The organism is Vagococcus sp., assembly GCF_036639995.1.
Classification (GTDB): domain Bacteria; phylum Bacillota; class Bacilli; order Lactobacillales; family Vagococcaceae; genus Vagococcus.
In genome coordinates this window covers 1-57671 of the sequence record NZ_JAVWHO010000003.1, presented here as the reverse complement: position 1 = coordinate 57671, position 57671 = coordinate 1, and the positions used below count along the sequence as shown (strand labels likewise).

The following is a 57671-nucleotide window of genomic DNA, read 5'->3' as shown; positions in this document are numbered from 1 at the left end:
TTAAGAAAAAAAATGTTCCATCAATTGTAAAAGATAATTGCCAAATTATTCAAGTTAACGGTAGAGTTATTATTGGTATTTTTGAAAATTTGACGGATGAACTTTATGAGTCTATCTTAGAAAAAGACCCGGTTTTATTTGAAGAAGTCCCTTTAACTTTGGAAGATTTATTCTCTTCGCAATTCACATCAGAATCTGACTATCAATTATTTAACTAATGAAAGGAGATTGTTATGGATCGCTCATTAAACAAATTACTCGTTCACCATTATAAAAAAATCATGATTGCATTAGCTCTTATTATTTCTGGTATTTATCTTGTCCAAACCGTTTCAGATATTACTTCTTGGAAAAGTAATTACAATTATTTTACAAGTGAGAAATCAAAAGAACATTTTGAAAAACAGATTAAAGAATCTTACTCATTTGATGATCAAGAACAGGGAAAGGTATTCTTGTACTTTGATCTAAATAAGGAAGAAACAGTCTATACTGATAGTTTTGAAGAATATAAAAACTACAACTTAACTGTCTTCAATCCAAATGAAGATGCTAATCAACTAGCTTTTAATTCATACCCATTCTATAATGAACATTTTTTACAATTTTTAATTATATTTGTGCTAAGTGGTATTCTACTATTCTTACTTGACTTGAAGTCAAATTTCAATGCTCTCCTATTTACTAGTAAATATAAACGCTCTACCATTTACTGGAATAAGTATTACTTGATTGGTGGAACTTTATCCCTATCTTTATTTATTTCAAAAATTATTTCACTTTTAGCTTATCGTTTCTTTATACCAAACACTTTTTTAAATATTAGTTTAAAGCAACACATCATCTCTTCTTTTTCAGGATGGTTTACATTGGTATCTCTTTTTATTTTATGTAGTTTTCTTGGTTTAATAATAGGTAATTGGCTATTCGGGCTTGCTGCTACTCTAACAATTTTATTTACTTTTCAATCATTTCTTTCAAATATTGACTATATTGTTCAAACTTTCTTTTTAAATGAAAAAGATTTGGCGTCGAAAGTCAGTACAAATATGCTTTCTACAGTTTTACCGTTAAGGCAAGTAACCACTCAACCCTTCAATGCATTACCTTTACTTGTCCTTATTTTTTTATCTGCAATCGTTCTCTTTTTAGGACAATTTATTTTTGAATCTATTACACTTGAAAATAGCGGAAATTTTATTATTATTCCAAAATTAAAACGAATCATTCAGATTGTCATTATAATTTACGGAACCATAACATTCGCATCTGGAACGTTCCTTTTAACTTTCTTTCCAAATGAAAAAATTGAATATACTGGAATGGTTATTAATAGTTTTAAAATTGGCTTAATATTGCTCGCTCTTTATTTGCTCACTGATTTTATTCTTTTTAATAAAAAACCTAAAATTATAGAAAAAATATTATTTTAACAGGGATATCATTTGCTTGTGATTATCTAAAAAGGTACAATAAATATAGTAACGAAGGTAACTGATGCTTGTCTCTTTATTTTAGAAAAACTACTAAGGGATGCTTCGTCATTGGCTAGGAATTTATTTAAGATATAAAAGAGCAACCATCAGAATGGTTGGAATAATTAAAATAATTATTCCAACTTTTTTTATTAGTAACAAATTGTAACTTTATAAAAAAAACGTTGATTTTTTTTACAAAAAATATGTTATAATTGGTTATCGAACTAGATCTATTGAGAGATTCCCCATCCCTTATTCTCTTTTTAATCCCAACTAGTTCGTATTTTCATGATTTCAAACAGCGTATCCTTTGAATTATTCGCTTCATTGCGGTTATAATGAAGATGTCTCTAATCGAAAGGGGTTTTTAGATGACAAACAAAAAAAATATTGTATTAACAATTGTCATAGGTTTACTGTGTTTAACGAGTATATTTGCTATTGGAAAATTAAAAAGTACTAACGATGAACTCAAACGATCTGATGAATTAAATGTTAAATTGAATGAGCAAAACAAAAAATTAATAGAGGCTAATAATAAAGCTGATAAAAAAATTGATGAGCTTTCAAAAAAATACGATACTATCAATAGTGAATTAAAAAAGATTAAAGAAGATAACAATCAAGTTAACTAAGACTGAAATTATTCAGTCTTTTTTATTTTTTTCTAATTTTTTTATTTGATTTTTTCAATAAAAACATATATTATTAATTGACGAGTTGTTTTCAAGAAATTTTCATGATATCAATCATTTTTATTGATTAGATATTCTTTCTTGATTTATTCCTAACAAATGGAACACAACAAGCTATATCAATTAGAAGTATGGGGGAAAAAGTTTATGAAAACAATGGAATTAAATTCTGTTAACACGCTTAACGTGTCAAACACTAAAAAAAATATCGTATCTAAAGTGATTTCATTTCTATCTTTAGATTATGGATTACATTTCATTATTGGAGATACTACAAAATTATCATAGTATTATTTTAGTCAAAAACCGTCCAAACAATGATCCACGAGTTGTTGTTTGAACGGTTTTTTTATTTTACTTTCAGATAAATTTTTATGTTTAAATTATATATATCAAAGACAAAAAAACTACAAACACTAATTTAACAATGTTTGTAGTTTCTTTAATTTTTTTATAAATGGAGACGGCGGGAGTCGAACCCGCGTCCAAACATATTGCCACTCAAACTTCTACACTCATAGTTATACCATTTAAGAGTTCGCTTTGTTTCATGCCGTATAACAGGCCCTAAACATTGCTAGTCTGATATGCTCTTTTAACTTTTACAGACGGAAAAAGTTAATGTATCCCACTTCAGTTAGGACCCTTACTTGAGCACATGGGCGATGCCAAGAGGATCTTTGCTAGCTGTTTTTAGGCAGCTAAAGCAAAATTATTGTTTTCGTTTTTAGCAGTTATATTTAACTGTAACGTTTTTACGTAGACGTAACCTACGAAGTGCAATTCAAGCTCAACTATGCCTGTCGAATCCGTAACGTCCCCTTAATTTCACAAATAGTAGTATATCATAACTATTAGAAATAATCTATAAAAGAAAACAATTGAGTTTCTCAAATTCTTCAATAAGAGAAACCCAATTATTTTTTTCTAACTACTTAAACTCTTTTTCTTCTTTTAAAGATCATAGTTCCAAGAACGATAAGAACAATAGTAATTCCTACCAGAAGGTACATTGTATTTTGACCTTCTCCTGTTTGAGGTAGAATCTTTTTGTTAGTTGTATTCGTATTTGGATTAGGTTTAACAGCCTGCTCACCCACTTTTACAATGGCTGTTACACTTTGATCTTCATAGGTGTATTTAATTTTGTACTCACCAGCTTTATTTGTATCAACAAACTCTTCAGCTTTAAGTTTGCCATCTTCAGTTGTTACACTCATATTATCTTTTACTTCATTCCATGATAGCTTAATACCATTTGTTAACATCACATAATTAAAGTTTTGGGAAGCATCCCATTTAGCACCAATTGCAAGAGTAATATTTTTAACAGATAACTCTTGTACTTTAATAACTTCCATTTCTTTTACTGTTACGTTTGCTTCTTTTTTAACTCCTTGATAGTCGTATGTCACTTTGTAGACACCTGGCTTTTCAACATCTACATTGCCAGTTACTTTAATATCTTTTGCCACTTCATTCCATGTTAATTTAATACCATTGGTTAGCATCACATAATTAAAGTTTTGAGAAGCATCCCATTTGATTCCAAGTTGGTGATTTGTATCTTTTACAGATAGTTCTTGTACCTTAATAACTTCCATTTCTTTCACTGTAACGTTTGCTTCTTTTTTAACTCCCTGATAATCATAAATTACTTTATAAACACCAGGTTTTTCAATGTCTACATTACCACTTACCTTAATATCTTTTGCTACTTCATTCCAACTTAGTTTAACGCCATTTGATAGCATTACATAATTAAAGTTTTGGGAAGCATCCCATTTATTTCCAAGTTGATGATCTGTATTTTTTATAGATAATTCTTGTACTTTAATAACTTCCATTTCTTTTACTGTCACATTTGCCGTTGCCTGTTGTCCTGCATAGGTATAGGTGATTTTATAAATACCAGGAATTGCAGTGTCCACATTTCCATTCACGTTTACCTCATTTGCCACAGCGTTCCATTCAAGTTTTTTGCCATCAGACAATTCTACATAATTAAAAGAACTACTAGGTTGCCATTTTTCTCCAACTGGTATATTAGTGTCTTTAACTGATATTGATTTAACACTCACTGTTGGAGAAGTATCTTCTTGACGTTGATCTGTGTTTACTTCACCAGGGTCACTCGTTGCAAAAGAGGAAACTGGAAGTAAAAACGCTAATAACACCACTGCTGCTAAAATATTTTTTGTTCGTTTCATTTTACTCACCCTTTCATGTTTTTGTTAAATAACTGTATTTCTTTTGCTAAACCTATTATACAATATTTTGTAACATATTTGTAACATAAATGTATTTATTTTAATATTTGTATCAAAAAAAGAAGGTTTTATGTTTGTTAAGATGCATGAATAACTATCATAACATTGATTTTTAGCTGTTTTAGATTTTTTTAAGAATTGTTTAAGAAAAAAAGAGCCAGACAAAATAAATGTCTGAACTCTTTGAAAAATTATTTTTCTTTAATCCAATCTAACACAGCAGATAATGCGTCTTCCATGCCTTCTGGTTTTTTACCACCAGCTTGAGCCATATTCGGACGACCACCACCGCCACCACCTACAAGAGGAGCAATTGTTTTAATTAAATCACCCGCTTTAAAACCTTTTTCATTCATCTCTTTTGTCATAGCTGCAAGTAAATTAACTTTATCTCCTTGAGAGGTTCCTAAGACAAGAATATCTGAGTAATTATTTTGTTTCCATTGATCAGCAAGTTGGCGTAATTGATTCATATCTTTTACATTTACTTTCTCAGCAATGACTTTAACTCCAGAAATATCTTGAATATTTTTGAAAATTTGATCCCCTTCTGCATTAGCTAATTTAGAAGACAGGGCCTCGTTCTCTTTTTGTAACTCTCTTAATTGTTCTTGTAAACTAGTCACTTTGGAAACAACTTCTTTTAATTGAGGTGCCTTAACTAAGTGAGCAACTTCTTTTAGTGCCATTTCTTCTTCGTGTAGAACTTCAAAAGCTTCTTTACTAGTTACAGCTTCAATACGACGAACACCTGCTCCAATGCCTGATTCTGACGTTATTTTGAAAATACCGATATCTGAAGTATTTTTGACATGTACGCCACCACAAAGTTCAATTGAGTAACCGCCAATATTAACAACACGGACTTCTTTTCCATATTTTTCGCCAAAGAGAGCCATCGCGCCCATTTCTTTAGCTGTACTGATATCAGTCTCTACAGTTTCTACTGGTAAACTTGCCCAGATTTTTTCATTTACAATTTGTTCCATCTGGCTTAATTCTTCAGGTGTTACTTGTTCAAAATGAGTAAAGTCAAAGCGTAAATACCCTGGAGAAACAAGCGATCCGGCTTGATTGGCATGTTCACCTAAAACATCTTTTAATGCGCGGTGCAACAAATGTGTCACTGTATGATTTTTAATAATTTTAGCACGCATTTCTTGATCAACAACTAATTGATAACTTTGACCAGTTTTTACTTCTCCTATCAATTCAACAAAGTGAAGGGCTTGTCCATTTGGCGCTTTTTTAACTTCAACAACTTTAGCAACAGTGTTACCTTCTAATGTTTTTATGATACCTTTATCTGCAATCTGACCACCCATTTCAGCGTAGAAAGGTGTTACATCAAAGATTAATTGTGCATCGTCTTTAGCAGCGCTATCTTGTTTTTCATCATGTTGAATAATGATTTCTAAAGTAGCCTCAGCTATTGTTTTGTCATAACCAATAAATTCAGAATTTACTTTGATATCTGTTAAAACAGCTGACTGAACATTCATTGAGTTTTCTGTTGAACGAGCGGCTCTAGCACGATCTCTTTGAGCTGTCATTTCTATTTCAAAACCATCATGATCTACTTTTAACCCTTCTTCTTCAGCCATCTCTTCTGTTAATTCAACAGGGAAGCCATAAGTGTCATATAATTTGAAGATGTCTTTTCCAAGAAGAGTGTCTTTTCCTTCTTCTTTTAACTCTCCAATCAAATCAGTAATAATTTGCAAACCATCATTAATTGTTTCGTGGAATCTTTCTTCTTCTGTTTTAATAATTTTTTGAATAAAGTCTTGTTTTTCTAAAATCTCTGGATAGTAACTTTCCATAATAGTTCCCACAACTGGAACTAACTTGTAAAGAAAAGCTTCATCAATTCCTAATTTTTTACCATGCATCACAGCGCGGCGTAAGAGACGGCGTAAGACATAGCCTCGTCCTTCGTTTGAAGGTAGTGCTCCGTCTCCAATTGCAAATGAAACAGCACGAACATGATCTGCGATTACTTTAAATGATGTTTTAATTGCAGTAGAATCTTCATATTTTTTATCTTTTGACATTTCTTCTGTTGCATGAATAATTGGTAAGAAAAGATCTGTCTCAAAGTTAGTAGGAGCATCTTGGAAAATAGATACCATTCTCTCTAACCCCATACCTGTATCAATATTTTTTTGTGGTAATGGTTCGTATTCATGATTTTCAGTATGATTAAATTCGGAAAATACTAAGTTCCAAATTTCTAAGTAACGTTCGTTTTCCCCACCAGGATAGTTTTCAGGGTCGTCCTCAGCTACATCATTAAATGCTTGACCACGATCATAAAAAATTTCAGAGTCAGGACCACATGGACCGGCACCGATATCCCAGAAGTTATCTTTAATATCAATAATTGATTCGTTTGGTAAACCAATTTCTTCATGCCAAATTCTTCTAGCTTCTGTATCTTCTGGATAGACTGTCACATAAAGTTTTGATTTGTCTAAAGCATACCAATCTTCACTTGTTAACAACTCCCACGCCCAGTGAATAGCTTCTTTTTTAAAGTAATCTCCAATTGAAAAATTACCTAACATTTCAAACATGGTATGATGTCGAGCTGTTTTACCTACATTTTCAATATCATTTGTACGAATACTTTTTTGAGCATTTGTTATTCTCGGGTTTTCAGGCACAACGGTACCATCAAAATATTTTTTTAACGTAGCTACTCCTGAGTTAATCCATAGAAGCGTTGGATCTTCAATTGGTACAAGAGATGCACTTGGTTCAATACTATGACCTTTTGATTTAAAAAAATCTAAAAATAATTGTCTTACTTCAACACTTGATAATTGTTTCATATTCATTCCTCCTAAAAATATAAAAAAGCACCTTGCAGTCAAGGACGATTTTTCGCGGTACCACCTTGATTGCAACGATGCTTTAACATTCATTACCTCTTTAGCACTCTTTAACGCAAAGTGAGACGTGATAATTTCTTATCAGTTTATAAAGGGAGCAACAACATCTACTGTACTCTTTCTTTTCACCAACCAGAAAGCTCTCTAAACTATCAGTAACTTGTATCCTTTACTAGCACTCAAATTATAATGAATTTAAACAGTTCTGTCAACAACTCCACTTTATATTAATTTAGATAATCAGATAAAAAACTCTTTACTAATTTTTTATAACGTTTAGAATCCGTTTTAAAACTGGTTGCGTGATTTGCTCCTTTAAAAATTTCTACCTGTTTAGACCCCTTTGTAGCATCTCTTAAAGTATAGACAAATTCCGTTGGCACAAAATCATCTTGATCACCATGAATCAACAGTAATGGTAACTTATTTTTTTTAAGTTGTTCTACTGTGCTAGCTTCATAGAATGAATAACCTACAAGAACTTTTGTATACAGCGAAGTGAGAGGAATTAAAGGAAATGATGGCAAATTAAACATGTCATTTAACTGATACGATAATTCATCTGCAACTGAGGTATAGCCACAATCTGCGATAATGGCTTTAACTTGGTGTGGTAGAGTTTCTCCACTGGTCATCATTACTGTTGATGCCCCCATACTAACGCCAAACAAAACAATGTCAATGTCCTCACCATTTAGTTGAATCATCTTTTCTATCCACTGCTGGTAATCCATTCGGTCTTGCCAACCAAAGCCTACATACTTTCCTTCACTCTCACCATGTCCACGATTATCAGGAACTAATACGTCATATCCCATTTCATAAAACATATTTGCATAATCTGGCATAGCGTAACCTTCACTCATGTATCCATGAGCAACAATAGCGACTTTTTTGCTTTGTTTTTCTTGGGAAATCAATCTAGCTGATAGGGATAAGTCATCATTTGATTTAATTTTTATTTTTTCTAAGTGATTGTCACTAAATTTCCATTTTTGCTCTAATTTCACTGTATTTTCTTGCTTGATGAACTCTTTTTCACCAGAAACAACAGCAAAGTCAAATAAATAATGAACACCGTAGCCTAAACCTATTAATAAACACACAAATAATACTGAAAATATAATAATTATTCTTTTTTTCATAAAATTCTCCTCAAAATAATGGTATTATATGATTATAACAAGAGATAGGAGGAACAAAAACCATGATTACTGTTATTTTTAATAACAAACAATGGATTAAAGCAGCCTCATATTATTTAAGAACTCTAGTTTTTGTTCAAGAACAAAAAATTTCTCCTAAAGCAGAGTTTGATGCCTATGATTCAGATCAAACGAATTATTTAGTTATTTTTTATAATCAGACACCTATTGCAACCGGCCGTTATCAACAAGATGACCTCACAACTGTTAGGCCTGAGAGAATTTGTGTTAGACGAGAATGGCGAAAAAAAGGACTAGGTAGACGAGTTTTACTAGAGTTAGAGCAACAAGGCAGAAAAAATAAATGTACCCTCTCAAGAATTCATGGTGAAAAACAAGCTATTCCTTTTTATAAAAAAATGGGATACGACGTTGTCTCTGATGAATTTATTGAAGATGGAATTATTTGTGTCAAACTTGAAAAAAAATTATATTAATAAAGAGGAAGTTGACTGACACGGTCCACTTCCTCTTTTAAATTTAATAATCTTGTTTTCTAGATTTTCTTTTGGCTCTATCTGTTTGACGACGTTCTACTTTACGTTCTTTTCTTTCTTTATCGCTAATCGCGCGTTCAATTTTTTTCTTATAGCCAGGTTTTACATTTTTTTTCTTCTTCTTAACTAAACCGATCATTTCAGTATCTAATTGTTTTTGAGTTTTATCACGTTTTGTACGTCGATTTCTGTCATAAGAATTAACAATTTCCCCGCCACGAATTGCTTTTGGATGAAACTCGATACCTAATTTTTCAAGCTCAGCCAGTTGTGATTCGTCTTGTGGTTGATACAAAGTAATCGCTGTGCCATCTAGCCCATTTCTACCTGTACGTCCTACACGGTGAATGAAGAATTCTAAATCATTTGGAATTTCCGCATTAATGACATGTGATACACCTTCAATATCAATACCACGAGCTGCTAAGTCTGTTGCAACAACGTATTGATAATCAAGATTTTGAACACCTTTCATAACACGTTTTCTCTCACGTGGTGGAATATCCCCATGAATAGTCGCTACTTTTAGCCCTTTTTCTTTTAAATAGGCTGAAATTTCATTCACACGTTGTTTCGTATTAGCAAACACCATAACTAAATAAGGATGACCAACTGTTAACAACTGATAGATAATCGCATCGACATTCTGACCCTTAGTTGAAATAACCCAGTTATCAATTGTGTCTGAAATAATTGATGTTGGTTTAATATGTTCGACAACAGGATTGTCCATATATTTTTTCAAGAATGGTTTTAATTTCACCGGTATAGTTGCAGAAAATACTAACATTTGAACATTTTTAGGTAATGTTGCAGCAATTTTATCGACTTCTTCTAAAAATCCCATATCTAAAGTCATATCTGCTTCATCGACAACAAAACAATTTGCTGTAAATGTTTTTAACGACTGACTATTAACTAAATCAAGAATTCTGCCTGGTGTACCAATAACAATGTGAGGTTGTGTCGTTGCTAGTTTTTCCATCTGACGTTTTTTGTCTGTCCCACCAACATATTGAGAGACTCTAATTTCATTTGGAGAGTGTTTTGCAAGTTGAATCGCTGCTTGATAAATTTGTTCAGCTAATTCTCTACTTGGTGTTGTAATGATTCCTTGTACTTCATTTTTTTCTGTATCAACAGCATTCATCATTGGTAATAAGAATGTGTGTGTTTTTCCAGAGCCTGTCTGCGATTGTCCTACCACATTTTTCCCTTGTATGACAACAGGTATTAATCTCTCTTGTACTTCTGTGGGCTTAAGAAAATGTTTCTCTTCTAAAGCATCCATGATAAATGGTTGAAAATTAAATTGGTTAAATAAATTCATTCTCTCACCTTCCTTCTCTTTTTTTATCCTTTGGCATTATAGCACACTTTAAAAGAATAGTTTTAAAATCACAATAATAAATATAAAATAACTCAAAATTGAATACGTTAAACTGCTTGTTGCAAATTCCTCATCCGCACCGTATCCTCTAGCTAAAATGGGCATGGCATTTTGAACTGGCATAGCAGATTGTAAGATGAAAACTTTTAACATAAGGGGTGGTACTGGTATTAAAAAGGAAAGTAAATACACGATTAGAGGAGAAATTAAATACCTACCTATCAAAACTCCTGCTACATCTTTATTCATTTTCAAGTTTTTAATACCTGTTTGATAAATGATGATACCAATGACAAATAAAGATAATGCTGTGGTCATTCCCCCAACATACGTTGAAAAATCAAACAACGGCTTTGGTACTGGAACGCCTGTTAATAACCATAATATACCGACTACAAATCCCATCAATGCTGGTGAAAGTAGTTGCTTCATTAATTTTTTAAAACTAAATCTTGCTTGATTCATTTTAATCTCTGGATTGTCACCTGCAATTAATATAATTCCTATTGTAAAGAAAAATGTGGTGTTACACATATAATAAAGCAAGGCGTAAGGAATTGCTTTTTCACCAAATACTGCCATGTTTACTGGTAACCCCATAAAAATAGTGTTTGCCGCAGTAAACATTGTCATAAACGCACCCCGTCTTGTCACCGGAACTTTCGTAACTTTCGTATAAATAAAACTAATTAGAAATGTCACTAAAATTGAAACAAACGGCAATGCAATACCTTTAAACAACTCTAAAAATTCTGCTTTTGTAAATTTTTGCGTCATATTTAGAAACATATTTAAAGGTAGCGTGATATTTAATACCAATTTTGAAAAAACATCGGCAACATGATTATCAAACCATTTTCGCCAAGTTAACAAATAACTTAGAAAAATAATAGCAAAAACTACTAAAATATTTAAATAAGATGCCCACATAACTAATTAGCCACTCCTCTTTTTACTTGTTAACATAATAACGAGGCAATCTTTCCGTTAAACCACATGTTATCTCGTAGTTAATTGTTTGAATATATTCTGCACCTGTTTGAATTGAATTAAATTGCCCTTGACTGTCACCAAAGATAATAACTTTTGTCCCTACAGGTAGTTTACTACTTAATTTAATCATGCACTGATCCATACAAACACGCCCAACAACTGGAACCTTTTGACCTTCTACTAACACTTCAAAACCTTGAAAATCACGTCTAAATCCATCTGCATACCCGATTGGAAGAGTAGCAATCCATTCTTTAGATTTTGTTTCGTAAGTAGCTCCGTAACCTATTTTTTCACCCTTTGCTAATTGTTTAATATGGATGATTTCTGTTTCAAGAGTCAAGGCTTGTTTTAAAGAATAAGGTGTTTTTAATTCTTTTCCTGACGGATTCATTCCATACATTGCATCACCAAATCGAACCAAATTACTTTCCCAAGCGTCATGCCAAAGTGCTGTCGCCGAGTTAGCTGTGTGAATATATTTAACCGTTTCACCAAACACTTTCAGTGCGCTTGAAAATCTTTCTTTTTGTAAATTGAGATAACTATCATCTTGGCTATCCGCTTTTGAAAAATGAGTAAATATTCCTTCAAAATCAATGTACGGATTTGTCTGTAAAATAGTTTTGGCTTCTCGCATTTCCTCTAAATCAATAATGCCTACTCTTCCCATACCAGAATCAATTTTTAAATGGATAGTTATTTTTTTATCTAATCTATCATTCAATTGCTTAATCCATTCTAAACTAGTAGCCGTGAGTGTAATGTTATTAGCAACAGCTACTTCTAAAAATTCTAGTGAGACATAACTTAGGACAAGGATTGGTTGCGTGATACCAGCTTCCCTCAATTCAACGGCTTCATCTAAGTTAGAGACACACAATCCTTTTGCTCCTACTTCAAGAGCTGCCTTAGCGACTTCAAGTGCTCCATGACCATAGCCATCTGCTTTAACAACAGCAAATAAATCTGTCTCTTTTGGTAGTCTCTTTATTTCTTCTTTGACGTTATATCTAATTGCCTCTAAATCAACGACAATTTTACTTGGTCTGTATTTACTTGATTTCATTTTCCCACATCCTATTTAAACTAAATCTTATTCTATCATAAAAATTCTTATTCTTTTAATAACATCATTTGGAAAATAAAAAAAGATCAACTCAATTGAGTCAATCTTTTATTCTTTTGGAGCCACACCAATTGCAACTGATTTTTCTCCTAAATGGGTTCCAATAACTGGGCCAAAGTCACAGATAACCACATCCAGTTCAGGATGTAGTTTTAACAATTCACTTTCAACCTTTTTAGCAACAAGCATGTTATTACAATGTATAACATAGAATGAGCTATCTTCAGGTTTACTTTTAATCTCATTTAAGACAATTTCTTCAACACGGTGAAGTGCCTTTTTCTGAGAACGGATTTTTTCACTTAAGACAATATCTCCTTCTTTAAAACTAAGAATTGGCTTAATTTTTAGAAGTGTTCCTAAAATAGCTGCACCGTTTTTTAAACGACCTCCACGAACCAAGTGATTCAAGTCATCGACAACAATTATTCCTTCGAGTTTTTCTCTCATATCTGTTAATTTATTTAAAATCATCTCAGGTGTTACTTCTGGATTCTCTACCATCTCAAGTGCTACTTCAACTAATTTTCCCATAGGTCCACTTGTTAACAATGAATCAAATGGATAAACGTTGATTGCATCAACCTCTTTTGAGATGCTTGTCAAAGAGCTAATAAATCCTGAAATTCCAGATGACATATGAATACTGATTACGGCATCATAACCGTCATTTGCAATGTTTTCATACAATTCAAATAATTCACCAATAGAAGGTTGTGATGTTTTAGGAAATTGTTTCGCATTTTTCAACAACTCATAAAATCCATCAACATGAATGTCGACTCCCTCATAGTAAATTTTATCATCTATTATAAGCGGGACAGGAACGATGTATAGATCTTCACGATTACGATAGTTGTCTTTTAAAAAAACTGTACTGTCCGTGACGATTGCAATTTTCATTGTAATTCCTCAATTCTTTTCTCTCTCCGGCAAAATAACGCCTATTTTACATTATAGAGTTCTCTTCTATCAAAGTAAAGTAAAACTCTAACCCAGAATTATTTGCTGAAAAAATTTGCCATAGCTTGCGCATTGACTGATTCATCAATCTCTAGGACACTTCCAGCGTGGTCATAATACCCTTCATTCCATGAACCTTCTACTGGAACAGTTAAAATTTCAAGGGGTTTGTGACCACTAAATAAATAACTTGTTCCAACTTTTGGATAGAAGCTAAAAGGAATATCTGTTTGCGTGTAGCCTCTTACAGTTCCAATTGTTTCTGGTAAACGCCAAGCATTTAACGGATTCAAGCTTTGTTTTAATAAAGCTGTCATCACTTGTTGCTGGCGTCTGACACGACCAAAATCACTTTCTTCATCTTTTCTAAAGCGAGCATATTGAAGTGCTTCATTACCACTCATTTTCTGCTCCCCTTTTTTAATGACAGTTCCTTCGACCTCTAAATCTTTTTCAGCATTAATCTTTAAACCACCTGGAGCAAGTGTTTCTACAATTTTGGGAAACGATTCAAAATTAACAATCGCGTAATACTGAATGGGTATACCAAATGTTTCTTTAATCGTTTTTCTAACGAGTTCTGGTCCACCATAAGAATATGCTGCATTAATTTTATTGTATTCAATGCCACCATTGTTAGGAATAGCAACATACGTATCTCTCATAATAGACACGAGTTTTGGTTGTTTATTCTTTTTATCATAGTGAGCAATCATAATTGAGTCTGAACGACCTTGGTCTTCACCTCGAGAGTCACTACCTAAAAGAAGAACATTGGTTGAACCATCAGAACTTTTTTCTCCTAAAAAGTTTCCTACATCTGCTTGCTTATTATTTTTATCTAACTTGGTACTTGCCACACCTTTTAAATAGCCAACTATTGATAACGCAATGATTGCAATTAAGATAACAACAATAATTTTTGATTTTTTTCGTTTCTTTTTGACTTTTTTTGGTTTTTTATCGTCAGGATTTGGCGCTTGATGAGTATTATTTGGTTGTTCTTGTTTCTTCTGTTTTTTATTTTCTTTTTCTAATTCGGCCTGACGATGACGTTCCATCCTTGTCATATTTGCCATATCGACACCTCTTATTAACATTTAATCTCTAATAAGGATAGCCTACTTTGACAGTTTTTTAAACAATCATTTTGAATTCTTATGATTTTTTTACACTAAATAACAAATTTTTAGACAAACTGGGTAACTTCCAAGAAGTTTGACTTCTCCACCAAGTTCAGTAATTTCTTCAACAGCTAAATCTATTAATTTTTGATTATTTACCTCAATATCAATTAAGAAGAAATACTCACCTAACATTGTTTTCATAGGCCTTGATTCGATTTTTAACAAGTTTATGTCACGCCAACTAAAAGCTGATAGTATTTTGTGTAAATTACCAGATTCATTTTTCTTCATTCTGACACCAATTGATTGCTTTTTTGATGTGTATTCAAGCGATAATTTTTTGTTACCTACAATCCAAAAGCGCGTGTGATTAGCTGTGATATCTTGAATATTTTCATAAACAACTTCTAATCCATACATGTTAGCTGCTTCTTTTGATGCAATAGCTAATGTTGGTTTATCAGAATTTTCACTGACCCACTTTGCTGCTTGCGTCGTTGAGTCCATCAATTTTTGTGGGATGTTTTTAAAGTGTTCAGATAAAAACATTTGTGTTTGTGCCAAAGCTTGCGGATGAGACATGACTGTATCTATCTTATTTAGTGCATTCATCCAATTAGAATGGACTAATAAATTTTGCTCAATTGGTAGTACGACTTCACCTTGGATTTGGCAAGTAGAATAATGATACAAAAAATCCAAGGTTTGGTTGACTGTTCCCTCAATTGAATTTTCAATGGGAACAACACCCCAATCAATGGCTCCTGTTTCTACTTCTTTTAACACATTCACAATTGTTGAAAAGGGTAATTTTTCAGCTTGGGTAAACACATTCGAAGCTGCTAGATAAGTAAACGATCCTTTTGGTCCTAAATAGCCGACTTTCATTGAGCTTCCTCCCTTAACCAAATCAAAATCTCTTGTGTGATTTCATCCACTGTTTTTTCATCAATATTAACAATTAAATTGGCTGCTTTTTCATAGTCCTTTTTTCTAGTAGTTAATAAAGACAGTAATTCTGTTTGATTCACAGAATCGGCAAGAGGTCTATTATTTATTTTATCTTGTGTAATTCGTTCATATAGCGTCTCGATTTGACCATTTAAATAAATAACTTGATCACTATTTTGAAGTATCTCTTGGTTTTTTTCATGCACAATTACCCCGCCACCAGTAGCAATAACACCTTCACTACTAATAACTTCTTTCAATAAATGGTGTTCAGCATTTCTAAAAAAATCTTCACCTTTTGTTTCAAATAGCTTTGCAATAGACATTTCTAATCTTTTCTCAATCAGTTGGTCCATTTCTTTTAATTCAAGATTTAATTTATTTGCTAGATTTTTTCCAATTGTTGATTTACCTGACCCCATAAAACCGATTAAAATAACTGGCTTCATTTTTTTTCACCTAATAAGTGATTTAAGTCTTTAAAAAAATCAGGATAAGAAACAGAAATGGCATCACTTTTTTCTAAAATGACTTCGCCTTTTTCTACTAAAAGAGCAGCGACTTGTAGCATCATACCAATTCTATGATCACCGTAACTTGTGACTTTAGCTCCTTTTAGTGGTGTTCCTCCTTGAATAATAAAACCGTCTTTGGTTGGTTTGATATTAGCACCTAACTTATTTAATTCATCAGATACAGCAACTATTCGATCCGTTTCTTTTACTTTTAGTTCCTCAGCATCTTTTATCACAGTTGTTCCTTTTGCTTGAGTAGCAAGAAGAGCAATTACAGGGATTTCATCAATTAATCTGGGAATAATGTCTCCACTAATTTCTGTAGCAACCAATTGGCTTGATTCGACGATAATTGTTCCAGATTCATTCACATCATCAATATCCGTTAACTCAATTTTTCCGCCCATTTGCTTAATCACATCAATAATCCCTGTTCGCGTATGGCTTAAACCAACATTTTTAAGGACGATACGACTATTTGGAACAAGTAATCCTGCTGCCATAAAAAAAGCAGCAGAAGAAATATCTCCTGGCACAAGAACATCTTGAGCTGTAAAGCTTTGATTTCCACTAAGTGTAATTTCTTTTCCATCCACCTCAATTTGTCCTCCAAATTGACGTATCATTGTTTCTGTGTGATTTCTTGTTTTTTCTTTTTCAATAAGCTTTGTTTCTCCTGATGCTTGAAGGGCGGCAAAAATCAGAGCTGATTTAACCTGAGCACTAGCAACGGGCAACTTATACTCAATAGACTTGAGATGAGGCGAGCCAATCACTTTTATTGGTGGAAATTCTGATTCGTCATTCCCTTTTATGTCTGCTCCCATTTGCCTTAACGGAAGCATAACACGATTCATTGGACGTTTTTGAATTGAGGCATCTCCTGTCAGTTTAACTGACAAATTTTGTCCAGAAAGAATTCCCATTAACAAACGAATCGTTGTTCCTGAATTTCCAACGTCCAAGGTCTCTTTTGGTTGTTTTAAACCTGACATACCAACGCCTTCAATTGTTACCGTCACGCCATCATCATAAATTGGAACACCTAATTGTTGAAATATTTTTAATGTATCTAAACAATCATCAGCCCTTAGAAAGTGTTTGATAGTTGTCACACCTTTGGCTAGAGAACCAAACATGATGCTTCGATGTGAAATTGATTTATCACCCGGTACTAAAATGACACCATTTAATGAGGCAGCATTTGTTGTTAATTTCATCCTCTTTCCCCCTAACTAATAAAACTTGTGTATGTTGTTTTTTTATTAAGACAATCCATGGCAATCGTCGCATCTCTTTCATTTTTAAAGGAAATTCGTAGAATCCCAAAAATATCGTCTCTAGTTTCCATAATTTTAATATTTATCAAACTAATTTTTGCCTCTGCTAAAACTGCTGTCACCTCAGCGATAGCTCCTGGATAGTCTGGAACATTAACATAAATATCATGAAAGCCAGGAATGCTACCTTCTTTATGGACTGGAATACTGTCTCGTGCGTCTTTTGCCTCTTTAAAGAAGGCAAAAAGAGCTTGTTCATTTTTATCAATAATTCGCTTCTTTAACTCAGTCAAATTAACTAACCACCGATCAATTTCACTCGCTAAAATATTACTGTTACTGACTGATATGTCTGTCCACATTTTCGGGTTTGAAGAAGCAATTCGTGTAATATCACGAAAACCACCCGCTGCTAATTTTCGTGATTCTGGAAAAAGTATCATTAATTCTTCAGCACGCTCAACTAATTGTGAGGCTAAAAGATGAGGCATATGACTTAAAACTGCAGTCATTTCATCATGTTCCTTAGCGGTTAATTCTATAAACTTTGCATGAGTTCCCTTTAATAAAAATTGAAGAGTCACCACTTCTTTTTGCTGTTTTTGATTTATTGGAACTAAGATGTAATATGCATTTTCAAATAGGTCTTTATCAGCTGCTAAAAAACCTGATTTATGTGAACCTGCCATTGGATGCCCTCCAATAAATACGCGATTGTTCTTTTCAAAAATTTGAGCTTGCTCTAGAATTTCCTGTTTTGTACTTCCAACATCTGTTAAAAGAACATCACTTTTTAAATTAAATGAATTAACTTCCTCCATTAAAGCTAATGTAACTTTAACAGGTGTACAGAAAAAAATAACATCAGCTACTTCGGCACCTTGTTTTAAACATGTCCCTCCGTCATCAATAATCCCTAAATCTTTAGCTCCGACTATTTCTTTTTCATCATGGCTATATCCATTGATAAATATGTCAGGATGAGCCGCTTTTATCGAGCGAGCAAGTGATGCTCCGATTAGACCAACACCAATAATTAAAATATTTTCAATTTTTTTCATCATGAGTCTCCTTTCTTAATTTAACATTAAAAATTAAGCGTGTACTCACGGTATCGTTTTACCTCATTTTTCATTCGGTTAAAAGAATCACTTTCAAATTTATCGACCATTGCTTTCGCTAGTTCAATAATAACCATCGCTTCAGCAACCACACAGGCAGCTGGAACTGCTGAACTATCGGATCTTTCTACACTAGCTTTAAACGGCTCTTTTGTATCAACATCAACCGAATTTAATGGCTTATACAACGTAGGGATTGGTTTCATCACACCTCGAACAACAATTGGCATCCCATTAGTCATGCCACCTTCAAAGCCACCTAGATGATTGCTGTTACGCGTGTAACCTTTCTCCTTACTCCAAACAATTTCATCCATCACTTCACTACCGTAAAGTCTGGCTGCTTCAAAGCCAACACCAAATTCAACACCTTTAAACGCATTGATTGATACAATTGCTTGAGCAATTTTTCCGTCAAGTTTGGCATCCCACTGCGTATAACTTCCTAAGCCAACTGGTACTCCACCTGCTACGACTTCAACTACACCACCAATTGTATTTTTTTCTCTTTTTGTTTCATCTATTTTTTCTTTCATTTTTTCTTCAATGTTAGGATCAACACAACGAACAGATGAGTTTTCTGCCTTTTCACGAATTTCTTGAACTGTCATCTCTTGCGGGATTTCTCCACGCACACCACCGATTTCTAGAACGTGACTTGCAACTTCAATATCTAATTCTTTTAACAATTGTTTACAAATGGCAGCAACTGCTACTCGCATTGTCGTTTCACGTGCTGAAGAGCGTTCAAGAACATTTCTTAAATCATCATGTTCATACTTAATTCCCCCTACTAAATCAGCGTGTCCTGGTCTAGGTTTTGACAAACGACGCATTTTTTTAGCTCGTTCATCGACTGGTTCATGCCCCATCACCGTTTCCCAGTTTTTAAAATCATCATTTTTTACTATTAAGGTAATAGGAGATCCTAATGTTTTTCCATGTCTAATACCTGATGTAATTTCGACGGTATCTTTTTCAATCAACATTCGACCACCTCGACCGTAGCCACCTTGACGTCGTTTCAATTCATGGTTAATTTCGTCTACTGAAATAGGAATGCCTGCTGGTAAACCGTCAATAATCGTTGTTAATTCTGGTCCGTGGGATTCTCCGGCTGTCACAAATCTCATACTCATTTCCCCTATCTATTTTTTTAAATACTGTTTCATATCTTCTATTTGAATGGTTTCAATTTTTGCTTTACCTAGCCCTTCAAGCAAAATAATTCGAATGTTATTTCCTTGTGTTTTCTTATCGTGGATCAATGCTTTATATAGCGATTCTGCTTCCCAATCATCTAAATGTGTTGGTAAATGAAATTTTTGAAGCATGCTGACTAATTGTTGATATATTCCTTTAGGCATTGTTCCAATCTTTTCCGCATTTTTTGTTATTTGGCTCATACCAATTGCTACAGCCTCTCCGTGAGTCACAACACCGTAGCCACAAGTTTGCTCAATTGCGTGACCAATGGTGTGACCATAATTTAAAATTAAGCGGATACCTGTGTCTTTCTCATCTTCTTCAACAACCTGTCCCTTAATTTGACAACAGGCGTAAATGATCTCTTCTGAAAAACTTAAGGCGTCGTCTTCATCTTTTAAGGTATCAAGTAATGCCCAAAGTTCTGTATCCGCAATAGCTGCTGATTTAACTACCTCAGCAAGACCTTCTCTAACACGTCTTTTTTCCAAGGTTAATAATGTATTTGGATCAATCAATACACCATCTGGTTGAGCAAATGTTCCAACCAAATTTTTGGCTACTGATGTATTAACGGCTGTTTTTCCACCTATACTGCTATCCACTTGAGCAAGCAAAGTTGTTGGTATTTGTAAGAAATGGAGCCCTCTCATATATGTTGAAGCCACAAAACCACCTAAATCGCCAACAACACCGCCACCTAAAATAACAATGCCGTCTTTTCGAGTCATTTCTTTTTCAGCTAAATAGCGATATAGCTTTTGAGCTTCTTCTAAATTTTTACTTGTCTCACCTGGTTTAATCGTCACTACGGAAACATTAAAGCCTTCATCTTGAATGGCATTTTTAACTTTTTTCCCGTAAAGGTCATTCACTGTTTCATCAGTGATAATTACAATTTTTTGAGGTTGCCATAATTTTCTGACCCAACTTCCAACATGGTCTAATGCTCCTTTTTCAATCAATAATTCATAAGTTTTAGTTGGTAAATTGACACTTAGCTTCATGACAAACCTCCTTAAATTTTTTCGCGAATTTGTTTAACATCTTTCATCGCTTTTTCCATCACGTGAATTTGCTCCATCATATTTAGGTAGCGTTTTTCATTTAATGATTGCTGACCATCTGACCATGCTTTACTTGGCTCTGGATGAATTTCAACAATCATGCCAGAAGCTCCACTAGCAACACCTGCAACAGCCATTGCTGTCACATAATCCCAAACACCAACGCCATGACTTGGGTCTACGATAATTGGAAAGTGGCTCATTTTTTGAATGACTGGTACTGCACTTAAATCTAGTGTATTTCTTGTCGCTGTTTCATAAGTTCTAATACCTCGCTCCACAAAAATCACTTTTTGATTACCTTCTGCTGCAATATACTCAGCGGCATTTAACCATTCATCAATCGTTCCTGAGATGCCTCGTTTTAAAGCAACAGGTAGTCCTGTTTTTCCAACAGCTTGCAGTAATTTAAAGTTTTGCATGTTTCTTGCGCCAATTTGTAAAATATCAGTGTATTTAGCAACCAATTCTAAATTAGCTTCATCCATCACCTCTGTGATTACTTTAAGATCATATTTATCTGCAGCTTCTCTGATATATTTCAAACCTTCTTCTTCTAATCCTTGAAACGCATAAGGAGAAGTTCTTGGTTTAAACGCTCCACCTCGCAGAACAGTCGCGCCACCTTCTTTGGCAATTCTGGCACATGTCATAATTTGATCTAATCCTTCAATAGAACAAGGACCAGCCATTGTTACGAAAGCTTCGTCTCCCCCAATTTTTAAACCATCAACATCAACTACTGTATCAGTTGGATGAAACTCACGACTTGTTAATTTGTAACTACTTGTAATTTTCACAGTATCTGACACCCCATCAAATCCCCTAAAAGGAACATCTATCATTTTTTCTGTGTTGCCTACTAAACCGATAATAGTTTGATCTTTTCCTTCACTTAAATGTACTTCTAATCCCTCTTCTTTTACTCTTTTAATAACGGCGTTAACCTGTTCTTTCGTAGCTTCTGGTTTCATTATTACAATCATTATTCTCTCTCCTTGTCATTAAGTTCTTCTATAAGTCGTTCCGAAATTATCTTTATTGGCATTTTTTCTTGAGTCATTAATTCGAATGCATACGCTGCTTGATGCACTAACATACCTAAGCCGTTAATTACGACAGCGTCATTTGCCCTAGCTAATTTTAACAAGGGTGTTTCTAGTGGATGATAAATTAAATCCACTACAACGTGTTGCTCTGTTAGTTTTACGTTATCTCCTATTGGCAAATCAAAGTTGTCTCCCATGCCTATTTGAGTGGCATTCACTAGAATATCACTTTTAGAAATGATATCTTCCATCAATTTTTTATCAGCATAATCAAAAACATTAATTACCGTATTGGTTTGTGTAGAAATATCTGCTAATTCTTTTTGTACATGATTAAATGAGTGATTATTTCTCTTAAACACATTGATTTCTTTAATACCATCTAAAGCACATTGACAGATAACTGCTTTTGCAGCACCTCCTGCACCAAGAATAGTTAGTGTTTGGTTATTGATTGAGATTCCTTCATCTATTAAACTTTCAATAAAACCAATACCATCTGTATTATACCCATGAAACTGTCCGTTTCTTTGAACAATGGTATTGACGACTCCGATTAGTTTAGCACTTTCTGATAAGGTGTCACATCTATCATAACCTTTTTGTTTATAGGGCATCGAAAGATTAACCCCTAACATGTCAAATGTTTTGACGGCATCAAGTGCTTGATCAAACTCTGTCTCCTCCACCTCAAAGGCTAAATAAACAGCGTCAATAGTTAACGCGCGATACCCCGTATTATGTATGAGCGGTGACAAGCTGTGTTTAATTGGTTTAGCTATGACACCTGCTAATTTTGTATATCCCGAAATTGATTTTTCCATTGTGACTCCTCCCTAATTACAAAATAAAAGACGATAACTTTGCATAGATTGATTCATCAAATCTACAGTTACCGTCTTTTTTGAATAAAATATTCGATATAAAAAGAAAAGCCGCTATAGATTTTTAATCATCTATGCGGCACTTTAAAGTCAAGTTAAAGTTCTTTAGCCCTCATAGATACAAACTGTAATTGTTTGTATCCATTTGTCATGGTTACAAACACAATCTATAATAGCTAAAGTAAAAGTTATTCAGTTGTGAGGTTTGACGATTAATTGTTTGATTCATGTCGTTCACTCCAACGTGTTTTATTTAATAATTGAACACAGTATACCCATAAAAAAAAAACTTGTCAATTTATTTTTTCTAAAAAGACTTTTTTGTTATAATACTAAACAAAGGACGGTGTAAAAGTTGAAACCTAAATTAATTATTGTATCAATCGATGCGCTTGGAGCGATTGACATTGACTTACATAAAGAAGAACTCCCCACTATTGCGTCATTAATCGAGGGCGGAACCCATGTCAAAAAAATTGATGGCATCTATCCAACCTTAACTTATCCCTCTCACGTCACCTTAATGACAGGGATGTATCCTAAGCACCACGGAATTATTAATAACACAAAAATTCAATCAACCCGTTTATCTCCTGATTGGTATTGGTATGATAATGAAATCAAAGTACCTACCGTTTATGATGTCGCTAAAAAAGCTGGATTAAAAACGGCTGCTTTTCTTTGGCCTGTTACTGCAAGTAGCTCCATTGATTACAATATTGCAGAAATTTTTCCAAATCGTATTTGGACTAATCAAGTCATGATTTCTTTAAAAGCAAGCTCTCCTCTATTTTTAATGGCAATGAATCAAAAATACGGGCATTTGCGAAAAGGGATTATGCAACCTTATTTGGATGATTTTGTGACAGCATGTGCCATTGACACGATAACAAATAAAAAACCAGATCTAACCTTAATTCATTTAGTGGATATGGACAGTATGCGTCATGCTTATGGCGTTCAATCAAAAGAAGCTGTTGATGCTTTAAAAAGACAAGATGCACGGCTAAAAAAAATTATTGATGCTACTAAATCAAATGGAACCTTTGAAAATACCAATTTTGTTGTCCTTGGTGATCACTATCAAATTGATGTTGATAAAATGATCAAACTTAACGCTTTGTTTGTTAAAAAAGGATGGGCTGAAATGAAGCCAAATGGAGCGATTAAAAACAATTGGCAAGTATATGCGAAAAGTTGTGATGGTTCTACATATGTTTACTGCAAACAACACAGTCAAATTAGACCTGAAGAAATTTATCAAGAAATTATGACTGTTGATGGGATTGAACATATATACTCTTCAGAAGAAGCAACCGCTATGGGTGCTGATGAAAGAGCAACTTGGATGGTTGAAGCTAAATCTGGCTTTTATTTTAATGACGAAGCAGATGGAGAGGTTATACATCAAGTCGAAAAGACTGAAATTGGAAAACTTAACCGCTATTTTGGTGTTCACGGCTTTAGTCCTAAAAAACCTAACTATGAAACAACTGTTTGTTTTTATGGACCTAGCATTAAAGAAAACCAAACAATTGAAAAGGCTAGATTAATTGATGAAGCACCTACCTTTGCCAAATTACTTGGTCTAAAAGATTTCCCTAAAAATACAGATGGAACTTGTATTGATTCGGTCTTTAAATAAAAATCAAAGAGGCTCGACTAAAAAGTTGACCTCTTTGCTTTTTTTATTTTGAATAATGACTGATATCACTATAAGTTAGTAACGTCACTTTATCTCCATCAATGGCTATCTTAGTTAAACTGTTTGGTTCTACATCTTCTAGTTTTTGAATGGGCATCTTTAACAAATAAGCCACCATCGTTTTTATAGTGATTCGGTGAGATACAATACCTATCGTTTCACCTTTGCAATCAGAAAGTATCTGTTCTAAAAATTGACTGCTTCTTTTCATTAATTCGTCAAATGTTTCCCCTTCATTTTCTCCATTAAACGCTTCTGGATGGTGCCAAAAGTTGTTCCAGCTCTCAGGATAGTTTTTTTCAATCTCTTCATATGTTTTGCCTTCCCAAAGTCCCATGTTAATCTCTTGCAATGCAGAATTTTCAAATGGTGACGCCTGTATTTTTTTGTTAACAAGGTCTCTTGTTTGGCAGGCTCGAAGGCTTGGACTTGTATATAATTTATCTATCTTTATTTTTTCTTGAAATAATTTTTCTCCAAGTAATGTGGCTTGCATTAAACCGGTTTCTGTTAAATCTGAATTAAGCCAACCTTGCATTTTTTGCATTTTATTCCATTCTGTTTGTCCATGTCTAATAAAATATAGTGTTGTTTTCATTAAAAAACTCCTTTATGATTCTATTTACATTTTAAAATAAAAAGGAAATAGTTTATAATACATTTATCAACACGATTTATAACAAAAAGTTATAGGAGGTTATCATGAATCTGAATGCTTTACGTTATTTTTATGAGGCATCACACTACGAAACATTAACCAAAGCAAGTCAAGCTCTTCATATTAGCCAGCCTGCTTTGACTAAACACATTAAAAATATTGAAAAAGAATATGGCACACAGCTCGTTAAAAAAAATGGAAGACACATTGTTTTAACTGATTTTGGTAAAGAATTAATCAATGAGTGCACACCATTATTTCAACAGGAGAAAAAAATTGAACGTTTATTAATGAACCAAAGTCAAAAACACGTTTTACGAATAGGTTCCACACAATTAAATAGCCAAGACGTTCTTAAATCAATTCTTACTCCCGACTCATCTCAACATGTCAACTTACAATTAACAACCGATAATACCAAACAGATTCAAGAATTATTGCTTAATCATCAATTAGATATGGCTATCTTACCGAATTCTTCCTATTTAAAAGAAATAAAAAAAGAATTTCTTTTTGAGGATGAATTGATTTTTGTTGCTAAACCTAATTATTGTAATGAGAACTTATCACTAAAAGACGTCCTATCCCATCAATTTATTCAACGAGAATCTGGAAGTTCTTTACAACAGCTTTTAAATTCGTGCTTTTCTTTTGAAGTATCTTACTCAGTTGAAGTAACGTCTCATGCAGATGCACTTCTTGCATGTGAATATGGAAATGGCATCTATCTTTGCTCCAAAATAAGTGCTCAACAATCTATTAATACAAATAAACTCAAACAAATATCAATCGAGACCATACAATTTGATCCACGCCCTTTTTATTTGTATTATCATGAAAAACTACCTACGAATCAATTTATTATTCAGATAATTCAACAATTTAAACAAAAAACAGAGACCGACTAAAATGTCGACCTCTGTTTTTTTAGTGAGTTTGACCACCAATTACTTTTAAATCTTCTTTTCCATCAAAAGAGACAATAGCTTCAATCGCAGCGACAATGCCTCGTGTTATGTCTTCCAGGCTCATTGCAGGCATGCCTGGACGTTCTAAAACTTGTTCTGGTAAGAACGGTACATGCATAAAACCAGCTTTTGCTTTTGGAAATTCTTTGTGAGTCAGATATAAAGATTGATACATAATATGATTACAAACAAATGTTCCAGCAGAATTAGATACTGAGGCTGGTAATCCAGCCTTTTTGATTGCTGTTACCATAGCCTTAACAGGATGTTGAGAAAAATAAGCAGATTCACCATCTTTTTTTATAGGAACATCAATCGGTTGATTTTTTTCATTGTCAGGAATACGGGCATCATCTAAATTAATAGCTACACGTTCTGGTGTTAAATCAAAACGACCACCTGCTTGACCAATATTTAAGACGTAATCCACGTCATGTTGACTCATTGCTTCACGCACAACATCAGCACTTTTGCCAAAAACCGTTGGAATTTCTAATTTAATAATAGTTGCTCCATTAATTGAATCTGGCAAACGCTTAACAGCTTCAATTGCTGGATTCATTGTATCATTTCCAAATGGGTCAAAGCCTGTGACTAATATTTTCATCTTATCTCTTCCTTTTCAAATTAATTTAATTAAAATGCCCAAAAATACATCAAAGCTATATGAACAATAATCATCAAAACTGCAACAGGAACTTGCTCTTTTATTACACCATTTGGATTCTTCATCTCAAGTAGTGATGCTGGCAACACATTAAAGTTAGCAGCCATAGGCGTTAACAACGTTCCACAATAACCTGCTGTTAAGGCAAGAGCCCCTGCAATTGCCGGGTCTGCTCCTTGAGCGATCACAAAAGGAAGACCAACACCTGCTGTAATAACTGTAAACGCAGCAAAGCCATTTCCCATAATCATTGTAAAGACAACCATACCTAAAACATAAGCAATAACTCCTGCTAATCGATTGCCCTCTGGTACAAAACCACCAATAAGTTGGGAAATAACATCTCCCACACCAGCAATGGTAAAAATAGCTCCTAAAGCAGCTAATAATTGGGGTAAAATCCCTGATGTTCCCATTGTTTGAATCATACGGTCACTTTCTTCAATTACTTCTTTTGGTTTTGATTTGAAAATAGCCATAGCTAAAATAACACCAACAATAGCAGCAACACCAATTGCTGAGGTACTTGATTCTTTAATTGTCATAGCAAGTAACACAGAAATAACTGCTAATGATAAAACAGGTATAAAAATTTTGTTTCCAAATCTTTTTGCATCATTTTCAAGTTTTTCTTGTTTAAATGGTTTAAATTGACTAATTTCAAATTGTCTAAATAAAGAAATAACACCTAAAAGAACGACTAAAAGACCACTTACCATTGGCGGAATGAATTTTCCTAACATAAACAAAATACCTAAATCTAACCAGAACAATGCTGATCCGACATGTTTTGTGTTACTTTTATTTATAAACACTTTGTATGCTGTATAAATTAATTGCAGCCCAATCAGGATAAAAAAGAACTCTAACAAATTATTAAAAAAAGTTTCCATTAGTTGTTCTCTCCTTTGCGTTTATATTTACCAGCTAATTGCTTATCAAAAATAAGATTTGAAACGACACCCACTGCAATCATAATGACAGCAATCGGAACAGAAGCCTTAGCAATATCTAATCCTGACACTTTATAACCCATTTGATCTAATGTACCAACGATAAGTAAAACACCACCGGCACTCATGAACGTATTTTGACCAAAAAAGTTTCCGTAATTATCCATTGCGGCAGATTTAGCTTTGATTTTTTCTTTATCTGACTCATCTAGTTCACCAAATTTTGCCTCAGCAGAAGCCTCTGCCATTGGTTGAACAAGTGGTCTTACAAATTGCGGATGCCCACCTAAACGAATTGAAAAAGCACCAGCAACTTCACGGATGATTAAGTAAATCGTTAAGAACCAACCTGTTGTGATTCCCTTCATCTTCTTAATTAGGTTAACAGCTTGTTCCTTCAAACCGTGAGATTCTGCCAATCCAATTAAAGGTAACGTAATAAAAAAGATTGTCACAATTCGTTGACTAACAAACGCCTTTCCTAATTCTTCTAAAAATTCAACAGGTGTAATACCTGATACTAACGCTGTTGCTAGTCCTGCAACAACCACCACTGCTATCGTATCAAATTTAAAGATAAATCCTAAAACAATAATGACGATACCAATTAGTTTAATCCACTCCATATTTTTCTCCCCTTCACTTTTAACATCTGATATGTCTATCAGTAAAAAATATGTAACATTTTTACATTTTACTATACTTTTTCACAAAAACAAAAGAGAATGCAACCAAACAAATGTTTAGGATTGTTCATCTTAAACCCACATTTTAAAAATATGTTATAAAGCATATTAGAAAAAGAAGTAGTTTGACTAAATGAGCCATATATTAGTGTTTACTAATCTAGTTTTAATATAAAAAAAAGAGATCAACTTTCAAAAGTCAATCTCTTAGTTACTATTTCGATACGTTAAAATTCATATGTTAAAATCGGATTTCTTGCGGCAGTTGTTTCATCCACTCGTCCAATAAGCGTATTAACTGGAGCGTTTTTAATAACTTCAGCGTCTTCATAAGCTTGTTGATGAATTTTTTTGAACACGTCTACAACTTTATCTAAAGTTTCACGGCTTTCTGTTTCAGTTGGTTCAATCATTAATGCTTCTTTAACCACATCTGGGAAATACATGGTTGGTGGATGCATTCCATTATCTAACAGAGCTTTAGAGACATCTAATGCTGTCACACCTGTTTCTTTCTTCAATGTATCCAGTGTCATAACAAATTCATGCATACATGGGCCTTCATAAGCCATATCAAAAACGTCTTTCAATTCATGGCGCATGTAGTTAGCATTTAACACAGCTGTTTTAGAAGCTTGTGGGATACCTTCTTTGCCTAATGTTAAAATATAAGTTAATGCTCTAACTACAACAGCAAAATGACCGTAGAACGTTTTTACATGACCAATTGATTTTTCAGGCATCTCAAACTCATACCGATCACCCACTTTAATAACTTGATAATTTGGTAGATATGGCTTCAAGAATTCTTTACAGCCGATAGGTCCAGCACCAGGGCCTCCTCCTCCATGAGGTGTTGAGAATGTTTTATGGATATTTAGATGAACCACGTCAAATCCCATATCACCAGGCCTAACAGTTCCCATGATGGCATTTAAGTTGGCACCGTCGTAATAGCATAGACCTCCTGCATCATGAATAATTTCTGTAATTTCAATAATGTCATGCTCAAAAAGTCCAACAGTACTTGGATTAGTTAACATCACACCTGCTGTATCCTCACCAACGGCTTCTTTTAGTTTTTCTAGATCTACTCGCCCGTTTGGTTTGGAAGGGATATTGATTGTTTCAAAATTAACCATTGACGCTGTCGCGGGATTAGTACCATGTGCTGAATCGGGGACAATAATTTTATTTCGTTTAAAGTCGCCATTGTTTTCATGATACGCTTTAATTAACATGACACCAGTTAATTCTCCTTGGGCACCTGCTGCTGGTTGAAAGGTCATTGCATCCATTCCTGTAATTTCAGTCAATAACTTTTCAGCTGTATAATAAACTTCCATCGAGCCTTGCGCTGTACCGATTGGCTGAAACGGGTGAATTTGAGCGAAGTTTGGTAAGCCACTCATTTCATCATTAATTTTAGGGTTATATTTCATCGTACAAGAGCCAAGTGGATAAAAGCCATTATTGACACCAAAACTGTTATCGGCAAGCTCTGTGTAATGACGACTCATATCTACTTGAGAAATTTCAGGTAAACGTAAAGGTTGTTTTCTAACAAGTTCTTCAGGTAATTCTGCTTTTTCAACATCTAACGCTGGAATAAAATCATTTCTTCTTCCAGGACTGCTTCTTTCAAAAACTAATTTCATGATTGAGTAACCTCCTTCAACGTTGTCACTAACTCATCAATATCTTCTTTTGAGTTTAATTCAGTTACACACCACAAAAGGTTATTATTAATGGGTAATCCGCCAAGAATATTTTTTTCTTGTAGTTTTTCGTTTAATTTAACTGGATCAATTGGTGATTTTGTCATAAATTCATTGAAAAATGCTACCTCATAAACAGGTTCAAAACCTTTAATTTTTGCCAATTCCTTTTGAAGGTAATGAGCTTTACTATAGCACTGTGTTGCCACATCTCTTAAACCATCTGGTCCCATTGCAGATAGATAAACACTTGCTGTTAACGCACAATGGGCTTGGTTTGAACAAATATTAGATGATGCTTTTTCACGGCGAATATGTTGTTCTCTTGCTTGAAGTGTTAAAACAAAGGCTCTTTCACCTTTATTATCTGTTGTTTGACCAACAATTCGTCCTGGTAATTTTCTAGTTAATTTTTCTGTTGTCGCCATAAAACCTAAGTACGGACCGCCAAAGTTCATCGGTAATCCAAGTGCTTGACCTTCCCCAGTTGCAATGTCAGCACCACACTCAAAGGCCGATTTTAAGATGGCACTTGCGATTGGTTTCACCGCAACAATGAATTTAGCCTTTTTATTATGAACAACTTCTGATAATGCTTCACATGCTTCAATGTTTCCAAAATAATTAATTTGTTCCACATAAAAACAAGCTACTTCCTCATCTAGTAGTTGTTCCAATGCTGTAATATCAGTAATCCCCTCTTTTGTTGGTACTAATTCAACTTTGGTTCCCATGCCATGAGCATACGTTTTAATTGTTTCTATTGTCATTGGATGTGAGCTCATTGAGACTAGAATTTTCTTTCTTTTTCGGTCAATACACATATTTGTTGCTTCTGCTGCTGCGTTTGACCCGTCATAAACTGATGCATTTGCAACTGGCATGCCAGTAATTTCAGTAACCATTGTTTGAAATTCAAAAATAGATTGTAAAATACCTTGGCTTATTTCAGCTTGATACGGTGTGTAGGCAGTTAAAAATTCTTCTTTTAATGTAATTTGTTTAACGATTGAAGGAATGTAATGATTATAAGAACCAGCTCCTCTAAAAATAGATGAAAACACATGATTCTTATTAGCCATTCTTTCTAAAATTCGGCGAACCTCAACTTCTGACTTTCCATTAGGAATATTTAACTCGGATATCTTTAAATCTTGTGGAATATCTTTAAATAAATCATCTAACGTGTCTAGTCCTAAAACATCAAGTAATTCTTGTTGTTCCTTTTGACTAGAAGGAATATAGTTATAGTTCCCCATAGAAATTATGCCTCCTCTTCAACTACTTTGTCGTATGCCTCTAAATCAATTAATTCTTCTTTTTCAGTAATTCCTGTTACTTCAAATAACCAATTTTCAAATGGTGCACTGTTGACACTTTCTGGTGCGTCATCTAGATTCTCATTTATTTTAGAGATGGTTCCAGTAAAGGGTGTGTAAATATCTGATACTGTTTTTACTGACTCTACCTCTGCTACTTGGTCTCCCATTTTAACTTCTGCTCCCACTTCAGGAAGTTCAACAAAAACGATATCGCCTAACTGCTCTTGTGCAAAATCTGTAATTCCCACTTGAGCTGTTCCATCATCTAAAAACCTTACCCATTCGTGAGTTGCTAAGTAACTGATTTCTTTTGGTCTTGACATAATAAATTCCTCCTAAAAATAGTTTTCTTATTTTTTATAGAACGGCATTGGAACAACCTCTGCCTGAATTCTCCTACCTCTAACTTCAGCTTCAACTATTTGTCCTATTTCTGAATACTCTTTGTCGATTAAAGCCATTGCAATAGCGTAACCTAAGAATGGTGCGTGTGTTCCAGATGTGCTGATTCCTACTTGTTTTTCTTCAATGAAAATTGGCACCTCTTCACGAACAATACCTTTCCCAGTAATTTTAAGTCCCACTCTGACTTGGTCAACACTAGCTTTTTCTAGTTCTTTTTTGCCGATAAAGTCTTCTTTTTTCATTTTTACTGCAAATTGTAACCCAACTTGTAATGGATTAATCACTTCTGACATTTCATGGCCATAAAGCGGCATTCCCGCTTCAAGACGTAAGGTATCTCTTGCTCCTAAGCCACATGGTTGAATATTAAACTCTTCACCATTTTTTAGTAATAATTCCCAAATAGCAACAACATCTGTTGCTTTTGTATATAACTCAAAGCCTTCTTCCCCAGTGTAACCTGTCTCAGAAAGATCAACTTGCATTCCTTCAATCATGATATTTTCTTTAAATGTATAATATTTATTGGGAAAATCTTCTGGTTTAACTAATTTTTCCAATAATTTTCTTGCATTAGGACCTTGAACAGCAATGAGACCAATATTATCGGAATTATCAATTGCCTGAGCGTCACCTACTAAATGTGTTTTTATCCATTCAAAGTCTTTTTCTTTATTTGAGGCATTAACAACACCCATATACTTTTCATCATTATATTTATAAAGAATCAAATCATCAATAATTCCACCAGAATCATTCAACATGACTGTATATTTTATTTGTCCGTCCTTCATTTTCTCAAAATCGTTTGTGAATAAATGTTGAACATTTTTTAAAGCATCTGAACCTTGAATAATAATTTCGCCCATATGAGACACATCGAACATTCCCACTGATTCTCTAACTGCCATGTGCTCTTTAACTAAGCCAGCTCCGCCGTATTGTACAGGTAATAAGTAGCCACCAAAAGGAACAATCTTTCCTTTTAAGTCGACATGATTCTGATAAAGTGGTGTTTTTTTATCCATTATATCCGTCCTCTCTATACTTAAAAAATGCAAATAAAATGTAAACGCTTTACATATTTATGATAACATATTTTCACAAAATTATAAGTGATTTTGGGTTCATATTTAATGAAGTTCTTACTTTCATTTAAGGAATCTTAATAAAAAAAACAAGAACCCTAAAAAGAGTTCTTGTTTTAATAGCATATTAAACTGTTTCTGATTTTTTTGTAAATGTCTTAAAGACAGATAAGCCACTTAAAATCAATAAGACGAATAAACAAATGAGAGCAACTTTTGATCCTGCACTTGTTCCTGCTTTATAATCACTTGCTGAATTTTGGAACAATCCAACAATGATAGCAACAAATGACGTTGAAACAGCACCCATGAACTGTTGTAAGGTACTAAAGATTGCATTACCATCATCTTGCAATGATTTGTCAATAGATGATAAACCAACTGTCATTACATTGCTATAAGAAAGACCAACACCAATCATAAAAATGACATGAGAGGCTGTAATTAAGGTCATATTTCCTGTTTGAACGACTAAGATTAAGCTTAACCAACCAGCAACTGCAAATAATATACCAAGGCCAATCGGTTTTTTAAAGCCTAGTTTATCTAGAATTTTTCCAGAAACAGGAGCAAATAAAGCACCTGTTAACGCTCCTGGGAACATCATTAACCCTGCACGAGAGGCAGGTACATCACTAACAATTTGAATAAAGTTAGGAAGGACGAATGATACTCCTAATAAAAGAATTTGATACACTAAAAATGAAATCAAGTAAATAGTAAACATTTTGTTTGAGAAAACATCTAAATTCAATAATTCTTTTTCTTTGTTTGAACGATAGAATAAGAATCCACCAACTAAACCGGCTGCTAATGAAATCCAACCAACTGGTGATTGTAAATAACTAAAGAAGAATAAAAGACCAGTAAACATCACTGATAAGTAAACAGCTGCTTTCATATTAATAGTATCTGTTTTTTGTTGTTCTTCTTTTGGAATAGCATATAAACCAATTAACGTTGAAAGAATTAAAACTGGGATTAACAATTTGTAAATATATGTCCAGTCAAATTGAGTCGTTAACATCCCACCATATGTAGGTCCCATAGCTGGGGCGATAGAGGTTGTTAAGTTACCAATACCAATCATCATGCCGCGTTTTTTTATCGGAACTTTAGTTAAAATAATGTTAAACATTAAAGGTAGCGCAATCCCTGTTGCCACACCTTGAAGCAAGCGGCCGATTAGCAACATACTAAATGATACAGCAAAAGCATCAACTAATACGCCGGCTACAAAAAATACACTTGACGCAATAAATAATTGCCTTTTACTATAATTTTTCATCAAATAAGATGAAAGTGGAACAACAATTGAGATCATTAATAAGTAAATGGTTGTTACCCATTGTACTTGACTAGTTGTTATACCAAATTGCTCAATTAAAGTTGGAAAAGTAACATTCATAGCGGTTTCAATCAACACACCAGAAAAAGCCATCATTCCCGTAGCCAGAACAGCTAGATTGACGTGAAATTTTTTTGTCTCCATTTTTTTCTCTCCTTTACATCAGAAAAAGAGACGAAACTTATCCTGTGATAAATTTCGCCTCTCTCTCGACACAAAATAAATTTGTGTTATCTGTACGATTTATTCCTATTCATTTTATGAAAGAATAGAGTAAAAGTCAAGAATTAAAAGTATTTTTTACTTTTAATTTTTATTTCACTTCTGCCAATCGATAAGATACTGTTCGTCCAAATGGGTAAACTTTTATTCCTTTTAAATTATCTGATGTTAAATAACCAACTGATCCTTGATATAACGGTAATACACCTGCGTCTTCTTCAACTAATATTTTTTCTAAATGACGTAATTCTTCCCATCTTTTTTCTGGTTGCTTCGCTAACTCAAATCTTGCAGCCTGCAGTCCTTTATCGTAAGCTGGGTTATTGTATTTCGCCGTATTTAACCCTCCTTTAGAATCATAAAATTCTAAAAAGTTAATAGGGTCGGCATAATCTGGTGTCCATGTTCCAAAAACTAAATCAAATTCACCCTTGTTTTGTAATTCTAAGCGATTTTGAAGGGGCATTGATTTTAATGTCACTGTTAATCCTGGCAAGTTTTCTTGAAGTTGTCCTTGAACAAATTCAATTGTCTTTTTCGCTGTTCCTGTATCAGCCGACATTAATTCTAACTCGATTGTTTCTTTACCTAGTTCCTTCTTGCCTAATTCCCAACTTTTTCTCGCTTCTTTTTTATTAAAAGGAAGTAAATCTCCATTTTCTTTTCTAAAATCTTTTTGATCCTTTGGCGAAAAGGCAAAATTTTCAGGTACAAAACCATTTAAAGCTATTGAACCGTCTCCTAAAATTTCAGAAGCAAATTGCTCTTTATCAATGCCTTGTAAAATAGCTTTTCTAATATTTTTATTACCTGTCACTTCACGTTTTTGGTTTGGACTTAGATAACCAACCATTGCTTTTGGAACAAAAGTGGCTTGTTTAGATTCTTTATATTCTTTGGCATAAGTATCAGCAAGTGTCGCATAATTGACCTCACCTGCTTCAAACATTTGAACACTGGTTGCCACTTCTTTTACCACTTGAACCGTTATTTTTTCAAGAGTAACATTATCTGCATCCCAGTAAGTTGGGTTCTTTTCAAGTGTCCACGTGTCATTGGTTCCAGTCCATCCTTTAATAACAAATGGCCCGTTCCCGACAAAATCATCTGCCGTTGTCCCGTAATTCTTTTTCTTTTCATCAGAAAATGCCGCATTTTTAGGCATAAAAGGTGTACCAACAAGCACTTGAGATAAATATGGTACGGGATACTCTAAGTTTAACTCAAGGGTTTTAGTATCCTTTGCAACAACACCAAACTCACTAAGAGGAGCTTCTCCTTCTCTGATACGACGACCATTTTTGAAAATATCCATTTGATTGCTACTAGTTGAGCCATATGCTGGATCAATAACTTGTTTGAAAGAATAGACAAAATCTTTTGCCTGAACTTTTTCTCCATTGGACCATGTCGCATCATCTTTTATAGTAAACGTGTATGTTAGACCATCCTCGCTAATTTTAGGTTCTTCTTTAGCCATACCAAGCTCTGGCTGGCCTGATTTATCTAATCGGTATAACCCTTCCATTGTTTGTCCAATCATATCTGAACTATTGACATCAGAATAAAGGGCACTATCTAATGTGGCTAATTCACCGCTTGAAACCACATTAATTTCTTGGCTAGATCCTTGATTCTTTTCTTTTTGTTTATTACTTGTTCCACATGCTCCTAATAAAAACACCGCACTTAATAAAACAATCCCTAATCTTTTCTTCATAATGACTCCTCCTTATAATTCATTGACCACAAAACGAAACATTTGACGTTCTTGTTTTAATTCTTCATAAGCAAAATCTGGGTGCCACTGAATGCCAAGGAGTCGTTGTCCTTGCTCAATACTTTCAAAACCTTCAATGATATCATCTTCACTTAGTGCAGTTATTTGTAGCCCCTTACCTAAGTCTTTAACAGATTGAAAATGAAAAGAGTTGACCATTGCTTTTCTTCCGTAAACACCTTCTAATTGGCTGTTTTCTTTTGTTCTAATACTATGTGTTGCTACTTGTCTTCTGACAGGGTCTTGCATGTGAATAACAGTTTCTGGTTGTCTTTTACTTAAATCTTGATAAAGAGTTCCTCCAAGTGCAACATTTAAAAGCTGCATTCCTCGGCAAACTGCAAAAATTGGTTTTTTCTGTTTAAGAGATTCTTCAATCAGCGCCAATTCAAATTCATCTCTTTTTGTTAGCATTAAGTTAGCATCAAATTCCGGTTTTTGTTGATACCATTTTGGATCAACATTTTGTCCACCTGTTAATATTAACTTATCAATTTGATCAATATATAATTTGGCATCCTCTTTTGTACCAATTGGTAATAAAATGGGTAATCCTCCAGCTATTTGAACCCCTTTAACATAACCTTGTGGTAAATAGTTGATTGGCATATGGTGTAGTTTTTCACCAGAATCTTCTGTTTCATTTGCCGAAATACCGATTATTGTTTTTCTTATCATTATTATTAATTCCTCATCATTATTATTTGGTTAAGGTTTTTAATAACAACAACACTGGTGGTCCTCCAATTCTTGAGAAGAATCGTTATTAAATTTTAAATACAGACGACTCATAAAGATCGATAAAAACAGTAAAATAGTCATCTTTTTCAAACTTACCACCCCTTTTAGTTGTTATCATTAAAATAAATAATGAGAATTTTTTCATTTACTTTTAATGTATTGAAAAAATACTAACAAATTACTTACATTAAGTCAATGAAGTTATCTCATAAAAAAACAGACTTGGAAAATCCAAGTCTGCTTCATTATGCTTTTTTCTTCATTTGTTTACTTCTTAGTTGACCACATGCTGCATCAATATCCGTACCAAATTCCTGACGCACCACACAATTGATGTTATTTTTTTTCAGAACATCATAAAAAGCTAAAATATCTTCTTTTGTACTTCTTTGGTAATTATCATGTTCGCTTACAGGGTTATAAGGAATTAAATTGACATAAGTTAACTTTTTCTTATCCTTCAATAAATCTGCTAACTGTTGGGCGTGCTCTACTCGGTCATTAACGTGAGATAACATAATATACTCAAACGTCACACGTCGATTGGTTTCTTCGATATAAAAATCAACAGCATCCATTAATTTCTCCAGTGGATATGCTTTATTAATAACCATCATTGATGTGCGGACATCGTTATTTGGTGCATGTAGAGAAATAGCCAGATTAACCTGCATGCCGTTAGTTGCAAATTTTTTGATTTTTGGAACTAAGCCACTTGTCGATACTGTCATGTGTCTTGCTCCAATCGCTAAACCTTTAGGATCATTCATAATATGTAAGAAGTTCATCACATTATCATAATTATCAAATGGTTCACCAATTCCCATCACTACAATATGACTAACTCTTTCATCTTCACCTTGTTCATCAAAATAATGTTGAACTTGCATGATTTGGGCCACAATTTCACCCGCTGTTAAATTACGTTGCTTTTTAAGCAAGCCACTTGCACAGAAAGAGCAGCCAATATTACAACCTATTTGAGTCGTTACACAAACAGATAAACCATATTTTTGACGCATTAAAACTGTTTCAATCATGTGATTATCTTCTAATTCGAATAAATATTTCACTGTTCCATCATTTGACTCTTGAACAACCATTTGCTTTAGAGGATTAATCGTAAATTCTTCCTCCAATTTTTCTAATAAGCCTTTTGAGATGTTCTTCATTTCACTAAAGTTTGATACCCTTTTTTGATATAACCAATCCCAAATTTGACTTGTTCTAAATTTCTTTTCACCGTTATCTACTAACCATTGACTTAATTCATCTTGAGTTAACCCATAAATTGATGGTTTCATTATTTCTCCTACTTTCTCAAGTTTGTACACTCAATCACTATAGAACATTCATAAAATCTTTGCAATGACTAACCTAAATATTTTAACTAAATCCTAAAAAAAATGGTAAAATAGTTTTTTTAAGGAGGTTTTTGATATGAAATTTGAAAAAGTATTTAATCCAAGTGATGCGTCTGTTAAAGAATTACGAGATTTACTCGTAACGTTCAATCTTCCTAGATTTGAAACTGATAAGATTGAAGAATTTGCGATTTTTATTAAAGATGACGAAAAACAATTAATTGGTGGTATTAGTGGCGAAATTTTTGGTCAGTGGTTAAATATTGACTACTTGGTAATCGATGAAAATTATCGAAACCAACAATTAGGAATAAAATTATTAACGCAAGCAGAAGATTTAGCTCGCGAAAAAAATTGTTCTCATGTTTTTTTAACTACCTTTGGCTTTCAAGGAAAAGACTATTATCCTAAATTTGGTTACGAAGAAATTTTTGTCAGAAAAAACTACCCAATCACAGGAACTGAACATTTCTTTACGAAGAATTTATGCAATGATAAACATAAATAATAAAACCGTTTATAAAAAAAGAGACCTTGGTATTCCAATTCGCGATAGCCAAATTTGGGATGCCAAAGTCTCTTTTTCTAGTAATGACTTGTTTTTTTATTGATTAATTAATTTTAAAGCTTCTTTTTTAGCAAATGACGTCAAGTTCTGTTTATTAGTAAAATCAATCACCCATTGACTGTTGACTTTACCGTATTGTCTTAGTGACCAACCAATGGCTTTTTGAATAAAAAATTCCTGAGTATTTATGTCATTTAAAATAGCTAATTCTAAAAGTGTGGTACTCGTATTTTCTTTTTCATTCAGCTGAAGAATAATCGAAATACGTCTCATCCACATATTCTCATGCTGATAAAAATGGTGAAAAACACGGTCTTTATCAGCAGGACATCTTAAAAGATGCAAGCCAAAAACTTTTCGCCAAGCATCTGTACTATCCCACCATGACTTATCTTGAACAAATACACTGTACTTTTTTAACTCTTCCCAATCAAGTCGTTTCACATTAGCTTCAATCATATCAATTGCGATGTACTGATATTCTCGTTCGCTTTTGTTATACATCTCTTTTGTTAATTTAAATAACTCACTTAAAGGCATCTGCTTACTCGCTTTAATAAAGTCTTTGCTTTGTCTTTTTCTATCTGGTGATTTGATGCCAAGAAAAGTAAAATGATTTTTCATATAACTTTCCATAGGCCCTTTATTTTCTAAAGAGCCGCTCAAATGAAGCTCATTTAGTCTCATCCTTTTTCATCTCCTTCATCTCTTACTGGAATAAATCGACCTGCAAATTGGTATTTATCCCTATTTTTTATATAGAGTAAACCAAAAATAGAAAAAACAACTGCCCCAATAAAGTTGACAATTAAATCTTTCATCGTATCAATAATTCCTAACTCAAGATAGCCACCTTCAATTGTTGTTGTTAAAGGTTTTCCGTTTGAATCAATGGAATGAATTTCCGTTTTCTGAATATTATCAATAATCACAGGAATATTTTTTCCTTCAGGTTCTAATTCAACACTTGAAATTTTTTGAACAACTCGGTCCTTTTGCATATCTAGATTCAACCACTGATCACCAGCAAATTCAAAAAACTCCCACAACACACCAATTGTCATTGAAAAGCAAAAAGCCACCATTGCAACAAAAAACGGTGACAACTTAAATGAAAATTTTTCATGTTCATTTAAAATATCAATTAAAGAAAAACCAATTGCTGCAGCTAAAAAGCCATTAATAGTATGAAGCATGGTGTCCCAATGAGGAACGGTTCCGTAGAAATTCATAATTTCACCTAAAATTTCTGCAGCAAATATGAAGAGTAAAATGATTGCCTCAAGTGTTTTAGGCAACCTAATACCCATTTGTCTTTCAATAATACTTGGAATAAAAAATAAAATAAGGGTAAGAATGCAAATAAAAACACTGCCCCAATTATCGAGCATAATTTGTCTAATTAATGTGATTAAAACAAATAGTCTCAAGAAAAAATAAATACTTAGTTCAAACTTTCCGTTAATTTTCATAAATCAATCCCCTAAAACATTAATTTGTCAGACCTTCCAAAAATTTAAAAATGGAAAGTAGTAAAAAATAACCAACAATCATAAACGAAACACCTGTCTCTGACTGCCACGAACTAAACAACATTCCTATACCTAAAACTATACCAACAAGGAGGCTTAATTTTGACAGCCATTGCCATTTATCCTGATTATTTTTTTCTTGCTTAAACATCATTAGGCGAGTGATTGAATCAGTAATAACCCAAATTCCAAACATAAACCCAATAAAGGCACCTTCAAGTAATCTGACCTTTAAATTAATTAATAATAACAGTGCAAACATCACATCTAGCAAACTACTTGTTTTTAACCACACGACAGACTGAGATGATAGATTTTTTTGCGTTTTTCTTGTAAAAAAACTCGTGCTAGCTTTTAATAAACAGACAATAATGATAATACCCATCATACTGTTAAGGACACTTGATACATTAAATAAACCCCAACATGCTAGAAAGAAAAAAATCAGACCCATTAAAAGGCTAACGATATTTTTCTCCTTCACTTTTTCCATACACACACTACTTTCTTATTTTGTCATATTAAAAAATTAACACACATTTTTTCGATAAGCAACTCTATTGATAGACACGAAATGATAAAAAAGTATAGTTGCATTTTTCTAATTTCAAGTCTATACTTTATAGCAATAAAAGAAATTAATGATAAAGACAAGTACAACTTTAGAAATGTTTTAAGAGAGCTAATGGTAGGTGAAAATTAGCAACAACTAAAATTGGAATGGACTTTTAAATGATATTTTGAAAGTGAAACATGATTAGAAATATTCGCAACCATGCGTTATCAGGGTAGTTTAACTACAAAAGTTAATTTTGAGGTGGTACCGTGATATTTTTCACCCTCTAGTAGGCATTTTTTTGCTTACTAGAGGGTGATTTTTTTATTTTAAGGAGGAACTATAATGACAGCTATATATTTAACAGGAGACAGACCTACAGGAAAATTACATTTAGGCCATTTCGTTGGCTCACTGCAAAATCGGGTCACTATTCAAACAAAAAATGATACCAACCAATTTATTATGATTGCAGATCAACAAGCACTAACAGATAATGCTGATAATCCATTAAAAATTCAAAAAAGTGTGAAAGAAGTTTTACTTGATTATCTGGCAGTTGGAATTAATCCAGACCAATCGACTATTTTCATTCAATCAAAAATCCCTCAATTATCAGAATTAATGATGTATTATTTAAATTTAGTCACAGTTTCTAGATTGTATCGCAACCCAACTGTGAAATCAGAAATGAAAGAAAAGAATTTTGAAACAAGTTTACCTGCTGGATTTTTAACTTATCCAGTAAGTCAAGCCGCTGACATTACAGCCTTTAAAGCGACTCACGTTCCTGTTGGCGGTGACCAATTACCTATGCTTGAGCAGACAAAAGAAATTGTTAGAAGCTTTAATCGTATCTATAATACCAATGTTTTAGTTGAACCAGAAATCGTCCTTCCATCTAAAAAACAAGAACGATTAAAAGGAATTGATGGTCAAGGTAAAATGAGTAAATCTTTAAATAATGGCATCTACTTGTCAGATGATGAAGCAACGATTAAGAAAAAAATTATGAGTATGTACACTGACCCAAATCATATCCACGTAAACGATCCAGGACAAGTCGAGGGAAACATGGTTTTTGAGTATTTAGATATTTTTGCCCCTGACAAAACGGAAGTTGTCGCATTAAAAGAACACTACCGAAATGGTGGCCTTGGAGATGTTAAAATTAAAAACTATTTAAATGATATTTTACAAGATATTCTTCTCCCAATTAGAACAGAACGCCAAAAACTTGAATCAGAAGAAAGTTATCTTTTAGATATCTTGAAACAAGGTAGCTTGACTGCTGAAAAACGAGCAACAAAAACTTTAGATGAAGTAAAACACGCTATGGGAATAAATTATTTTTAAACAAAATAAATAGAGGTGGATGTAAACAGTCCACCTCTTCCTTATACCATTACACCATTGTCTCAGGTTTTACCCACTTACGAAATTCTTCAAGAGTGGCGTAGTTTAATTTTAAGACCGCTTCTTCTAAAGAGAGCTTTTCTTTATGAGCTAGTTTAGCGACTTCCGCACACTTTTCATACCCAATATGAGGACTTAAGGCTGTTACAAGCATTAAAGAATTTTCCACTCCTTGTGTCATTGACTCAACATTAGCTTCTAATCCATTTAAACAATGGATTCTAAATGAGAGCATCGCTTCAGTTAATAATTCAACACTTTCCAAAAAGTTGGCAATAATCACTGGTTTGTAAACATTTAACTCAAAATTACCTTGGCTACTTGCTACTTGTATCGTGGTATCATTTCCCATCACTTGGCAAGCAACCATTGTTAAAGCTTCTGCTTGAGTTGGATTAACTTTACCCGGCATAATGGAGCTACCTGGTTCGTTTTCAGGGATATTAATTTCACCTAAACCAGCTCTTGGTCCACTTGCTAGCCAACGAACATCATTGGCTATTTTCATTAAATCACCTGCTAAAGCTCTCATAGCACCGTGAGTAAATGATAGGCCAGAATGACTTGTCAAACCATAAAATTTATTTTCTTCTGTTTTAAAAGGAAAACCTGTGTGATTAGCAATTTCTTTTGCCATGGCAACATCAAATCCTTCTGGTGCATTTAAACCAGTTCCAACGGCTGTTCCACCAATTGTTAAGCAATGGAGCGACTCACTACTTGTTTTTAAGAATTCTTTTGCTTTAATAATCATCATTTTCCAACCGCTGATTTCTTGACCAAATGTTAACGGTGTCGCATCTTGTAAATGTGTCCGACCAATTTTAATAATATCTTTGTTTGTTTTTTCTAACTCATTTAGAATATCAAGCCACTGATCTAATTCGACAAATAAAGGAGCAAGCTCCACTACAGCACCAATATGCATCGCTGTTGGGAAAGTATCATTAGAACTCTGAGACATATTCACATCATCATTTGGGTGAATATTAACTCCCTTTTCTTGGCATAAATGAGCAATGACTTCGTTAGAATTCATATTACTTTGCGTTCCGCTACCTGTTTGGTAAATTTTTAACGGAAATTCATCATCCCATTTACCTGAAAGAATTTCATCACAAACAGTAACTATGACCTCTTTTTTTTCAGATGGTAATTTACCTAACGCATGATTAATCACTGCGGCTGCTCGTTTGATTTCAACTAATCCATAGACAACCGACAGAGGCATTGTTGATTTGCCGATTTGAAAATTTTGTCTACTTCTTTCCGTTTGCGCGCCCCACTTATGATTAATTGGAACCTTAACTTCACCAAGAGAATCTTTTTCAATTCGATAAGTCATTTAATTTCCTCCAGTAATTCTTGCTACTCCAGTTTTTTTGGCTGCTTCTTTTACTGCTTCTGATACAGCTGTTACAACTCGTTTATCAAAAGCATCTGGAATAACATATTCATGATTTAATTCTTCTTCAGAAATCAAGCCAGCAATCGCATATGCAGCTGCTTTTTTCATCTCTTCATTAATTTGACTCGCCCTAACTTCTAATGCTCCTTTAAAAATACCTGGGAATGCTAGAACGTTATTGATTTGGTTTGGAAAATCAGAACGGCCTGTTCCCATTACTTTAACACCTGCTTTTATAGCATCTTCATACATGATTTCAGGAACGGGGTTAGCCATAGCAAACACAATCGGGTCACTTGCCATCGTTTCAACCATCTCAGGACTTAAAGCCCCTGCAACAGAAACTCCGACAAACACATCTGCATCAACAATCGCATCTTTTAAACCACCAGTTACATGATTTGGATTAGTTGTCTCAGCTAAATCTTTTTTATGTTCATCTGTTAAGTGATGACGACCTGGAGATAAAATCCCATGCTCATCACAAGCAATAATGTTTTTAACACCAAGCTCTTGAAGCAACTTGATAATTGCAGTACCAGCTGCACCAGGTCCGTTTAGAACCACTTTGATGTTAGAGAACTCTTTTTTAACTATTTTCAAGCTATTAATTATCCCAGAAGCAACAACAATTGCTGTTCCGTGTTGATCGTCATGAAACACTGGAATTTCAAGCGTTTCTTTCAACCTTTTTTCAATTTCAAAACATCTTGGTGCTGAGATATCTTCTAAATTAATACCACCAAAACTTCCTTGTAATGATGTAATGATTTCAATTAGTTTTTCAGTGTCTGTCTCATCCACAACTAACGGATAAGAATCAATTCCTGCAAATTCTTTAAATAAAATTGATTTACCTTCCATTACAGGCATTGCAGCTTTTGGTCCAATATTTCCTAAACCAAGAACTGCCGTTCCATCTGAAATAACAGCTACTAAATTACCACGAGACGTATATTTATAACTATCTTCCGGGTTTTCAGCAATTTTTTTACAAGGTTCTGCCACGCCTGGTGTATAGGCTAGGGCTAGTTCTTCTCTTGTTTGGACTCTTAATTTACTTTTTATTTCTAATTTCCCATGATTTTCTTCATGAATTTTTAAAGCCTGTTTACTAACATCCAATTTTCTGACCTCTTTCAATCTATCTTATTGTTGCTTTAACTTTTTCTTGTGACTGTACACTGATACCTTCAGATTCTGCAATATCACGAATTGTTCGACCTGTTTCAAGACTTACCTTAGCAATTTCAGCAGCTCTGGTATAACCAATTGTTTCTGATAAAACAGTAGCTAAATAGGTACTCTTTTCAAGATTATCATGGCATTTTTTCTCATTTGCTTCAATACCAGCCACACAATGGTCGATAAACGTTGCAATTCCGTTAGTTAAAACTTGGAATGATTCCAACAATTTATAGAACACAACTGGTTCAAAGGCATTCAATTCTAATTGACCAGCTTCAGCTGCAGAGCCAATGATTGTATTATTTCCCATAACAACAAATGAACACTGAGTCATCACTTCTGGAATAACTGGGTTAATTTTACCTGGCATAATCGATGAACCATTTTGTCTAGCTGGTATTCTAATTTCACCAATCCCAGAGTTAGGACCTGATGATAATAACCGAATATCATTTGAGATTTTTGATAGAGAGATAGCAACAGATTTTAACACATCTGACAAAATAACATATTGCTCGATATTTTGAGTGCCATCTACTAAATCTTCTGCAATGTCTAAATTTTCATCAGTTATCTCATTTAAAAATGGTAACACTGTTTTAGATAATTCAGGATGGGCAGTGATTCCTGTACCAATAGCTGTTCCACCTAAATTAATCATTTGCATTTCTTCACGGACATGTTTCAACCGACGTAAATTTCTTTTGGTTACTGAGTAATACGCATGAAATTCTTGTCCTAATGTGATAGGTACAGCGTCACTTAACTGTGTTCTTCCAAGTTTTAATATATCTTTAAATTCCATTGCTTTTTCTTCAAACACATCACTTAATCGTTCTAATTCAGCTTCTAGAAGTGGCATTTTTTTCAACATAGTTAATTTACCAGCTGTCGGGTAAACATCATTGGTTGATTGGCCTTTATTAACATCATCGTTTGGATGAACAACTGAAAAATCACCTTTTTGACCGCCTAAAATTTCAATAGCACGGTTGGTAATTACTTCGTTAACATTCATGTTACTACTTGTTCCAGCTCCACCCTGAATAGGATCTACAATAAATTGATCATGGAATTTACCTGCAATAATTTCATCTGCTGCTTGGACAATCGCTTTTGTTTTGTCGTCAGGTAATAAACCTAATTGGTGATTAGCAAGAGCCATTGCTTTTTTTATTTGTGCCAAACTAACGATAAATTCTGGATCTAATTGTTGATTAGTAATCGGAAAATTCATTTTAGCTCGTAAAGAATGAACCCCATAATAGCTTTCAACTGGTATTTCTAACTCTCCAACGCTGTCTTTTTCCGTACGATACATCATGTTAATAATTCCCTTCTATAGTTGTTTTAGTCGTTTTATTCTGTCATAAACTGACGAAACTCATGATGTGATAAACGTGCATTTAAGCCAACTAACATGCGCAATCTGGCTTTAGGACCTGTTAATCCTTGGACAAACATAACGCCCATTTTACGAAGTGGAATTCCTCCTCCTTCGTAATCATAAATATCTTGAGCAATTCCGTTTGAGCATCTTGAAACAAGGGAAACTGGGATTCCCGCATCAATTAATTCCTTCAAACTTAAAAGAACTTGAGGGGGTAAATTTCCAGCACCTAGTGCTTCAATCACAACACCATCTACTTGTGCTTCTTTTAAAACATCGAATAACATGGCATCCATTCCAGCGTAAGCTTTAAGTAAAATCACTTTGCCTTCAACACTACTAATCGGTAATGCATTGTGATCAACCACATCTTTTAAGTAGATAACTTGTCGTTTTGATAAAATCCCAATCGGACCAAATGTTGGTGTCCTAAAGGTATCCACACTTGTTGTATGGGTTTTAGTCACAAATCTTCCAGCATGAATTTCATCATTCATCACTACAAGAACGCCTTGGTTCGTTGATTTTTCATCTGCTGCTGTAATAATTGCTTGAACATAATTGTATAACCCATCAGCACCAATCTCATTACTTGAGCGCATGGCACCTGTTAAAACAACTGAAATTTCTTTTTTAAAAGAGATATCTAAAAAGTAAGCAGTCTCTTCTAAAGTATCTGTTCCATGCGTGATAACAACACCGTCATAGCTTTGTTTTTGGGCTAATTCAATTCTGTTTTTTATAACAAGCATCTCATTAGGTGTGATGTGGGGAGATGGTAAGTTAAAAATCTCTTCCACTGTCACGTCGATATCTTTTGGCACCACACTTCTTGTTTGACTTAATGGATGATGAGCAGATAATCCTACTGCACCATCTTCTTCTTGAGTCATTGAAATTGTTCCGCCTGTATGTAACACCAATACTTTTTTCATTGCGCACCTCATCTTAACGTTTCCACACATTAATCATAAATTTTTTTCAAATTTTTGTCGTGTAGTATTTTATTATTTGTATGGTTCATATTTACTTATTTAGTAAGTATTCTTTCAAAAAGTCAAAATCAAAGGGTATATTTTTGACCTTTTCATTCACTTTCAGCAATTCGGTTTAAAATTAATAAATAGCAAGCATTAATTTCTAGAAAAATATGTTCTTCAAGTTGACCATCAGCAATCTCTAATTGCTTCATTTGAAAATCAGGGACTACAGATTGAAGTAAATACTCCTGAACATCTGTATCCATTTCAATTGTTCCGCCTGCTTTTAACCATTGATTGTAAATTCCCCCGTGATTGCTATCAAGTAAAAACTGTTTAATAAAGTACGTGCCCTTTTTTAGTTGCGAAAAATTAAATACAGCCTCTCTTTGAGACGTTTTCCAAAGATTATTATATGCTGTATCTGCTGGATTTAAGTAGTAATAATTGTAAAAGAGTAGGTAATAAGAATTAAAACGTTTCGTTAAAATATAATTATCCGTTTCTTTGATAATTTCATCTCCCACTCTTTCAAATAAAGTTAGGACAAAAAATAAAGGTCTTCTGAGTGGTCCATGAAGGAAAATAGATAAACTAGATTCTTGCCGATTCTCTTTCACACACCCCTCACTTTCCAAATTAAGCCAAAAACCAACACCTTGAACTCTTGATGACATTTGGATAAGCGATTTCATGACAATTCCTGAGCGGAAGAACGTACCACTTAACACGTGAGTATGACTTGCAATAATATTCCATTCAGTAACCAGTATTTTTGGAACATCTACATTCTCTTGTTGTTTCAACCAATTGATTAAACTATCCAAGCCTTCGATAAATTCCAAATGCTCAGACTCATGACGCTTAGTTTTGACAATATCATCATGGTAATTAAATGAAATAAAATTAGGATAATTTCGATTAAATTGATGGCTCTCATATAATTTCTTAAACCCACTTAAATCATGATGAGCAACGGTTAAACCAATCTGTCCTGTTGTAAAATTGTTATATAAAAAATCATACGCATAATCATAGTAGGAAATGTAACTAGCAACATCACAGTCTTTTGGCAATTTTATTTCTAAAAACCAACCTGATTTAAAACTTGCCTCAAAATGAACATAACCTTGAATAACCTTCCTCAAATAACGCAGCTCTTTTTGCCATTCCTTGAACGTCATTTTTTCTTTAATCTCAAGAACAATAATTGGCTTTAACCGCATTTCGTTCATAAAACTAAACAAACGATGATTATTAACATGTTTATCTTTGATAATGTAATGACTCTGATCTACTTCATCACATAAACCAAAAAAACGAATATACTCAAAAGATATTTTTTCTTGAAGAAGCCTAATTTGATACCGAACATCTTCTGAAATTCCGTGGTCTGCTTGCCCAATATTTATTATTTTTTCAGGTTTTATTAGTAACTGTGTTTGACTTTCTTTAACATTTAAATGGTACTGCGTTGGTAACTCATCTGGATTATTTTTTATGTCTTCATTCAGCATAAACTGAGCAATGATTTGGATCATTTCGTCTTCTGGAATCACTTTATAATCATCTTTCTTAGTTGATAATGAGGAATGAGATTTTTTGTCATTAAAAGCTTTTTTCCGGTATTCATTTGGGGTCATTTGATATTTTTCTTTAAATAATTTCGAAAAACGTTTTCCTGTTGAGAAACCACTATTTAAAGCAATCGTCAAAATTGGTAAGTAGGAGCTTCGTAATTCTTCAACAGCGTGTTTCATTCGAATAGAATCCACATATTCAGAAAAATTAATTCCCGTTTCTTCTTTAAATAACCTTGAAAGATAGGCCTCTGATAAAAATTCCTTTTTAGCCACTTCCTGTAAAGATATCCGGCGGTTATAAAATTCTTCCACATACTCGATGACAGCCGTAACTTTTGGATGCTCACTTACAAGAAATAAATCTTTCGTTTCTGTTTGCTGCTCTATTAAAACAATTTTATTTAATTGTTCTAAGAAAGAGAACAAATAATTCATACTAGTAAATGGCTGCCCTTTAGTACCATAGCTTGAGGCATCTAAAACCAAGCGAAAAATTTTTTCAGTTAACACTTGCTTATCTTCTTCATTAATATAAACTAAGCGATCATCACTAAAGAATGGACGCCAGTCTTCACCTATCAATTTTTCGACTTCTGAAAAATAGAACTCTAAATGAAGAAGTGCATTTTGCTTGGCATTTTGTTTAAAGGTAATATTTTCATGACGATTATTAATTATAAATTCTTGTTCAGACAACTCAAAAACTTCTCCAGTTTTCTGACAAAAAAATTTTCCTTTAATAACATAGAAGATACTAAAAGAATGACGTTCATTTTTTTTAGAAAACGATGAATTTACTTCTAACAAATTAACTGATAAAGCCTGATATGTTCCCATTTATAACCCTCTTCTTTTTTGGTAACTCTAGTATAACGTTAAAAGAAAATTACTCCAATATTATTTATTGGTTTTTAATTTAGATACAAACAAATTTTTATTTTTCTCATTTTAAAAAACAAAAAAACTTGAAATGGATAACACATTCAGGTATAGTTGCTTCAAAATATTTACATAAAGGAGAACCCAAATGCCCATTGTATTTGATTTAGATGGCACAACAATTTTTGAAGGAAAGAAAATGACCGAAGAAATGACAAATGCTATTAGCGATTTAAATAAAGTTGAAGATGTCATTTTTGCCTCTGCAAGACCTATTCGCGATATGCTTCCTGTCTTACCTACACCTTTTCACTCTTTTGATTTAATCGGTGGAAATGGTGCCTTTACTAGAAAAGATGATAAGCTTAGAACTACTTGTTTTTCAGATAAAGAAGTGGCCACTATTATGGATGTTATCACAAAGTATCAATTAGATTACTTAGTTGATAGCGATTGGAACTACTCTTATAAAGGAGATACGAGCCATCCACTTTATCAAGGTCTTGATCCACTTAACCTGGCAAAATCTGTGACGTTAAATGAACTTACATCAGTTGTTAAATCAGTACTTTTCACGACTGACAAGCATATTATCAAAACACTTGAATCAGTCGGTATTAATGTTCATTTTCACGCTAATGAAGAATTAATTGATATTTCACCTAGAAATGTTTCAAAATGGACCGGTTATCAACATCTTGGTATTAATCAACCCTTTATTATGTTTGGTAATGACGCCAATGATTTACCTATGTTTCATGCAGCTACGAAAAGTTTTATTGTTGGTGATTTAATAAAAGACGTACCAAATGCAACGTGGATTTCTAAAGAAGAAGTGATTCCTACGATTCAAACACTAATGACATCATATACAAAAGTAGCTGAGACTTTTTAAGGTCTCAGCTGCTTTTAATTATCTTTTACAAATAGATGATTTTTCAGATTGTAAGAAAGTTCTTCTAACTCTCATCATTTGATTAATTCTTTCTTCTGCTAAGTGATTTGCTGCTTGAACAGTTGAAATTTTTTGTTCCTTAGCAATATCGAAAATTTGTCCCATTTGATGGTAAACATTCTTAACTTTTGTAATCGTACGGTCTTCATCATATCCTGTTAACTCATCAGCTACAGCAATTACCCCACCGCTATTAACAATAAAGTCAGGTGCATATAAAATGCCTCTTTCTTCTAACATTTTGGCATGTTTTTCACCGTCAGCTAATTGATTATTAGAAGAGCCACATACGGCTTTTACCTTTAATTGAGGAATTGTTTCATCGTTTAAAATGGCACCTAAAGCACATGGTGAGAAGATATCAGCCTCAACACCATATATTTCATCAATACCAACTGCTGTTGCTCCTAAATTATCAACAACGCGCTGTACCGCTTCTTTATTAATATCAGTAACGATTAACTCGCCACCGTCTTCTCTAATCAAACGACATAGTTCGTAAGCTACATTACCAACTCCTTGAACCGAAATAACTTTGCCTTCTAAAGAATCTGTTCCAAACACTTCCTTAGCTGTTCGTTTCATTGAATAATATACACCTAAAGCTGTTTTAGGACTTGGATTACCAGAAGAACCTGCTCTTGCTGTACTTCCAGTTACAAAGTCAGTTTCTAAATACATGTTATTCATGTCTTGTTCAGTTGTTCCAACATCTTCAGCAATTATATAACGACCGTTTAAACTTTCAACATATCTACCCATTGCTCTAAACAAGGCTTCACTCTTATCAGTTTTTGGATCTCCTATAATAACGGATTTACCGCCACCTATGTTAAGTCCTGCTGCTGCATTTTTGTAAGTCATTCCTTTTGATAATCTTAAAACATCTCGCAAAGCTTCTTCTTCAGAATCATACGGCCACATTCTACAACCACCTAAAGCTGGTCCTAAGGTTGTGTCGTGAATAGCAATAATACCTTTTAATCCTGATGCTTTGTCCTGACAAAATACAACTTGTTCATAATCATAAAGTGACATTTCTTCAAATAAATACATGGAAATTCCTCCTTCTAATTAAGTAGATTGTTAAAAAAGAAAGCGTTTGCTTTTTATGGTTTCATCTTAACATGAAGGGTGTCATCACACAATTTCTCTTTGTGAAAATAAGGAATCTCTCATATTCATTTAATCTAATAAATAAAAAAATGAGGAAGCTTCGACTTTTAGGTCTTTAGCTTTCTCATTCTTAAATTAGTATTTAGTTGTTTAATATTAAAAAAGTCGCTGTTACTTGACTTAGAATCTTTTTCACAAACTAAACAAGCTACTTTAGCTACTCTTTTTTACCACTTTATTATAAATAGTTACCAAAAGTAATAACAAAACGACAAACATTCCTGTAAAAAATACAAATGGAAAGTATAAATCCGAAGCACCACCAAGCATTTCAATGGCTCTCATCAATACCGGTGCCATTAATACCCCAAAATTACATCCTAAAAAAATGAAAGATGTTAACAGTCTTGTATCCATTCCTCTTGCTATGTCTTCGATATGATTAAATAAATAAGGTAAAATCCAAGCAACTGGAATACTTGAGATAAGTAAACCGGTAACTAATAATGTAAATGAATTACTTGAGAGTGCAATAAAAAAATTAGCAAAAGTATTAATTAGTACGGCTAAATAAAGAATACGATGTTTCAAAACAGAAGTTAACCATTGAAACATAAATCCTGCAACAATACCCAGTATCGGCATCATTGCTAAGAAATTACTTGTATTATACGATGCTCCTTTTAATTCAACTGCAAGAGCAGGGAATCTTACTGCAATTGCAATACTATTCATAACCATAATTGAGGCAAATAAGACAGAAATAATCGGTAAAAAGGTTATACGTGCCCCCTTTTTCTCACTTACTTTCTCCTTTTTAACATCAGGAACAAAAAAGTAAAATAAAATTGCAACTGGAATCGCAGATAAATAAACCAAATAGGAGTATTGCCAACCTAAAACAATCAGTAAGCCTGATATAAAAGTTAAAACCATCTGACCAATGCTCTCCATTGAGTTTCTCATGCCTAAAAGTGACATTCTTTGTTTTCCTTCAAATAACTCATTAATATAATTAACTGCTGAAGAGTTATAACAACCAAGCCCGGCACCTAAAATAAGTCTTGACGCTAGAATTACTGGGTAACTATTTGGTGTTAACACTGGCAATGTGCCTCCAAAGGCAACTAGGATTAAACCCATTAAAACTGTTTTTTTCATGCCTATTTTCTTAATGATAAATGTTGACAACAACACACAAAGAAGTACTGTTAAACTTGGAATCGTTCCTAATAATTCACTTTGTGTCTGTGTTAAGGATAAATCCTCCTTAATTAAAGGAAGCGTTCCATTAATTGCCATACCACTTGTTAAAATAAGTGATATAGATAAAACGACCCAAGGTGTAGCTTTATTTACCTTTTGATTCATATAACCCAACTTTCTAACTAATTAACTATTTTTTTCTTGCCTATCAAATGCTTTAATCACATGACTTGCTAAAACATATGTTGTCACAGTTCCAACGCCACCTGGTACTGGAGTTACACCACTTGCTTTTGATAATACATCATCAAAATTAACGTCACCTACTAAACGCCCCTTTTTATCCACGTTTATTCCTACATCAATAACCACTGCGTTTTCTTTAACATGTTCTTCATTAATTAAATGAATTACTCCTGTAGCAACAATTAAGACGTCTGCTCTTGAGCTTTCTTCTTTCAAATCTTTGGTAAATTCATTACAAACGGTCACTGTACTACCTGCTTCTAATAACAATAATGTTAACGGACGACCTATTACCATACCAAAACCAACCATGACAATTGATTTACCTTTTAATTCAATATTTTCATACTTCATAATCTCCATTACAGCTTCTGCTGTACAAGGGATAAAGCCTTTTGGTCCTTCTTGATAAATTTTTGCCATATTAACCATTCCGATGCAATCCACATCTTTCAACGGATTAATCGTTTTAATGACATGATCAAGGGTTAAATGTTTTGGTAATGGTTTTAAAAGTAGTATCCCGTGTATATCAGGATTAAGGTTCACTTTATCAAACTCATTATCAAATTCTTGTTGCGCTACTTTTTCATCATAAACATAAGACTCACACTCTATTCCTAGAGGCGTTAATTTACTAATGACAGACTTTTCATAAGAAATTTCACTTGGATGACTTCCAACTCTTAAAACAGCTAACTTTGGTTTCTTTGCACTATCTTTTGGAAATTGAGAATTAACATCTACTAAAAAAAATTCAGCCACATCTTTACCTTTAATAATATGTCCCATTTTTTCACTTCCTTATTATTTGTCAACTCAATCATAGAGAATAAACATCTGAATTTCAATCAACTTTTGTTTATTCTCATTAAAAATGAATATCATTTCTTAAGCTTTTTTTAAAATATCCTTTAATTGAAAATAAAATTTAGCAAAAACTACTCATAAACATTTCAATATGTTAAACTAAATTTTGACCGAGAGGAGTGTTTCTTAATTTATGTTAAACAAATTTAAATTCATTGATTTCAAAATATTAATTCCTTATATTATTTTAAATATTATTGGTATTATTATGATTTTTAGTGCCAGTTCATATAATTTAGACCAAAAAGGGTTGAGTTCTATCTCAATCGCTTCAAAGCAACTGTTATTTTTAGTTGTTTCTATCCTAATGATTATTTTAATTTACCGAACCAAAATAAGTCTTTATCAAAAACCAATGTTTCACAAAATGACAATTATAGGGTCTGCCCTTCTACTACTCTCAACATCTGTTTTAGGCTTGGGTAACACAATTGGTGGCGCTCAACGCTGGATAAATATTGGTCCTATCAGCATTCAACCCTCTGAATTTATTATGATAACCATTATTCTGTATTCAGCTTTTATTTTTTCAAGGCGGCAAAAACGGATCAATTCCCATTTTAAAGAGATGGTACTTGCACCATCAATTATTATCGGAATACTCATTTTACTTGTTTTTACGCAACCTAACGTTGGCGGGGCGGCAATTCTAACCTTAATTTACTTAATTATTCTTCTATCAAGTGGAATTCCTTACCTTTACATGGTAGGTGGTTTTAGTATTACTCTTGTTTTTAGTTTCATTATGACAAGACTTGTTCTTTTTAGAGATGGCTGGTTAATTCCTAATCGATACCATCATGTGTACGAACGCTTTTCTGTAGTTAAAAACCCTTTTGAAGATCAAATGAACAATGGCTTTCAATTGGTAAATTCCTACTACGCCATTTATAACGGTGGCTTTCTTGGGTTAGGACTTGGGCAAAGTATTCAAAAAAAAGGATTTTTACCCGTTGCTGAAACCGACTTTATTTTTTCTGTAACAATGGAAGAGTTAGGTCTCATTCGCTCACTCATGATTTTAGCCCTTTTATTTTTCCTAATTTTAAGAATTTTCGCTATTGGTATTCAAGCTCGTTCTTCCTTTAATTCATTGGTATGTATTGGTGTTGGTGCAGCGATTTTAATTCAAGTATTCGTCAATTTAGGTGGTATTTTAGGTGTTATTCCAATGACTGGTGTTCCATTTCCATTTATGAGTTATGGTGGCTCTAATTTACTAACCTTGTCCATTTTGATTGGTTTTGTCTTAAATATTAGTGCTGATGAAAAAAGAAATCGGGTTTACTCTTCACTTATGCAGTTAGCTTAAACCATTACAAAAGTTGCTAATTCTCAAATTTATTGAGAACTAGCAACTTTTTTTGATAACAATTATTAGAATTTCATTAATAATAAATTATTTTGATTATTTCACTTGCTATGGTACGCGTTTCATAGTTTACCTTTAGGATAAGTTAATAATAAAAAGCAAGGGAGATATGCATTATGTTTGATATTTATGGATTAGTAGAAGTTGAAAGTTGTGAGAATTTGACCTTTTATTTTGTTTCAATTGATTTAAATGACTCATGTATCAAGTTAAGTGATCGAACAAATGGCAAAAAACCATTGAATATATCTATTCCACTATCAGATATAGAAAATTTTCATACCAAAACAATTTATGATACCGACCAGATTTCTTTCACTTACCAAGATAATCATTACAAATTTGTTGAATATGGGAACCAAACAATCAGTATTTTTGGTAAAATATTAGAAGAAAGATTAACGGTATTAACTCATTAAGGAGGTCTCTATGAGTATTAGAAGAATTGCCAAGTTAGCTAATGTTTCCACCTCTACTGTTTCTAGAGTTATAAATAATCATCCTTACGTAGCTGAAGATAAACGTCAACGAGTTTTAAAAGTCATGAAGGATATTGATTATGTTCCTAATAAAAATGCTATTAATTTAAGTAGTGGTCAAAGCGGCATCATTGGTTTAGTCGTTCCGTATACAAGAAATTCCTGTTATGACCAACTAATTGAAAGTATTCTAGAAGAAGCAACGTTACATGATAAAAAAATTATGTTGTTACCAACCTATTTTGATAAAAACCTTGAAAAAGACTATTATGCTCTACTAAGAGACAAGACAGTTGATGGTATTATTGTCACTTCCAAGACACAAGATGATGTTTTTTTGCAAGAATTAAGTCAGTTTGGTCCTGTTGTTACAACCGAAAAGACAAAATTACCAGACATCCCCTCTGTCTATCCTGATCGTTTAAAAACTTATCATACCGTTTTTTCTTATTTAGCTAAACTTAAATCATTTAAAAAAATAGTTGTTTCTGTCAGTCGAAATAAACAACAAAGCTATAGTACAGAACTTAAAATGACTGTATTTAGTCACTATTTCCCTGAAGTTGATGTTGAAACAGCATTTCTTGCTGGAACGATTACCTACGACGATGGATATCAACTTGGGATAAGGCTTTTTAATTATCATAAAGAACCTTTAATTATTTATGCTAATGGTGATGAGGTTGCTGCTGGCTTTTTTAAAGCTAGTCAAAAAGCAGGTTTAATTATGGGAAAGGACTTTTACCTACTTGGAGAGGATAATCAATTATTTAGTGAACTATTAGCAATTGACACTGTTGATTTCCATCTAAAAGAAGTTGGAAAAAAAGCTGTCCGTCATTTAATAAGTCATTCAAAAAAACATGAGATTGTGAGCTGTTCTCTCATTAAACGTTAAAACCTGGGAAGATGACGTCTAATCGTTCATCCTCTCCAGGTTTTTTATTTTAGATAATCTTCTTTTAGTATAGCCATAATAATTTCATCTGAAAATTCATTTCTTATTTTTAGAACTTGCCTTCTTCTTCCCTCATAAACAAATCCTGCTTTTTCATATGCTCGAATTCCTTTAGGATTATGACTATAAACCTCTAGCTGCAAACGATTAAGGTTTAACTTATTGAAAACAAAATCAACAACTAATTTAATCGCTTCAGTTCCGTAACCCTTCCCAGTCAACTGAAGACTTAACATTGATATTCTAAATGCTGCAGATTCATTTTCAACCTCAATGTCTACAACTGAAAGTTCACCAATCATTTCGTCACTTGCCTTTAAACAAATCGCAAAATCATACCGTGAATCATCACCTTGACAATGAAGGATATGGCCTTCAATTTGCTCTAAAGAAAAATCAGATTCAGTACCTGTTAAATAGGTTAAATCTTTATCTTGATAACCTAGATACATGTTAATTCCATCACTTACTTCTAACTTTCTTAAATAAACTCTATCTTCCATATTTTTCTCCAATTTAATGATTAAATTTAATTAAAAGTATATCACATTAAATAGGTGCATTATCTTCTTTTCCTTTAAAATCAACATATTTAACTTTTGGAGTAACAAAAACTACTTTTCCTTCTTT

The 57671-nt window shown here is 33.4% G+C and carries 53 protein-coding genes, 1 other RNA gene and 1 other annotated feature (1 of these 55 running past the window's edge); of the genes, 13 read left to right on the top strand and 41 right to left on the bottom strand.

The genetic code is table 11. The features are described 5' to 3' along the window. The 4 genes from RR554_RS02195 to RR554_RS02180 form a co-directional block, all read left to right on the top strand. Positions 1-218: the final stretch of an ABC transporter ATP-binding protein gene (locus RR554_RS02195; RefSeq protein WP_332467341.1), read on the top strand. 670 nt of this gene lie to the left of the window's left edge; the window shows 218 of its 888 coding nt (coding positions 671-888); its start codon lies beyond the left edge, outside the window; the stop codon is at positions 216-218. A 15-nt stretch (positions 219-233) separates the two neighbouring features. Beyond that, positions 234-1433 (top strand): hypothetical protein, encoded by a 1200-nt coding sequence (locus tag RR554_RS02190; protein ID WP_332467340.1) that lies wholly within the window; start codon positions 234-236, stop codon positions 1431-1433. A 416-nt stretch (positions 1434-1849) separates the two neighbouring features. Further along, the gene (locus tag RR554_RS02185) at positions 1850-2113 is read left to right on the top strand and encodes a hypothetical protein (RefSeq protein ID WP_332467339.1); all 264 of its coding nucleotides are present in this window, start codon (positions 1850-1852) and stop codon (positions 2111-2113) included. A 207-nt stretch (positions 2114-2320) separates the two neighbouring features. Continuing rightward, positions 2321-2461: a hypothetical protein gene (locus RR554_RS02180; protein ID WP_332462298.1), complete on the top strand. Its 141-nt coding sequence runs from the start codon at positions 2321-2323 to the stop codon at positions 2459-2461. A gap of 167 nt (positions 2462-2628) precedes the next feature. Here the strand turns inward: RR554_RS02180 and ssrA are convergent. The 4 genes from ssrA to RR554_RS02160 all read right to left on the bottom strand — a co-directional run bounded on the left by ssrA (position 2629) and on the right by RR554_RS02160 (position 8482). After that, positions 2629-2995, bottom strand: a transfer-messenger RNA (tmRNA) gene (ssrA, locus tag RR554_RS02175). 113 nt (positions 2996-3108) lie between these two features. Then, on the bottom strand, positions 3109-4383 hold the full coding sequence (locus RR554_RS02170) for a bacterial Ig-like domain-containing protein (RefSeq protein ID WP_332462297.1): 1275 nt from the start codon (positions 4381-4383) through the stop codon (positions 3109-3111). Between the two features lie 251 nt (positions 4384-4634). Continuing rightward, a complete protein-coding gene (alaS, locus tag RR554_RS02165) occupies positions 4635-7277 on the bottom strand; it encodes an alanine--tRNA ligase (RefSeq protein WP_332467338.1) in 2643 nt (880 codons plus the stop codon). 287 nt (positions 7278-7564) lie between these two features. Beyond that, entirely contained in the window at positions 7565-8482 is a 918-nt protein-coding gene (locus tag RR554_RS02160) for an alpha/beta hydrolase (protein WP_332462295.1), read from the bottom strand. A gap of 62 nt (positions 8483-8544) precedes the next feature. Here RR554_RS02160 and RR554_RS02155 point away from each other — a divergent pair, with 62 nt between their 5' ends. Then, positions 8545-8979 carry a GNAT family N-acetyltransferase gene (locus RR554_RS02155; RefSeq protein ID WP_332462294.1) on the top strand — a complete coding sequence of 145 codons (435 nt, stop codon included), beginning with the start codon at positions 8545-8547 and terminating at the stop codon, positions 8977-8979. A 43-nt stretch (positions 8980-9022) separates the two neighbouring features. Here RR554_RS02155 and RR554_RS02150 read toward each other — a convergent pair whose 3' ends face one another. From RR554_RS02150 to aroE, 13 genes are all read right to left on the bottom strand, one after another. Next, entirely contained in the window at positions 9023-10369 is a 1347-nt protein-coding gene (locus tag RR554_RS02150) for a DEAD/DEAH box helicase (RefSeq protein WP_332462293.1), read from the bottom strand. A 48-nt stretch (positions 10370-10417) separates the two neighbouring features. Further along, complete coding sequence (locus RR554_RS02145; RefSeq protein WP_332462292.1) at positions 10418-11359, bottom strand: AEC family transporter; 942 nt, start codon at positions 11357-11359, stop codon at positions 10418-10420. Positions 11360-11381: 22 nt separating this feature from the next. Then, complete coding sequence (gene alr, locus RR554_RS02140) at positions 11382-12491, bottom strand: alanine racemase (protein WP_332467337.1); 1110 nt, start codon at positions 12489-12491, stop codon at positions 11382-11384. Between the two features lie 108 nt (positions 12492-12599). Further along, positions 12600-13454: a DegV family protein gene (locus RR554_RS02135; protein WP_332467336.1), complete on the bottom strand. Its 855-nt coding sequence runs from the start codon at positions 13452-13454 to the stop codon at positions 12600-12602. A gap of 98 nt (positions 13455-13552) precedes the next feature. After that, on the bottom strand, positions 13553-14593 hold the full coding sequence (locus RR554_RS02130; RefSeq protein ID WP_332467335.1) for an LCP family protein: 1041 nt from the start codon (positions 14591-14593) through the stop codon (positions 13553-13555). Positions 14594-14683: 90 nt separating this feature from the next. Beyond that, complete coding sequence (gene pheA, locus RR554_RS02125; protein WP_332467334.1) at positions 14684-15529, bottom strand: prephenate dehydratase; 846 nt, start codon at positions 15527-15529, stop codon at positions 14684-14686. Continuing rightward, positions 15526-16041, bottom strand: coding sequence for a shikimate kinase (locus tag RR554_RS02120; protein WP_332467333.1), 516 nt, complete (start codon positions 16039-16041; stop codon positions 15526-15528). Before RR554_RS02120 ends, pheA begins: the two co-directional genes overlap by 4 nt. Beyond that, positions 16038-17327: a 3-phosphoshikimate 1-carboxyvinyltransferase gene (aroA, locus tag RR554_RS02115; RefSeq protein ID WP_332462286.1), complete on the bottom strand. Its 1290-nt coding sequence runs from the start codon at positions 17325-17327 to the stop codon at positions 16038-16040. Before aroA ends, RR554_RS02120 begins: the two co-directional genes overlap by 4 nt. An 11-nt stretch (positions 17328-17338) precedes the next feature. Beyond that, a complete protein-coding gene (locus tag RR554_RS02110; protein WP_332462285.1) occupies positions 17339-18448 on the bottom strand; it encodes a prephenate dehydrogenase in 1110 nt (369 codons plus the stop codon). Between the two features lie 26 nt (positions 18449-18474). Beyond that, positions 18475-19641 (bottom strand): chorismate synthase, encoded by a 1167-nt coding sequence (gene aroC, locus RR554_RS02105; RefSeq protein WP_332467332.1) that lies wholly within the window; start codon positions 19639-19641, stop codon positions 18475-18477. 15 nt (positions 19642-19656) lie between these two features. Next, the gene (aroB, locus tag RR554_RS02100; protein ID WP_332462283.1) at positions 19657-20721 is read right to left on the bottom strand and encodes a 3-dehydroquinate synthase; all 1065 of its coding nucleotides are present in this window, start codon (positions 20719-20721) and stop codon (positions 19657-19659) included. Between the two features lie 11 nt (positions 20722-20732). Next, positions 20733-21767: a 3-deoxy-7-phosphoheptulonate synthase gene (aroF, locus tag RR554_RS02095; RefSeq protein WP_332462282.1), complete on the bottom strand. Its 1035-nt coding sequence runs from the start codon at positions 21765-21767 to the stop codon at positions 20733-20735. After that, complete coding sequence (gene aroE / locus RR554_RS02090) at positions 21767-22654, bottom strand: shikimate dehydrogenase (RefSeq protein ID WP_332462281.1); 888 nt, start codon at positions 22652-22654, stop codon at positions 21767-21769. Before aroE ends, aroF begins: the two co-directional genes overlap by 1 nt. Positions 22655-23069: 415 nt before the next feature. On the opposite strand from aroE, the gene RR554_RS02085 reads away from it, so the two are divergent. Further along, positions 23070-24359, top strand: a complete 1290-nt coding sequence (locus tag RR554_RS02085; protein ID WP_332462280.1) for an alkaline phosphatase family protein — start codon at positions 23070-23072, stop codon at positions 24357-24359. A 43-nt stretch (positions 24360-24402) separates the two neighbouring features. On the opposite strand, the gene RR554_RS02080 is transcribed toward RR554_RS02085, so the two are convergent. Beyond that, positions 24403-25017 (bottom strand): histidine phosphatase family protein, encoded by a 615-nt coding sequence (locus RR554_RS02080; RefSeq protein ID WP_332462279.1) that lies wholly within the window; start codon positions 25015-25017, stop codon positions 24403-24405. 104 nt (positions 25018-25121) lie between these two features. Here RR554_RS02080 and RR554_RS02075 point away from each other — a divergent pair, with 104 nt between their 5' ends. Beyond that, positions 25122-25985 (top strand): LysR family transcriptional regulator, encoded by an 864-nt coding sequence (locus RR554_RS02075; protein WP_332467331.1) that lies wholly within the window; start codon positions 25122-25124, stop codon positions 25983-25985. A gap of 19 nt (positions 25986-26004) precedes the next feature. Here RR554_RS02075 and pcp read toward each other — a convergent pair whose 3' ends face one another. The 11 genes from pcp to rlmN form a co-directional block, all read right to left on the bottom strand. Next, entirely contained in the window at positions 26005-26652 is a 648-nt protein-coding gene (pcp, locus tag RR554_RS02070) for a pyroglutamyl-peptidase I (protein ID WP_332467330.1), read from the bottom strand. A gap of 29 nt (positions 26653-26681) precedes the next feature. Beyond that, positions 26682-27605, bottom strand: a complete 924-nt coding sequence (locus RR554_RS02065) for a DUF979 domain-containing protein (RefSeq protein ID WP_332462276.1) — start codon at positions 27603-27605, stop codon at positions 26682-26684. Continuing rightward, the gene (locus RR554_RS02060) at positions 27605-28291 is read right to left on the bottom strand and encodes a DUF969 domain-containing protein (RefSeq protein ID WP_332462275.1); all 687 of its coding nucleotides are present in this window, start codon (positions 28289-28291) and stop codon (positions 27605-27607) included. Before RR554_RS02060 ends, RR554_RS02065 begins: the two co-directional genes overlap by 1 nt. Positions 28292-28578: 287 nt before the next feature. Then, on the bottom strand, positions 28579-30009 hold the full coding sequence (gene gcvPB, locus RR554_RS02055; protein ID WP_332467329.1) for an aminomethyl-transferring glycine dehydrogenase subunit GcvPB: 1431 nt from the start codon (positions 30007-30009) through the stop codon (positions 28579-28581). Next, positions 30006-31328, bottom strand: a complete 1323-nt coding sequence (gcvPA, locus tag RR554_RS02050) for an aminomethyl-transferring glycine dehydrogenase subunit GcvPA (RefSeq protein WP_332467328.1) — start codon at positions 31326-31328, stop codon at positions 30006-30008. The genes gcvPB and gcvPA overlap by 4 nt, the downstream gene beginning before the upstream one ends. Before the next feature lie 5 nt (positions 31329-31333). Continuing rightward, positions 31334-31714, bottom strand: a complete 381-nt coding sequence (gene gcvH / locus RR554_RS02045) for a glycine cleavage system protein GcvH (protein ID WP_332462272.1) — start codon at positions 31712-31714, stop codon at positions 31334-31336. Positions 31715-31741: 27 nt separating this feature from the next. Then, positions 31742-32824, bottom strand: a complete 1083-nt coding sequence (gene gcvT / locus RR554_RS02040; RefSeq protein ID WP_332462271.1) for a glycine cleavage system aminomethyltransferase GcvT — start codon at positions 32822-32824, stop codon at positions 31742-31744. Between the two features lie 187 nt (positions 32825-33011). Then, the gene (locus RR554_RS02035) at positions 33012-34376 is read right to left on the bottom strand and encodes an MFS transporter (RefSeq protein ID WP_332462270.1); all 1365 of its coding nucleotides are present in this window, start codon (positions 34374-34376) and stop codon (positions 33012-33014) included. Between the two features lie 169 nt (positions 34377-34545). After that, complete coding sequence (locus tag RR554_RS02030) at positions 34546-36174, bottom strand: peptide ABC transporter substrate-binding protein (protein ID WP_332462269.1); 1629 nt, start codon at positions 36172-36174, stop codon at positions 34546-34548. A 12-nt stretch (positions 36175-36186) separates the two neighbouring features. After that, entirely contained in the window at positions 36187-36909 is a 723-nt protein-coding gene (locus RR554_RS02025) for a gamma-glutamyl-gamma-aminobutyrate hydrolase family protein (RefSeq protein WP_332462387.1), read from the bottom strand. Positions 36910-37220: 311 nt separating this feature from the next. Then, the gene (rlmN, locus tag RR554_RS02020; RefSeq protein WP_332462386.1) at positions 37221-38282 is read right to left on the bottom strand and encodes a 23S rRNA (adenine(2503)-C(2))-methyltransferase RlmN; all 1062 of its coding nucleotides are present in this window, start codon (positions 38280-38282) and stop codon (positions 37221-37223) included. A gap of 133 nt (positions 38283-38415) precedes the next feature. On the opposite strand from rlmN, the gene RR554_RS02015 reads away from it, so the two are divergent. Further along, positions 38416-38847: a GNAT family N-acetyltransferase gene (locus tag RR554_RS02015; protein ID WP_332467327.1), complete on the top strand. Its 432-nt coding sequence runs from the start codon at positions 38416-38418 to the stop codon at positions 38845-38847. A 96-nt stretch (positions 38848-38943) separates the two neighbouring features. On the opposite strand, the gene RR554_RS02010 is transcribed toward RR554_RS02015, so the two are convergent. Genes RR554_RS02010 through RR554_RS02000 form a run of 3 tightly spaced genes read right to left on the bottom strand, consistent with a single transcriptional unit; the run spans position 38944 to position 40932 of the window. Continuing rightward, a complete protein-coding gene (locus RR554_RS02010) occupies positions 38944-39594 on the bottom strand; it encodes a DNA alkylation repair protein (RefSeq protein ID WP_332467326.1) in 651 nt (216 codons plus the stop codon). Next, entirely contained in the window at positions 39591-40379 is a 789-nt protein-coding gene (locus tag RR554_RS02005) for a hypothetical protein (RefSeq protein WP_332467325.1), read from the bottom strand. The genes RR554_RS02010 and RR554_RS02005 overlap by 4 nt, the downstream gene beginning before the upstream one ends. A gap of 19 nt (positions 40380-40398) precedes the next feature. Further along, entirely contained in the window at positions 40399-40932 is a 534-nt protein-coding gene (locus tag RR554_RS02000) for a hypothetical protein (RefSeq protein WP_332467324.1), read from the bottom strand. Positions 40933-41071: 139 nt separating this feature from the next. After that, positions 41072-41285: a binding site (T-box leader), on the top strand. Between the two features lie 55 nt (positions 41286-41340). On the opposite strand from RR554_RS02000, the gene trpS reads away from it, so the two are divergent. After that, a complete protein-coding gene (trpS, locus tag RR554_RS01995) occupies positions 41341-42351 on the top strand; it encodes a tryptophan--tRNA ligase (protein ID WP_332467323.1) in 1011 nt (336 codons plus the stop codon). A 49-nt stretch (positions 42352-42400) separates the two neighbouring features. On the opposite strand, the gene fumC is transcribed toward trpS, so the two are convergent. The 5 genes from fumC to RR554_RS01970 all read right to left on the bottom strand — a co-directional run bounded on the left by fumC (position 42401) and on the right by RR554_RS01970 (position 49797). After that, positions 42401-43756, bottom strand: coding sequence for a class II fumarate hydratase (gene fumC, locus RR554_RS01990; RefSeq protein WP_332462263.1), 1356 nt, complete (start codon positions 43754-43756; stop codon positions 42401-42403). Beyond that, entirely contained in the window at positions 43757-44944 is a 1188-nt protein-coding gene (locus RR554_RS01985; protein WP_332467322.1) for an NAD(P)-dependent malic enzyme, read from the bottom strand. Positions 44945-44963: 19 nt separating this feature from the next. Next, a complete protein-coding gene (locus RR554_RS01980) occupies positions 44964-46331 on the bottom strand; it encodes an aspartate ammonia-lyase (RefSeq protein ID WP_332462261.1) in 1368 nt (455 codons plus the stop codon). Between the two features lie 35 nt (positions 46332-46366). After that, positions 46367-47332, bottom strand: coding sequence for an asparaginase (locus tag RR554_RS01975; RefSeq protein WP_332467320.1), 966 nt, complete (start codon positions 47330-47332; stop codon positions 46367-46369). Between the two features lie 152 nt (positions 47333-47484). Then, the gene (locus RR554_RS01970; RefSeq protein ID WP_332462259.1) at positions 47485-49797 is read right to left on the bottom strand and encodes a helix-turn-helix domain-containing protein; all 2313 of its coding nucleotides are present in this window, start codon (positions 49795-49797) and stop codon (positions 47485-47487) included. A 190-nt stretch (positions 49798-49987) separates the two neighbouring features. Between RR554_RS01970 and RR554_RS01965 the strand changes: the two genes are divergently transcribed. Next, positions 49988-50734, top strand: a complete 747-nt coding sequence (locus tag RR554_RS01965; protein ID WP_332467319.1) for an HAD-IIB family hydrolase — start codon at positions 49988-49990, stop codon at positions 50732-50734. A gap of 18 nt (positions 50735-50752) precedes the next feature. Here the strand turns inward: RR554_RS01965 and RR554_RS01960 are convergent, their stop codons facing one another. From RR554_RS01960 to RR554_RS01950, 3 genes are all read right to left on the bottom strand, one after another. Continuing rightward, positions 50753-51850, bottom strand: coding sequence for a Glu/Leu/Phe/Val dehydrogenase dimerization domain-containing protein (locus tag RR554_RS01960; protein WP_332462257.1), 1098 nt, complete (start codon positions 51848-51850; stop codon positions 50753-50755). Positions 51851-52123: 273 nt separating this feature from the next. After that, the gene (locus RR554_RS01955; protein ID WP_332467318.1) at positions 52124-53281 is read right to left on the bottom strand and encodes an MFS transporter; all 1158 of its coding nucleotides are present in this window, start codon (positions 53279-53281) and stop codon (positions 52124-52126) included. Positions 53282-53302: 21 nt separating this feature from the next. Then, complete coding sequence (locus RR554_RS01950; protein WP_332462255.1) at positions 53303-54154, bottom strand: bifunctional 5,10-methylenetetrahydrofolate dehydrogenase/5,10-methenyltetrahydrofolate cyclohydrolase; 852 nt, start codon at positions 54152-54154, stop codon at positions 53303-53305. A 211-nt stretch (positions 54155-54365) separates the two neighbouring features. Here RR554_RS01950 and RR554_RS01945 point away from each other — a divergent pair, with 211 nt between their 5' ends. The 3 genes from RR554_RS01945 (at position 54366) to RR554_RS01935 (ending at position 56981) form a co-directional block, all read left to right on the top strand. Beyond that, positions 54366-55544, top strand: a complete 1179-nt coding sequence (locus RR554_RS01945) for an FtsW/RodA/SpoVE family cell cycle protein (protein ID WP_332462254.1) — start codon at positions 54366-54368, stop codon at positions 55542-55544. Between the two features lie 176 nt (positions 55545-55720). Continuing rightward, on the top strand, positions 55721-56023 hold the full coding sequence (locus RR554_RS01940) for a hypothetical protein (protein WP_332462253.1): 303 nt from the start codon (positions 55721-55723) through the stop codon (positions 56021-56023). A 10-nt stretch (positions 56024-56033) separates the two neighbouring features. After that, entirely contained in the window at positions 56034-56981 is a 948-nt protein-coding gene (locus RR554_RS01935; RefSeq protein WP_332467317.1) for a LacI family DNA-binding transcriptional regulator, read from the top strand. A gap of 44 nt (positions 56982-57025) precedes the next feature. On the opposite strand, the gene RR554_RS01930 is transcribed toward RR554_RS01935, so the two are convergent. Continuing rightward, positions 57026-57544 carry a GNAT family N-acetyltransferase gene (locus RR554_RS01930; RefSeq protein ID WP_332462251.1) on the bottom strand — a complete coding sequence of 173 codons (519 nt, stop codon included), beginning with the start codon at positions 57542-57544 and terminating at the stop codon, positions 57026-57028. Positions 57545-57671 lie beyond the last annotated feature (127 nt).

Bases quoted from the DNA above. Each gene is read 5' to 3' on its own strand.
- RR554_RS02190 (WP_332467340.1), top strand. From the start codon at position 234: ATGGATCGCTCATTAAACAAATTACTCGTTCACCATTATAAAAAAATC.
- RR554_RS02185 (WP_332467339.1), top strand. From the start codon at position 1,850: ATGACAAACAAAAAAAATATTGTATTAACAATTGTCATAGGTTTACTG.
- RR554_RS02180 (WP_332462298.1), top strand. From the start codon at position 2,321: ATGAAAACAATGGAATTAAATTCTGTTAACACGCTTAACGTGTCAAAC.
- RR554_RS02170 (WP_332462297.1), bottom strand. From the start codon at position 4,383: ATGAAACGAACAAAAAATATTTTAGCAGCAGTGGTGTTATTAGCGTTT.
- alaS (WP_332467338.1), bottom strand. From the start codon at position 7,277: ATGAAACAATTATCAAGTGTTGAAGTAAGACAATTATTTTTAGATTTT.
- RR554_RS02160 (WP_332462295.1), bottom strand. From the start codon at position 8,482: ATGAAAAAAAGAATAATTATTATATTTTCAGTATTATTTGTGTGTTTA.
- RR554_RS02155 (WP_332462294.1), top strand. From the start codon at position 8,545: ATGATTACTGTTATTTTTAATAACAAACAATGGATTAAAGCAGCCTCA.
- RR554_RS02150 (WP_332462293.1), bottom strand. From the start codon at position 10,369: ATGAATTTATTTAACCAATTTAATTTTCAACCATTTATCATGGATGCT.
- RR554_RS02145 (WP_332462292.1), bottom strand. From the start codon at position 11,359: ATGTGGGCATCTTATTTAAATATTTTAGTAGTTTTTGCTATTATTTTT.
- alr (WP_332467337.1), bottom strand. From the start codon at position 12,491: ATGAAATCAAGTAAATACAGACCAAGTAAAATTGTCGTTGATTTAGAG.
- RR554_RS02135 (WP_332467336.1), bottom strand. From the start codon at position 13,454: ATGAAAATTGCAATCGTCACGGACAGTACAGTTTTTTTAAAAGACAAC.
- RR554_RS02130 (WP_332467335.1), bottom strand. From the start codon at position 14,593: ATGGCAAATATGACAAGGATGGAACGTCATCGTCAGGCCGAATTAGAA.
- pheA (WP_332467334.1), bottom strand. From the start codon at position 15,529: ATGAAAGTCGGCTATTTAGGACCAAAAGGATCGTTTACTTATCTAGCA.
- RR554_RS02120 (WP_332467333.1), bottom strand. From the start codon at position 16,041: ATGAAGCCAGTTATTTTAATCGGTTTTATGGGGTCAGGTAAATCAACA.
- aroA (WP_332462286.1), bottom strand. From the start codon at position 17,327: ATGAAATTAACAACAAATGCTGCCTCATTAAATGGTGTCATTTTAGTA.
- RR554_RS02110 (WP_332462285.1), bottom strand. From the start codon at position 18,448: ATGAAAAAAATTGAAAATATTTTAATTATTGGTGTTGGTCTAATCGGA.
- aroC (WP_332467332.1), bottom strand. From the start codon at position 19,641: ATGAGATTTGTGACAGCCGGAGAATCCCACGGACCAGAATTAACAACG.
- aroB (WP_332462283.1), bottom strand. From the start codon at position 20,721: ATGAAGCTAAGTGTCAATTTACCAACTAAAACTTATGAATTATTGATT.
- aroF (WP_332462282.1), bottom strand. From the start codon at position 21,767: ATGATTGTAATAATGAAACCAGAAGCTACGAAAGAACAGGTTAACGCC.
- aroE (WP_332462281.1), bottom strand. From the start codon at position 22,654: ATGGAAAAATCAATTTCGGGATATACAAAATTAGCAGGTGTCATAGCT.
- RR554_RS02080 (WP_332462279.1), bottom strand. From the start codon at position 25,017: ATGAAAACAACACTATATTTTATTAGACATGGACAAACAGAATGGAAT.
- RR554_RS02075 (WP_332467331.1), top strand. From the start codon at position 25,122: ATGAATCTGAATGCTTTACGTTATTTTTATGAGGCATCACACTACGAA.
- pcp (WP_332467330.1), bottom strand. From the start codon at position 26,652: ATGAAAATATTAGTCACAGGCTTTGACCCATTTGGAAATGATACAATG.
- RR554_RS02065 (WP_332462276.1), bottom strand. From the start codon at position 27,605: ATGGAAACTTTTTTTAATAATTTGTTAGAGTTCTTTTTTATCCTGATT.
- RR554_RS02060 (WP_332462275.1), bottom strand. From the start codon at position 28,291: ATGGAGTGGATTAAACTAATTGGTATCGTCATTATTGTTTTAGGATTT.
- gcvPB (WP_332467329.1), bottom strand. From the start codon at position 30,009: ATGAAATTAGTTTTTGAAAGAAGCAGTCCTGGAAGAAGAAATGATTTT.
- gcvPA (WP_332467328.1), bottom strand. From the start codon at position 31,328: ATGGGGAACTATAACTATATTCCTTCTAGTCAAAAGGAACAACAAGAA.
- gcvH (WP_332462272.1), bottom strand. From the start codon at position 31,714: ATGTCAAGACCAAAAGAAATCAGTTACTTAGCAACTCACGAATGGGTA.
- gcvT (WP_332462271.1), bottom strand. From the start codon at position 32,824: ATGGATAAAAAAACACCACTTTATCAGAATCATGTCGACTTAAAAGGA.
- RR554_RS02035 (WP_332462270.1), bottom strand. From the start codon at position 34,376: ATGGAGACAAAAAAATTTCACGTCAATCTAGCTGTTCTGGCTACGGGA.
- RR554_RS02030 (WP_332462269.1), bottom strand. From the start codon at position 36,174: ATGAAGAAAAGATTAGGGATTGTTTTATTAAGTGCGGTGTTTTTATTA.
- RR554_RS02015 (WP_332467327.1), top strand. From the start codon at position 38,416: ATGAAATTTGAAAAAGTATTTAATCCAAGTGATGCGTCTGTTAAAGAA.
- RR554_RS02010 (WP_332467326.1), bottom strand. From the start codon at position 39,594: ATGAGACTAAATGAGCTTCATTTGAGCGGCTCTTTAGAAAATAAAGGG.
- RR554_RS02005 (WP_332467325.1), bottom strand. From the start codon at position 40,379: ATGAAAATTAACGGAAAGTTTGAACTAAGTATTTATTTTTTCTTGAGA.
- RR554_RS02000 (WP_332467324.1), bottom strand. From the start codon at position 40,932: ATGGAAAAAGTGAAGGAGAAAAATATCGTTAGCCTTTTAATGGGTCTG.
- trpS (WP_332467323.1), top strand. From the start codon at position 41,341: ATGACAGCTATATATTTAACAGGAGACAGACCTACAGGAAAATTACAT.
- fumC (WP_332462263.1), bottom strand. From the start codon at position 43,756: ATGACTTATCGAATTGAAAAAGATTCTCTTGGTGAAGTTAAGGTTCCA.
- RR554_RS01980 (WP_332462261.1), bottom strand. From the start codon at position 46,331: ATGATGTATCGTACGGAAAAAGACAGCGTTGGAGAGTTAGAAATACCA.
- RR554_RS01975 (WP_332467320.1), bottom strand. From the start codon at position 47,332: ATGAAAAAAGTATTGGTGTTACATACAGGCGGAACAATTTCAATGACT.
- RR554_RS01970 (WP_332462259.1), bottom strand. From the start codon at position 49,797: ATGGGAACATATCAGGCTTTATCAGTTAATTTGTTAGAAGTAAATTCA.
- RR554_RS01965 (WP_332467319.1), top strand. From the start codon at position 49,988: ATGCCCATTGTATTTGATTTAGATGGCACAACAATTTTTGAAGGAAAG.
- RR554_RS01960 (WP_332462257.1), bottom strand. From the start codon at position 51,850: ATGTATTTATTTGAAGAAATGTCACTTTATGATTATGAACAAGTTGTA.
- RR554_RS01955 (WP_332467318.1), bottom strand. From the start codon at position 53,281: ATGAATCAAAAGGTAAATAAAGCTACACCTTGGGTCGTTTTATCTATA.
- RR554_RS01950 (WP_332462255.1), bottom strand. From the start codon at position 54,154: ATGGGACATATTATTAAAGGTAAAGATGTGGCTGAATTTTTTTTAGTA.
- RR554_RS01945 (WP_332462254.1), top strand. From the start codon at position 54,366: ATGTTAAACAAATTTAAATTCATTGATTTCAAAATATTAATTCCTTAT.
- RR554_RS01940 (WP_332462253.1), top strand. From the start codon at position 55,721: ATGTTTGATATTTATGGATTAGTAGAAGTTGAAAGTTGTGAGAATTTG.
- RR554_RS01935 (WP_332467317.1), top strand. From the start codon at position 56,034: ATGAGTATTAGAAGAATTGCCAAGTTAGCTAATGTTTCCACCTCTACT.
- RR554_RS01930 (WP_332462251.1), bottom strand. From the start codon at position 57,544: ATGGAAGATAGAGTTTATTTAAGAAAGTTAGAAGTAAGTGATGGAATT.